Source organism: Halomonas sp. BMC6 (assembly GCF_964204995.1).
Classification (GTDB): Bacteria; Pseudomonadota; Gammaproteobacteria; order Pseudomonadales; family Halomonadaceae; genus Vreelandella.
This window is the reverse complement of the sequence record NZ_CAXNSH010000001.1, coordinates 2448678-2506348: the sequence shown is the minus strand read 5'-3', so window position 1 is coordinate 2506348 and position 57671 is coordinate 2448678. Positions and strand designations below refer to the sequence as shown.

The 57671-nt window shown below is 55.8% G+C and carries 48 protein-coding genes, 2 tRNA genes, 3 rRNA genes and 1 pseudogene (2 of these 54 cut by a window edge); 9 read left to right on the top strand and 45 right to left on the bottom strand.

Annotation, left to right across the window (positions count from 1 at the left end; translation table 11 throughout):
* The 10 genes from AB6K10_RS11990 to AB6K10_RS11945 form a co-directional block, all read right to left on the bottom strand.
* Positions 1 to 664, bottom strand: partial view of a protein kinase gene (locus AB6K10_RS11990; RefSeq protein ID WP_339118813.1) — the beginning only. The gene continues 1208 nt to the left of window position 1, outside the view; only the first 664 of its 1872 coding nucleotides appear in the window; it begins with the start codon at positions 662 to 664; its stop codon lies beyond the left edge, outside the window.
* Between the two features lie 17 nt (positions 665 to 681).
* Positions 682 to 1938: a 2-oxo acid dehydrogenase subunit E2 gene (locus AB6K10_RS11985; protein WP_339118812.1), complete on the bottom strand. Its 1257-nt coding sequence runs from the start codon at positions 1936 to 1938 to the stop codon at positions 682 to 684.
* Between the two features lie 17 nt (positions 1939 to 1955).
* On the bottom strand, positions 1956 to 2933 hold the full coding sequence (locus AB6K10_RS11980) for a transketolase C-terminal domain-containing protein (protein ID WP_339118811.1): 978 nt from the start codon (positions 2931 to 2933) through the stop codon (positions 1956 to 1958).
* Between the two features lies 1 nt (position 2934).
* Positions 2935 to 4137, bottom strand: a complete 1203-nt coding sequence (locus AB6K10_RS11975) for a thiamine pyrophosphate-dependent dehydrogenase E1 component subunit alpha (RefSeq protein ID WP_339119620.1) — start codon at positions 4135 to 4137, stop codon at positions 2935 to 2937.
* A 134-nt stretch (positions 4138 to 4271) separates the two neighbouring features.
* Positions 4272 to 5048, bottom strand: a complete 777-nt coding sequence (locus AB6K10_RS11970) for an ABC transporter permease (protein ID WP_339118810.1) — start codon at positions 5046 to 5048, stop codon at positions 4272 to 4274.
* On the bottom strand, positions 5038 to 6003 hold the full coding sequence (locus tag AB6K10_RS11965) for an ABC transporter ATP-binding protein (RefSeq protein WP_339118809.1): 966 nt from the start codon (positions 6001 to 6003) through the stop codon (positions 5038 to 5040). Before AB6K10_RS11965 ends, AB6K10_RS11970 begins: the two co-directional genes overlap by 11 nt.
* Positions 6000 to 7199, bottom strand: coding sequence for an ABC transporter permease (locus AB6K10_RS11960; RefSeq protein WP_339118808.1), 1200 nt, complete (start codon positions 7197 to 7199; stop codon positions 6000 to 6002). The genes AB6K10_RS11965 and AB6K10_RS11960 overlap by 4 nt, the downstream gene beginning before the upstream one ends.
* Positions 7200 to 7202: 3 nt before the next feature.
* Positions 7203 to 8126 carry an ABC transporter substrate-binding protein gene (locus AB6K10_RS11955; RefSeq protein ID WP_159342046.1) on the bottom strand — a complete coding sequence of 308 codons (924 nt, stop codon included), beginning with the start codon at positions 8124 to 8126 and terminating at the stop codon, positions 7203 to 7205.
* Positions 8127 to 8231: 105 nt separating this feature from the next.
* Complete coding sequence (gene cysS / locus AB6K10_RS11950; RefSeq protein WP_339118807.1) at positions 8232 to 9617, bottom strand: cysteine--tRNA ligase; 1386 nt, start codon at positions 9615 to 9617, stop codon at positions 8232 to 8234.
* Positions 9618 to 9628: 11 nt separating this feature from the next.
* Positions 9629 to 11308, bottom strand: coding sequence for a glutamine--tRNA ligase/YqeY domain fusion protein (locus AB6K10_RS11945; RefSeq protein ID WP_339118806.1), 1680 nt, complete (start codon positions 11306 to 11308; stop codon positions 9629 to 9631).
* A gap of 156 nt (positions 11309 to 11464) precedes the next feature.
* Between AB6K10_RS11945 and AB6K10_RS11940 the strand changes: the two genes are divergently transcribed.
* Both AB6K10_RS11940 and AB6K10_RS11935 read left to right on the top strand, forming a co-directional pair.
* The gene (locus AB6K10_RS11940) at positions 11465 to 11965 is read left to right on the top strand and encodes a peptidylprolyl isomerase (protein ID WP_253016490.1); all 501 of its coding nucleotides are present in this window, start codon (positions 11465 to 11467) and stop codon (positions 11963 to 11965) included.
* Between the two features lie 14 nt (positions 11966 to 11979).
* Positions 11980 to 12750 (top strand): UDP-2,3-diacylglucosamine diphosphatase, encoded by a 771-nt coding sequence (locus AB6K10_RS11935; protein WP_339118805.1) that lies wholly within the window; start codon positions 11980 to 11982, stop codon positions 12748 to 12750.
* A gap of 81 nt (positions 12751 to 12831) precedes the next feature.
* Here the strand turns inward: AB6K10_RS11935 and AB6K10_RS11930 are convergent, their stop codons facing one another.
* The 8 genes from AB6K10_RS11930 to AB6K10_RS11895 form a co-directional block, all read right to left on the bottom strand.
* Positions 12832 to 14649 (bottom strand): SurA N-terminal domain-containing protein, encoded by a 1818-nt coding sequence (locus AB6K10_RS11930; RefSeq protein WP_339118804.1) that lies wholly within the window; start codon positions 14647 to 14649, stop codon positions 12832 to 12834.
* A gap of 111 nt (positions 14650 to 14760) precedes the next feature.
* Positions 14761 to 15033, bottom strand: a complete 273-nt coding sequence (locus tag AB6K10_RS11925; protein ID WP_009724302.1) for an HU family DNA-binding protein — start codon at positions 15031 to 15033, stop codon at positions 14761 to 14763.
* Positions 15034 to 15225: 192 nt separating this feature from the next.
* Positions 15226 to 17652: an endopeptidase La gene (gene lon, locus AB6K10_RS11920; protein WP_339118803.1), complete on the bottom strand. Its 2427-nt coding sequence runs from the start codon at positions 17650 to 17652 to the stop codon at positions 15226 to 15228.
* A 200-nt stretch (positions 17653 to 17852) separates the two neighbouring features.
* Positions 17853 to 19133, bottom strand: coding sequence for an ATP-dependent Clp protease ATP-binding subunit ClpX (clpX, locus tag AB6K10_RS11915; RefSeq protein ID WP_339118802.1), 1281 nt, complete (start codon positions 19131 to 19133; stop codon positions 17853 to 17855).
* Positions 19134 to 19207: 74 nt separating this feature from the next.
* A complete protein-coding gene (gene clpP, locus AB6K10_RS11910) occupies positions 19208 to 19825 on the bottom strand; it encodes an ATP-dependent Clp endopeptidase proteolytic subunit ClpP (protein ID WP_339118801.1) in 618 nt (205 codons plus the stop codon).
* A gap of 65 nt (positions 19826 to 19890) precedes the next feature.
* Positions 19891 to 21240 (bottom strand): trigger factor, encoded by a 1350-nt coding sequence (gene tig, locus AB6K10_RS11905; RefSeq protein WP_339118800.1) that lies wholly within the window; start codon positions 21238 to 21240, stop codon positions 19891 to 19893.
* 149 nt (positions 21241 to 21389) lie between these two features.
* The gene (locus AB6K10_RS11900) at positions 21390 to 21761 is read right to left on the bottom strand and encodes a hypothetical protein (RefSeq protein ID WP_159342036.1); all 372 of its coding nucleotides are present in this window, start codon (positions 21759 to 21761) and stop codon (positions 21390 to 21392) included.
* 1 nt (position 21762) lies between these two features.
* Positions 21763 to 22224, bottom strand: a complete 462-nt coding sequence (locus tag AB6K10_RS11895) for a flavodoxin (protein ID WP_159342035.1) — start codon at positions 22222 to 22224, stop codon at positions 21763 to 21765.
* A 156-nt stretch (positions 22225 to 22380) separates the two neighbouring features.
* Between AB6K10_RS11895 and AB6K10_RS11890 the strand changes: the two genes are divergently transcribed.
* Positions 22381 to 22587: a DUF2788 domain-containing protein gene (locus AB6K10_RS11890; protein ID WP_159342034.1), complete on the top strand. Its 207-nt coding sequence runs from the start codon at positions 22381 to 22383 to the stop codon at positions 22585 to 22587.
* A gap of 101 nt (positions 22588 to 22688) precedes the next feature.
* Here the strand turns inward: AB6K10_RS11890 and AB6K10_RS11885 are convergent, their stop codons facing one another.
* The 12 genes from AB6K10_RS11885 to AB6K10_RS11830 all read right to left on the bottom strand — a co-directional run bounded on the left by AB6K10_RS11885 (position 22689) and on the right by AB6K10_RS11830 (position 34024).
* The gene (locus AB6K10_RS11885) at positions 22689 to 22988 is read right to left on the bottom strand and encodes an integration host factor subunit alpha (RefSeq protein WP_159342033.1); all 300 of its coding nucleotides are present in this window, start codon (positions 22986 to 22988) and stop codon (positions 22689 to 22691) included.
* 67 nt (positions 22989 to 23055) lie between these two features.
* Positions 23056 to 25437 (bottom strand): phenylalanine--tRNA ligase subunit beta, encoded by a 2382-nt coding sequence (gene pheT / locus AB6K10_RS11880; RefSeq protein ID WP_339118799.1) that lies wholly within the window; start codon positions 25435 to 25437, stop codon positions 23056 to 23058.
* Positions 25438 to 25463: 26 nt separating this feature from the next.
* Complete coding sequence (gene pheS, locus AB6K10_RS11875; RefSeq protein WP_253016500.1) at positions 25464 to 26483, bottom strand: phenylalanine--tRNA ligase subunit alpha; 1020 nt, start codon at positions 26481 to 26483, stop codon at positions 25464 to 25466.
* A 157-nt stretch (positions 26484 to 26640) separates the two neighbouring features.
* The gene (gene rplT / locus AB6K10_RS11870) at positions 26641 to 26994 is read right to left on the bottom strand and encodes a 50S ribosomal protein L20 (protein ID WP_009097607.1); all 354 of its coding nucleotides are present in this window, start codon (positions 26992 to 26994) and stop codon (positions 26641 to 26643) included.
* A 57-nt stretch (positions 26995 to 27051) separates the two neighbouring features.
* Entirely contained in the window at positions 27052 to 27246 is a 195-nt protein-coding gene (gene rpmI, locus AB6K10_RS11865; RefSeq protein ID WP_009724291.1) for a 50S ribosomal protein L35, read from the bottom strand.
* A gap of 81 nt (positions 27247 to 27327) precedes the next feature.
* Positions 27328 to 27867 (bottom strand): translation initiation factor IF-3, encoded by a 540-nt coding sequence (gene infC / locus AB6K10_RS11860; RefSeq protein WP_159343739.1) that lies wholly within the window; start codon positions 27865 to 27867, stop codon positions 27328 to 27330.
* A 12-nt stretch (positions 27868 to 27879) separates the two neighbouring features.
* On the bottom strand, positions 27880 to 29802 hold the full coding sequence (gene thrS, locus AB6K10_RS11855) for a threonine--tRNA ligase (protein WP_253016502.1): 1923 nt from the start codon (positions 29800 to 29802) through the stop codon (positions 27880 to 27882).
* A 216-nt stretch (positions 29803 to 30018) separates the two neighbouring features.
* Complete coding sequence (locus tag AB6K10_RS11850; protein ID WP_159342029.1) at positions 30019 to 30888, bottom strand: OmpA family protein; 870 nt, start codon at positions 30886 to 30888, stop codon at positions 30019 to 30021.
* A 247-nt stretch (positions 30889 to 31135) separates the two neighbouring features.
* Complete coding sequence (locus AB6K10_RS11845) at positions 31136 to 31603, bottom strand: DUF2489 domain-containing protein (protein ID WP_253016504.1); 468 nt, start codon at positions 31601 to 31603, stop codon at positions 31136 to 31138.
* Between the two features lie 113 nt (positions 31604 to 31716).
* Positions 31717 to 32775 carry a COX15/CtaA family protein gene (locus AB6K10_RS11840; protein WP_339118798.1) on the bottom strand — a complete coding sequence of 353 codons (1059 nt, stop codon included), beginning with the start codon at positions 32773 to 32775 and terminating at the stop codon, positions 31717 to 31719.
* Positions 32776 to 32808: 33 nt separating this feature from the next.
* Positions 32809 to 33315 (bottom strand): hypothetical protein, encoded by a 507-nt coding sequence (locus tag AB6K10_RS11835; RefSeq protein WP_339118797.1) that lies wholly within the window; start codon positions 33313 to 33315, stop codon positions 32809 to 32811.
* A gap of 1 nt (position 33316) precedes the next feature.
* Positions 33317 to 34024 (bottom strand): SURF1 family protein, encoded by a 708-nt coding sequence (locus tag AB6K10_RS11830; RefSeq protein WP_253016510.1) that lies wholly within the window; start codon positions 34022 to 34024, stop codon positions 33317 to 33319.
* Between AB6K10_RS11830 and AB6K10_RS11825 the strand changes: the two genes are divergently transcribed.
* Positions 34023 to 34214: a DUF2909 family protein gene (locus AB6K10_RS11825; protein WP_159342024.1), complete on the top strand. Its 192-nt coding sequence runs from the start codon at positions 34023 to 34025 to the stop codon at positions 34212 to 34214. The genes AB6K10_RS11830 and AB6K10_RS11825 overlap by 2 nt on opposite strands.
* Before the next feature lie 4 nt (positions 34215 to 34218).
* On the opposite strand, the gene AB6K10_RS11820 is transcribed toward AB6K10_RS11825, so the two are convergent.
* From AB6K10_RS11820 to AB6K10_RS11800, 5 genes are all read right to left on the bottom strand, one after another.
* The gene (locus AB6K10_RS11820; protein WP_285264415.1) at positions 34219 to 35079 is read right to left on the bottom strand and encodes a cytochrome c oxidase subunit 3; all 861 of its coding nucleotides are present in this window, start codon (positions 35077 to 35079) and stop codon (positions 34219 to 34221) included.
* Complete coding sequence (locus AB6K10_RS11815) at positions 35076 to 35660, bottom strand: cytochrome c oxidase assembly protein (RefSeq protein ID WP_339119619.1); 585 nt, start codon at positions 35658 to 35660, stop codon at positions 35076 to 35078. Before AB6K10_RS11815 ends, AB6K10_RS11820 begins: the two co-directional genes overlap by 4 nt.
* A 33-nt stretch (positions 35661 to 35693) precedes the next feature.
* The gene (gene ctaD, locus AB6K10_RS11810) at positions 35694 to 37343 is read right to left on the bottom strand and encodes a cytochrome c oxidase subunit I (RefSeq protein ID WP_217352991.1); all 1650 of its coding nucleotides are present in this window, start codon (positions 37341 to 37343) and stop codon (positions 35694 to 35696) included.
* 47 nt (positions 37344 to 37390) lie between these two features.
* A complete protein-coding gene (coxB, locus tag AB6K10_RS11805) occupies positions 37391 to 38506 on the bottom strand; it encodes a cytochrome c oxidase subunit II (RefSeq protein WP_339118796.1) in 1116 nt (371 codons plus the stop codon).
* 125 nt (positions 38507 to 38631) lie between these two features.
* The gene (locus tag AB6K10_RS11800; RefSeq protein WP_253016514.1) at positions 38632 to 38805 is read right to left on the bottom strand and encodes a DUF2970 domain-containing protein; all 174 of its coding nucleotides are present in this window, start codon (positions 38803 to 38805) and stop codon (positions 38632 to 38634) included.
* 352 nt (positions 38806 to 39157) lie between these two features.
* On the opposite strand from AB6K10_RS11800, the gene AB6K10_RS11795 reads away from it, so the two are divergent.
* Positions 39158 to 39388, top strand: a complete 231-nt coding sequence (locus AB6K10_RS11795; RefSeq protein WP_253016516.1) for a hypothetical protein — start codon at positions 39158 to 39160, stop codon at positions 39386 to 39388.
* A 13-nt stretch (positions 39389 to 39401) separates the two neighbouring features.
* On the opposite strand, the gene hrpB is transcribed toward AB6K10_RS11795, so the two are convergent.
* Together hrpB and AB6K10_RS11785 are read right to left on the bottom strand one after the other, a co-directional pair.
* Positions 39402 to 41849 (bottom strand): ATP-dependent helicase HrpB, encoded by a 2448-nt coding sequence (gene hrpB, locus AB6K10_RS11790; RefSeq protein WP_339118795.1) that lies wholly within the window; start codon positions 41847 to 41849, stop codon positions 39402 to 39404.
* A gap of 3 nt (positions 41850 to 41852) precedes the next feature.
* The gene (locus tag AB6K10_RS11785) at positions 41853 to 42503 is read right to left on the bottom strand and encodes a TetR family transcriptional regulator C-terminal domain-containing protein (protein ID WP_339118794.1); all 651 of its coding nucleotides are present in this window, start codon (positions 42501 to 42503) and stop codon (positions 41853 to 41855) included.
* Between the two features lie 202 nt (positions 42504 to 42705).
* Here AB6K10_RS11785 and xdhA point away from each other — a divergent pair, with 202 nt between their 5' ends.
* From xdhA to guaD, 4 genes and pseudogenes are all read left to right on the top strand, one after another.
* Complete coding sequence (xdhA, locus tag AB6K10_RS11780) at positions 42706 to 44157, top strand: xanthine dehydrogenase small subunit (RefSeq protein WP_339118793.1); 1452 nt, start codon at positions 42706 to 42708, stop codon at positions 44155 to 44157.
* Positions 44141 to 46564: a xanthine dehydrogenase molybdopterin binding subunit gene (xdhB, locus tag AB6K10_RS11775; RefSeq protein WP_339118792.1), complete on the top strand. Its 2424-nt coding sequence runs from the start codon at positions 44141 to 44143 to the stop codon at positions 46562 to 46564. Before xdhA ends, xdhB begins: the two co-directional genes overlap by 17 nt.
* Positions 46561 to 47430 carry a xanthine dehydrogenase accessory protein XdhC gene (gene xdhC / locus AB6K10_RS11770; protein WP_339118791.1) on the top strand — a complete coding sequence of 290 codons (870 nt, stop codon included), beginning with the start codon at positions 46561 to 46563 and terminating at the stop codon, positions 47428 to 47430. Before xdhB ends, xdhC begins: the two co-directional genes overlap by 4 nt.
* 1 nt (position 47431) lies before the next feature.
* Positions 47432 to 48729 (top strand): annotated as a pseudogene (gene guaD / locus AB6K10_RS11765) (guanine deaminase).
* Between the two features lie 173 nt (positions 48730 to 48902).
* Here guaD and rrf read toward each other — a convergent pair.
* The 8 genes from rrf to cydD form a co-directional block, all read right to left on the bottom strand.
* Positions 48903 to 49018, bottom strand: a 5S ribosomal RNA gene (gene rrf, locus AB6K10_RS11760).
* 142 nt (positions 49019 to 49160) lie between these two features.
* Positions 49161 to 52051 (bottom strand): 23S ribosomal RNA (locus AB6K10_RS11755).
* Positions 52052 to 52264: 213 nt separating this feature from the next.
* Positions 52265 to 52340, bottom strand: a tRNA-Ala gene (locus AB6K10_RS11750).
* 107 nt (positions 52341 to 52447) lie between these two features.
* Positions 52448 to 52524, bottom strand: a tRNA-Ile gene (locus AB6K10_RS11745).
* An 86-nt stretch (positions 52525 to 52610) separates the two neighbouring features.
* Positions 52611 to 54143, bottom strand: a 16S ribosomal RNA gene (locus AB6K10_RS11740).
* The 16S, 23S and 5S rRNA genes sit together here with 2 tRNA genes alongside, the layout of an rRNA operon.
* A 268-nt stretch (positions 54144 to 54411) precedes the next feature.
* A complete protein-coding gene (locus tag AB6K10_RS11735; RefSeq protein WP_339118790.1) occupies positions 54412 to 55404 on the bottom strand; it encodes an adenosine deaminase in 993 nt (330 codons plus the stop codon).
* Positions 55397 to 57136: a thiol reductant ABC exporter subunit CydC gene (gene cydC, locus AB6K10_RS11730; protein WP_339118789.1), complete on the bottom strand. Its 1740-nt coding sequence runs from the start codon at positions 57134 to 57136 to the stop codon at positions 55397 to 55399. The genes AB6K10_RS11735 and cydC overlap by 8 nt, the downstream gene beginning before the upstream one ends.
* Positions 57133 to 57671 carry the end of a thiol reductant ABC exporter subunit CydD gene (gene cydD, locus AB6K10_RS11725; RefSeq protein WP_339118788.1) on the bottom strand. It continues 1147 nt past the right edge of the window, so the window shows 539 of its 1686 coding nt (coding positions 1148-1686); its start codon lies beyond the right edge, outside the window — the gene reads right to left on this strand; it ends in the stop codon at positions 57133 to 57135. The genes cydC and cydD overlap by 4 nt, the downstream gene beginning before the upstream one ends.

Genomic DNA, 57671 nt, shown 5'->3' with positions numbered 1-57671 from the left:
GCTGAAGATTGTCGGACATCAGCTCCATCACGTTGGCGCCAACAAACTGCAGCGTTTCATCCAACTGGGCAAACACCGACGAGCCCCAGTCAATCAGCGCAATGGCCTCGCAGGTGGCGTCAAAGACCAGATTAGAGGGTTTAATGTCGCCATGTACCACCGGCCGCGCGTTCGGGCCTGTTTCACGACGCAGTGCTTGTAGGATGTCTGCCAACTGTGCAGCAATGCGCACGATCAATCGTGGTGGGAGCTTTCCCTGCTTGAGCGACACTTGCTCCAGGTTCCAGCCAGGCGCACGCTCCATGACCAAAATCGACTGGCCGCGGGCGCGCTGGTAGGTAATGAGCTTGGGAATTCGGGGGTGCGATACCTGATCGAGCATGAACGCCTCCTCTTCGAGGCGTTCTTGTAAATGGGTGGGCAGCGTAATGCGTGAAAACTTGAACACGTAGTGCGTTTTGACGCCTTGTTGCCAAGCGCTACCCGCAAACACAAACCCGTAAGCTCCCTTACCAATCAGCTCGATATTCGAATAGCCCAACTGGGCAAGCTGTGCCTGACACAGCGCTACCCAGTCTTTTAGCTTTCGCGCATCGTGATGGCTTAGCAGGTAGATCGACTGCTCTTCGGGTATGTAAAACTGCTGCAGCGGTGCCTGGCTCATTACAAGTGCCTACACGGTTACGCCAAGTGCAGAAGCATGCTTTCCGGCGCTTCCAGAAAGCCTTTCCAGGCGTTGCAGAACCGGGCGATAGTGCCACCATCAATAAAGCGATGATCGCCTGTCCAGGTGACCGTCAATATCGCCCGGCGCTGCACCCCCCCGTGCTCATCAAAGCGCGGCAGCCACTGGGTTTTGCCAATGGCCACTATGGCCGCTTCCGGCGCATTAATAATCGGCGCGGCGTAGGTTCCCCCGAGTGCACCAATGTTGGAGATGCTGATGGTGCCGCCCTTTAAATCCGCCTGCTCCACACGCCCTTCCCGTGCTGCATGGGTTAACCTGCCGACTTCTTTGGCAATCTCGAATAGGGACAACCGCTCGACACCTTTTACGTTCGGGACGAGCAGCCCCGCTTTGCTATCCACCGCCATGCCGATATTGCACTGGTCGTAGTAGCTCAGCTCGTTGGCTTCGCTGTTTAACTGTGCATTGATGATCGGCGTCTCCGCCACGGCCAGCGCCATCGCTTTCATAAAGAACGGCATCAGAGTGAGCCGTTCGCCCTTCGCCTCTACCTGCGGCTTGAGCCGCTCGCGCAGCGCCAACAGCTCAGTGACATCAATCTCTTCACCGTAGTGAAAATGAGGAATGGTACTAGCGGCCTCTACCATGCGCTTGGCCATCACCGCCCGAACGCCGCGCAGCGGCTCTACTTTTGAGGGTGCTAAGCCTGTGCTTGAAGGCATCGAAACACTGGCCGTTTGGTTAGATACCGCTGGCGAGTTGAGGTGCGCTAGCACGTCTTCTTTCAGTACTCGGCCATCTTTGCCACTGCCTGAGATATCCGACAGGGCTAGGCTATGCTCGCGTACTAAGCGGCGCACCGCAGGGCTAGCGGGCACTTTGCTTGAGGGCGCCGGGACAACGGCTTGGTTGTTAGGCGGCTGGCTAACATTATCTTCATCCGCGGCCATCGCGTCGCTGCTGGGCGGCACTGAAGGCGCCTGTTCGATAGTAGCAGTATCGTTGTTCGTCTGACCGGTGGTTTGGTAGGCATAAAGCGGCGCGTGAACCTTGGCAATCTTCCCCTGGGCCACATACAGCTTGGTGACCGTCCCGGCTTCGGGCGCGGTGATTTCCACCAGTGCCTTGTCGGTCATCACTTCGACAATCGGCTGATCCTCTTCGATGGTGTCGCCCTCGGCCACACGCCACTCCACCACTTCACACTCAACGATGCCTTCACCGATATCTGGCAGTAAAAAATCACTCATGGCTGTTCTCCCTGGCGCTAAAAGTTCACGCTTTCGCGGATCGCTTCAAAAATTTTCAGGTGGTCGGGCAAGTACTCTTTCTCCAGCACGAGCGGGAAAGGCGTATCCAGCCCGGTGACCCGGGTAATCGGCGATTCCAAATAGAGAAAACAGCGCTCCTGTATCGTTGCGGCAATTTCACCGGCAAAACCGCCGGTGAGCGGCGCTTCATGGCTAACAATCATACGGCCGGTTTTGAATACCGACTCTGCCACGGTATCCACATCCCAGGGCAGCAGCGAGCGCAGGTCGATGACCTCGCAGGCAATGCCCTGCTCTTCGGCAAGCTCGGCGGCTTTACTGATCACTTCCATCTGCGCGCCCCAGCCCACCAGGGTAATATCGGTGCCCTCTTTGATCACTTCTGCTTCACCAATTGGCAGTTGGTAATCTTCATCGGGCACTTCACCTACGGCGGCACGATAGAGCCGTTTTGGCTCTAAAAAAAGCACGGGGTCGGGGTCACGAATCGCCGCCAGCAGCAGCCCTTTGGCTTGATAGGGGTTGCGCGGTACCACCACTTTTAAGCCCGGCGTGTGGGTAAAGTAGGCTTCCGGCGATTGAGAGTGGTATAAGCCGCCGGAAATGCCACCGCCGTAAGGCGTACGGATGGTGAGCCCACCGACGTTGAAGAGATCCCCCGAGCGATAGCGAAACTTGGCGGTCTCGTTCACGATTTGGTCAAAGGCAGGGAAAATGTAGTCCGCAAATTGAATCTCGGCGACAGGCACCGCCCCCTGTGCAGCCAGCCCGTTGGCAAAGCCAATGATGCCTTGCTCCACTAGTGGCGTGTTGAAGCAGCGCGCTTTTCCGTACTTCTCCTGCAGATGGCTGGTGGCACGAAAAACACCACCGAAGACACCCACGTCCTCGCCAAAGCAGATCACTTTTTCGTCTTCTGCCATGGCGATATCTAGCGCATTGTTGATCGCCTGAAGCATGTTCATGGTCGTCATCTTACGCCTCCCCCTGACGATCGTCGGCTGACGAAAGGGTCAGATCTAGGGATTGTGCACCGCGCGGATAAGCATCGGGATAGCGACGAATGTGGCGCTTGAGCTGATCCAACTGCCGCTGCAGCGCTGGCGTCACATCGGCATACACGTCGCTGATCAGCGACTCCAGTGGCGGCGGCGGGCGCTTTTCGGCACGCTTCATGGTTTCCAGCACCTCACGACGCAAGGTCTCTTGTTGGCTGGCTTCTTCCTCATCGCTCCACCACCCTTTCTTCGCCATCCAGCGCTGCATCCGAAGCAGAGGGTCTTTGACGCGCCACGCTTCCTCCTCGCTTTTAGCACGATAGCCCGAGGGATCATCCGAGGAAGAGTGAGCGGCCAAGCGATAGGACATCGCCTCGATCAGCACCGGTTGGTTCTGCTTGATCGCAATTTGCCGGGCTTGCCGTGTCGCTTCGAAGACGGCCAACGCGTCGTTTCCATCCACGCGTATCACGTGCATATGGTAACCAAACGCACGGGGAGCAATACCATCGGCGGCAAACTGTTCAGTGGCAGGCGTCGAGATGGCATAGCCGTTATTGCGACAGAAAAAAATCACCGGCACCTGATGCACCGAGGCCATATTAAGCGCGGCGTGAAAGTCCCCTTCTGAGGCTGCACCTTCGCCAAAAAAGGTCAACGTGCAGTGGCCTTCACCGGCCAGCTTTTGGCCATAGGCGTAACCGGTGGCTTGGGGAATCTGAGTCGCTAGCGGGGAAGAGATAGTCATGTAGTGCAGCTTACGGGAGCCGTAGTGAATCGGCATTTGGCGACCTTTACCGTAGTCGAGCTCGTTGCCAAACAGCTGATTCATAAACTCGTCGATCGAGAAGCCGCGATACATTAGAGCACCTTGCTCACGGTACTGGGCCATGATCATATCGGCATCATCCAGCGCAGCGGTCGCGCCGACCACGGCGGCCTCCTCGCCGGTGCACTGCATGTAAAAGCTGAGGCGCCCCTGGCGCTGAGCGGCCATCATGCGTTCATCGAGAATGCGAGTGGCCAACATGGCCTGATAGAGCTTACGCGCGTGTTCTCGCGTTAGCGGGGGCTCTTTTGCGCCTTCGTAGAGTTCTCCATCCGGGTTCAGCAGACAAAAGGTCTCGATGGAGAATTCATCGCCGGTCATGAAAGACGGCTGGTGTACGTACTGAGTCATCATTATTGTCCTTGTTTTTACCCCTTTTGAGGGCAGTGTTGTCGGTGATGACCGTTTGTGCCAGTGGATTTATCTGACACGGGTCAACGCAACACTTGGACAGTAACTCAGTGCAAGCGGTTTAGGGATTCAACTTAAGACGCAGAGAGACGCTGACGCAAGTGCTGCTGATACACGTTAAAAGCGCTGTCTACACACAGCGCCAGCAGCGCAATCAGCAGCGCTCCTTGCAGTACGTAGGCCACGTTGCCGTTGACGATCCCGGCAATGATCGGATCGCCTAGGTTACTCGCGCCTACGGTAGCGCCCAGAGCAGCCGTGGCAATATTGATCGTGACCGACGTCCGAACGCCTGCGAGGATGACGGGGGCCGCCAACGGAAGTTCGACTTGGCGCAGAACTTGCCAAGGCGTCATGCCCATGGCTTGTGCCGCTTGTTTGATAGTCGGGTCGACATCATTGATACCGGCCAGCGTATTACGCACGATCGGCAGCAGCCCGTAGAGCATGAGGGCAACGATGATAGGGAGCGTACCAAAGCCGAGCACCGGAACGGCTAAGGCCAACACGGCCACCGGTGGAAACGTTTGTCCCAACGATGCCAACTGCCCTACCAGCGGCAAAAAATCACGCCCTTGCTCGCGAGTGACGGCAATGCCCGCCGCTACCCCCACCACGATGGTCACTGCCGCCGCCACCCCGACCACCAAGACATGGCGTCCCAACAGTTCATACAGCGCCGCGCGCTCGTAGATGACCTGCCTGGCATCCGTCTCCACCCAGCGAAACATACTCTCGAGGCCCGGCATGCCAACGATGCACACGGCCAGCAACACGGCCCAGATGAGCGGAAGAAACCACTGCACGCTAACCGCGTTGAGCTGACTGACGGAAGCTAACTTACGCGTCACGTTGGCTCACCTTATCCAGCTGCGCTTCTTTGACGATGCGGCGCAGAGAGAGCTCGCCGATCGGCACGTCGTTTTGGTCTACGACCGTCAAGCGGTCACAGTGATCACGTAGCATCATGGAAAGCGCTTGTCGCAGCGTGAAATCGGCAGGAATCCGCGATTGCGCGGGCAGCGTCGGACCAAGCGAGGTCATGTGATCTTTCACTCTGGTCAACGCTGCCTGCTTCAAGCCCCGCTCAAGGCCACCCAGCAGCGACTCGACAAAGGGATCAGCAGGATGCTGCAACAGCGCCAGCGGCGTGCCTTGCTGAACGATGCGGCCATCGCGCATGACGACCAGCTGGTCGGCTAACCGCAGCGCTTCGTCCATATCATGAGTCACGAAGACGATGGTTTTGTGCAGCCGAGCCTGCAACTTGGCCAGCTCATCCTGAAGTTTTTCCCGGGTGATGGGGTCCAGAGCGCCAAAGGGTTCATCCATAAGCAGAATGTCGGGATCAGCGGCAAGCGCACGGGCGACACCCACTCGCTGAGCTTGTCCTCCCGAGAGTTGATGCGGATATTTATGAGCGAACTCGTCTACCGGCAGCCCCAAAAGCCCCATCAGCTCTTCAACTCGAGCGGAAATCTCGGCGGCGGGCCACTTCAGCAGCCGAGGCACCAATCCAATATTGCGTGCAACGCTCCAATGAGGAAACAGCCCAGTACTCTGGATCACATAGCCAATTCGACGACGCAATTTCACCGGATCGTACTGCTCGATCGCTTGGCCATCCAAAATGATGTCGCCGCTGCTGTGATCGATCAGCCGGTTGATCATACGCAGCGTGGTGGATTTACCGCAGCCAGAGGTCCCCACCAGCGCACAGAACTTTCCTTTTGCGACCCGTAGCGTGATGTCATCCACGGCGGTGTCGTCGCCAAACTGTTTTAAAACGTGGGAAAGCTCGATCATTCCTGTCCTCCGGGACGCAGCGCGTCTGCCAACGCGCCTAACCCTGCATCCACCATTAGTGCCAAGATTAGAATGGGCAGCGCGCCCAGTAGCACCATATCCATGGCGGCTTGACCCAGCCCTTGAAAAATGAACGTACCCAAACCACCGGCCCCGATCAGCGCGGCCACAGCGGTTAACCCGACGGCCTGAACGGAAGTAATACGCACGCCTTCTAACAGTACGGGAAGCGCCAGCGGAAAACGCACTTGCCAAAAACGCTGGCTCGTACGCATGCCCATGGCTTTAGCGGCTTGCAATGTGTCCTCGCTCACCTCTTCGAGGGCGATGTAGGTATTACGTACCATCGGAAGCAGGCTGTAGGCTATGAGCGCGATCAACGCGGGCGCGTTACCAATACCGCTCACCCCTAATGCCGCCAGAGTCGGTACGTTCGCTGCCAACCAAGCCAGGGGCGCTAGCAACAGTCCAAAGAGCGCCAAGCTGGGGATGGTTTGTAAAAAGTTCAGCAGCGTAAAGGCGACTTTTTGCAGGCGCTGATAGCGACGCATCAGCATCGCTAACGACATCCCCAACACCACGCTGACGCCTACGGCGGTGCTCACCAGCGCAATGTGTTGTCCCACCGCCTGATAAAACTGCTGCTCGCGCGCCTGAAACTCCTGCACGAGCGCAAGGTGATCCAGCCAGAGTGCCGCACACCCCCACCAAGCCACGCCTACCCCTCCCAGCAGTAGCGTGGGCCACCAGCGCGACAATCCCAAGCGCAGTCGCAGTTCTACCAAACAGAGCAGTAATACGAAAAGCACGGACCAATAGGCCGGACCTATGCCAAGCCGGGCCTGGGGTAGTGAAGGGTCGACCAGCCAATGCCCAGCTACCATCAAGCCAAATGGCATGAGTAGCAAGGTGAGTGTGATAAGACCCAGTATCGCCCGGTAGTGTCGGGGGCTGGGGACGCAGGCCAGAGCCGTCATGGCAACAAAGAGCAGCGACACGAGTATCGCCCCTGGCCAACGAATAGCGTCGACGATGCCAAAGGTGGTACCGGAAACGATGCGATTAGGGGCAACACTCACGAAGCTCAACAGCCAAGCGGCAGCCACCATGGCAACGCTTAGGCACAACAGCACAACATTCGGGTACCAAGGGCGTCGTTTAAACGATGGCGATGGCAAAGCGTCGATTAACGACATCCATTAGTCATCCAGGCCGTCAAGGTAGTCACTGGCGACCTGATCCGGCGAGAAGCCATTCACCGCGACATCTGCGTTGAGCTCTTGAAGCGTGACGAGGTCGAGCGTGGCGAATACTTCATTCAGCACCGCTTCCATTTCAGGGTAAGCGTTCAGTACTTCCTCACGCACCACGGGGGCGGGTTGATACACCGGCTGGACGCCTTTGGAGTCTTCGAGGACGACAAGCCCTAACGCGCTCAAACCACCGTCGGTCCCGTAGGTCATGGCACCGTTGACACCGCTGGTTTGCTGAGCCGCTGCACGCATCGTCGCCGCGGTATTGCCACCAGAAAGCACCAGCAGTTGGTCATCGCTCAACTCGAAGCCGTAGGCGTCTTGGAAAGCAGGTAGCGCCTGGGCAGATTCGACAAATTCGGCGCTGGCAGCAAATTTGAACTCCCCGCCGTCGGCAAGATACGCGGCCAGATCATCCAGCGTCACCAAATCATTGGCCTCGGCCACGTCCTGACGAATGCTCATGGCCCACGTATTGTTGGCACTGGCAGGCTGGAGCCAGATCAAGCCCTGTTCAGCATCACGTTCGCTAACGGTTTGATACGCCTCTTCTGCGCTGTTCCACACCGGGCTATCGGTCATGTCGAAGAAAAACGCGCCATTCCCCGTGTACTCGGGGTAAAGGTCGATCTCGCCTGCTTGCAGGGCGCTGCGTACCACGCTGGTGCCCCCCAGTTGCAGGCGATCTTCGGTGGGAATCCCGTTACGCTCCAGCGTCTGGATGATCAACTCGCCCAGGACGGACCCTTCGGTATCGATCTTGGAAGAGACCACCACAGGGTCGTTAGCACTGGCGGTGGAGAGTGTGGCGACAGAAAAGGCTACCGTCGATAGACAGGCAGCCAACGAAGGTGTGTACAGTGAGCGCATGGGGTCATCCTTTTCAATGAGCGTCTAGGGCGTATCGTTTCAGTATAAGAGCCTGCTGCGTTGAAGTCAGACGCCGCGTTAACGACGTCTGACCCAGGCGCGCGATTAAGGCGCTTCGATCACCCAGGTGGTTCCTTCCCGGGAGTCCTTAAGAATGATGCCAAGCGCTGCCAACTCGTCACGAATAGCATCAGCGCGGGCAAAATCCTTGCTGGCTTTCGCTGCATACCGCTCGGCGATTTTCGCTTCGATCTCCTCCTCACTTAGCGCTACCTGCTGCTGGGCACCTTTCAGGAACGTTTGTGGCGTTTGCTGCAGTAGTCCCAGCACCCCGGCCAAGCGCTTTAACTCACCAGCCAAACGCGGTGCCTCTGCCGGCTGATCGCTTTTCGCTCGGTTGAGATCGCGGGCCAAGTCGAATAGCGCGGCCAAGGCGACAGGCGTGTTGAAGTCGTCGTCCATTGCCGCGGTAAAGCGCTCCGCGGCATCGCTGGCGGCTGCCTGCTCGTCAGCGTTCACGCCATCTAATGCCGTATAAAGCCGCGTCAGCGACTTACGCGCTTCGACCAGGGAGTCCACCGAGTAATTGATGGCGCTGCGATAGTGGCTTGCCACCAACAGGTAGCGCACCACTTCTGGATCATGCTCGTCAAGCACGTCGCGGATGGTGAAGAAGTTACCCAATGATTTGGACATCTTCTCTTGGTTGACGCGAACGGCTCCGGCATGCATCCAGGTATTGACGTAGGTTTTCCCTGTCGCCGCTTCCGATTGGGCAATCTCGTTTTCATGATGGGGGAAGGTCAAATCCGGCCCGCCACCATGGATATCGAAGGTATCGCCCAAACAGCAGGTCGACATCGCGGAACACTCGATGTGCCAACCCGGTCGCCCGTCTCCCCAGGGAGAGTGCCAGTGGGCTTCACCCGGCTTGGCCGCTTTCCAAAGCACGAAATCCAGCGGGTCTTCTTTGTGCACATCCACATCGACCCGTGCACCAGAGCGCATGTCATCCAACTGACGGTTATTCAATTTGCCGTAGTCGGCGAATTTACGCACTCGGTAATAAACGTCACCATTGTCCGCTGCGTAGGCAAACCCTTTTTCGATGAGCGTTTCGATCATGGCAACGATATCGCCAATGTGGCCCGTCGCCCGTGGCTCCTGGCTAGGCGGCAACACGTTCAGTCGCGCCTCGTCCTCGTGCATTGCGGCAATCATGCGCTCGGTGAGCGCGCTGATGGTTTCGCCGTTCTCCTCGGCCCGTTTGAGGATTTTATCGTCGATGTCCGTGATATTGCGCACGTAGGTCACGTCGTAACCGCGGTGGCGCAAGTAGCGGGTAATCACGTCAAAGGCCACCATCACCCTGGCGTGGCCGAGGTGACAGTAGTCATACACCGTCATACCGCAAACGTACATGCTGACCTTACCAGCCACTAACGGGCTAAAAGGCTCTTTGCGGCGTGTCAGCGTATTGTAAATATGCATATGACGTTTCCTTAACCCTTCTGTTTGATTTTCGCCCAGCTATCTTTCAGACCGACGGTGCGGTTGAACACGAGGTGCTCAGCCGTCGAGGCGTGACGATCGGCGCAGAAGTAACCTACTCGCTCGAATTGGAAGCGATCTTCTGGAGCTGCACTGGCTAAACTTGGTTCGCCGATGGCTTCACATACCACCAGCGACTCGGGGTTCAGGTGCTCCAGGAAGTCGACATCCTTATCGCGGTCGGGTTGCTCGACCATAAACAGGTTGTCGTACAGGCGGACTTCCATCGGTACACCATGGGCAGCGCTGACCCAGTGAATCACGCCCTTCACCTTGCGGCCTTCCGGGTTTTTACCCAGGGTGTCGAAGTCCACGGAGCAGTGCAGCTCAACAATCTCACCTGCATCGTCTTTGATCACTTCATCACAGCGAATGACGTAGCTGTTGCGCAGACGCACTTCTTTGCCCGGTGCTAGGCGGAAGAATTTCTTCGGTGCGTCTTCCATGAAATCGTCTTGGTCGATGTAGAGTTCACGCCCAAACGGCACCTTCCGCATGGGCATGTCGTCACGCGCCGGGTGGCCTGGCACCTCGTAGACCTCTTCGTGGTCTTCCGCCACGTTGGTCAGTACCACTTTCAACGGCTTGAGCACGCACATGGCGCGGGGTGCGTTATCTTCCAAATCTGAGCGGATGGCGTGGGTCAGCATGGCGATATCCACCAAACCACCGTCGGAGCGGGTCACGCCGATCATTTCACAGAATTTACGAATCGAAGCGGGCGTATAGCCACGGCGACGCATACCGGAAATGGTCGGCATCCGTGGGTCATCCCAACCATCGACGATCTGCTCATCCACCAACAGCTTCAGCTTACGCTTGGAGGTCAGCGTGTAGTCGAGATTGAGACGGGCAAATTCGATCTGACGCGGTTTTGCAGGCACCGGCAGGTTATTCAAGAACCACTCATACAGCGGGCGATGGTCTTCAAATTCCAGCGTACAGATGGAGTGGGTAATGCCCTCGATGGCATCCGACTGGCCGTGGGTAAAATCGTACGAGGGGTAGATTTTCCACTTATCACCAGTTTGGTGGTGATGAGCATGACGAATCCGGTACAAAATCGGATCGCGCAAATTGATGTTGGGCGACGCCATATCGATTTTGGCGCGCAGTACTTTTTCGCCTTCACCAAACTCACCGTTGCGCATCCGCTCAAGAAGGTCCAGGTTCTCGTCGGCGCTGCGTTCACGGTAAGGGCTCGGCTTGCCGGGCTCGGTCAGAGTGCCTCGATATTCACGAATCTCATCCGGGGAGAGATCATCCACATAGGCTTTCCCTTCGCGAATCAGGTGTTGGGCCCAGGCGTAGAGCTGATCGAAGTAGTCGGAAGCGAAGCGCACCGGACCGGCCCATTCAAAGCCCAACCAGCTAACGTCTTCTTTGATGGCGTCGATGTACGCCTGCTCTTCTTTCGCCGGGTTGGTGTCGTCAAAGCGCAGATGACACTCACCACCCAACTGCTCTGCCAACCCGAAATTCAAACAGATCGACTTGGCGTGGCCGATATGCAAAAAGCCGTTGGGCTCCGGGGGAAAGCGCGTCACGATTTTGGTGACCTGGCCGCCCGCTATCTCGTCGCGTACTTGGTTGCGAATGAAGTTCGGCGCTGGGGTGGTCTCGTTGGTCATGGTGGTGTTGATAACCTCATGGTGGATGGCGTGCTGGGCACACGATACGAAGGCAATCGGGGTTTGCGCTTCGCGGTGCCGAGCAAAACCGCTATTATAACGTGACGCCGATGCACAGCGCCAAGGCGAACGCCTTTATTGAACAGGAATTTATCCATGATCGTATTACAGACGAACCACGGTGACATCACCATTGCGCTTAATCATGAAAAAGCCCCGGCCACTGCGGCGAATTTCGAACAGTACGTGCGCGACGGTTTTTACGACGGCACGCTGTTTCACCGGGTCATCGATGGCTTCATGATTCAAGGCGGCGGTTTCGACCAAGAGTTCAACCAAAAGCCGACACGCGATCCGATCGAAAACGAGGCTGACAACGGTTTGCAAAACACTATCGGCACGCTGGCCATGGCCCGTACGCAAGACCCCCACTCCGCCACGGCGCAGTTCTTTATCAATGTCGGTAATAACAGCTTCCTCAACCATAGCGGCAAAAGCCTGCAAGGTTGGGGCTACGCGGTGTTTGGAGAGGTCGTCGATGGTATGGACGTGGTCAACGCCATTAAAGGTGTGAGCACCACACGTCGCGGCATGCATGCTGACGTTCCCGCAGAAGACGTCATCATCGAACGCGCCTACGTGAAGGAAGCGGAATAACCGTTGGGAGCTTTATGCGTACTCTGCTCATCGCTGATATGCATCTAAGTCACGATACCCCTGAGATCAATCAGGGGTTTTACCGTTACTTGGAACAAACCGCTCAAGGTGCAGACGCGCTCTACATTCTGGGCGATCTTTTCGATGCCTGGATTGGCGACGACCTGCTGGACACGCCGCATCCGTTGAGCGCCGTGGCCCATAACGTCATTCAACGGCTACGTGTACTCAGTGACGCGGGCACTAGCATCTATTTCATTCATGGCAACCGCGATTTTTTGCTGGGTGAGCGCTTCATCAACGGCTGCGGTGCCACTCTGCTGCCAGACAGTGAAGAAGTCGAACTGCAAGGTGTCCCCGCCGTTATTCTTCACGGCGACAGCCTGTGTACCAAAGACGAAGCTTACATGGCGTTTCGCGCTCAGTCGCGAAGCGAGCAGTGGCAGCATCAGATTCTCTCGCTGCCATTGGAGCAGCGATTGGAGCTTGCCAAAAGCTTGCGCATGCAGTCAGGTGATGCCAATGCGGGCAAAGCCGACGACATCATGGACGTCACCCAAGACGAAGTCGTGGCACTTATGGAACGTTGCGGCGTATCGACCATGATTCATGGTCATACTCACCGGCCCAACGTACACGACCTCACTGTGGAAGACGTGCCTGCCAAACGCTTCGTACTAGGTGACTGGGACAGCGAACACGGCTGGGATGTGGTAGTGGAGCGCTCTGACGAGCGTCACGCCGAACCCGTATTGCGGCAGTTTCCACTCAACGCTCCGCCCTAACCTGCACTCATCGCGACATAAAAAAGCCGATCGAATCGATCGGCTTTTTTCTATGGCGTTCCTCCAACGCGGGGCTATGCCCTAGCGCTCGATCTCCGCCTCGCTACGCAAGTCGTCAATCAAACCCTGGATGACCGATTGAGCACGAAGCTGCTCGGCCATTTGGGCCACGAACGCCGTCATTTGCTCATCCACCTCGCCAGCGGAAACGTCGTCAAGCGCAACGACAGCCACCCCTTGCGGCATGTTGACGGCACGGTAAACGCTTTCGCCCTCGTCTGGACGAGGCATACGGAAGACTTCACCCACCAGCGATTGAGGCAGCGTGGTGTCCGACTGACGCGACACGTCATTGGCTTCCAGCCACTCCAGCTCGACACTCTCACCTTCCCGCAGGGAAGCAATTAGCTCTGCGGCCTGGGCCTGAAGTGCTTCTTGGCGCTGCTGAGCCGCAACAGCCTGCTCGACTTCCTCGCGAACGGCTTCCAAGGGCAGAACCGTCGCGTCCCGATGCTCGGCCACCCGCAGCACGAGACGTCGATCATTATCGAGTTCGATTACTTCGCTGTTGTAGCCCTCTTCCAGCACGTCTGCACTGAAAGCTTCATCCAGAACGCCGGGCTCAGACAGTACACCTTCTCCTTCACCACGGGCGATCCATTCCGTTCGCTCGAGCGTCAGGCCGAGATCATCAGCGACACTTTGCAGGTCGTCGGCAGCAAAGCTCTCGTCGATCAGGCGCTGCACTTGCTCGTTGAATTCGTCGTTGACACTGCTGAGTGCTACGTCCTGTGCCAGCGCATCGCGCTGCTCTTCAAACGATGGGCCTGCCAGTTCGGTTACCCGAAGAATGTGGAAAGCACCGTCCATTTCTACTAACTGAGAGGTCTCGCCTACGCCCAGAGAAAACGCCGCTTCATCGAAGGCATCACCAAAAAAACCACGGCTAATGACGCCAAGATCGCCACCGTCCTCGGCACTGGCCGTATCGTCCGAGTAGCGCGCCGCGGTATCCGCAAAACTTTCGCCCTCTTCCAATGACGCAAGCGCTTCGCTCGCCAGCGCTTCAGCTTCTTCGCGAATCCGCTCATCGCCGAAGGTCACCATGATGTGTGATACACGACGGTCAGCGCTTTGGTTCTGCTCGCGCCACGCTTCCCGAAGCGCCTGCTCGTCCACCTCGACGTCGTCCGCCATAGCTTGGCGATCGATCAACACGTACTCGACGCGCACCTGTTCAGGACGCTCGAAACGTGACTGGTTGGCATCGTAGTACGCCTGCATCTGTTCGTCGGTGACGTTGACGTCGATCTCGACATCTTCTGCATTCAGCATAACGTAGCGAAAATCGCGCTGCTGACGCTGCAGATCGGCCAAGCGCTGCTCTTCACTGGGTAGACTGAAATCGCTAAACGCAAGCCCCTGCTGTAAATGCTGACGTTTGATATCGACTCTCAGTTCTTCTCGAAATGAGAGTGGCGTGTAACCGGCGCCAGCGAGACGGTTACGGAACAGCTCGGCCGAAAAACGCCCGTCTTGGTCATGAAACTCCGGCAGGCTGACGATCATTTGATCCAACTGTGCATCGGAGACGTGAAAACCGCCGTCTTCGGCGTATTGGGTCAGCAAGGTTTGGGTAATGAGCTGGTCGAGCATGTCATTGCGCAGCGCTCGCTCTTGCTCGGGCGGCACCTGGCCAGAACGCAGTGCACGCTGAACGCCCAGCTCGACGTCTTGGCGCATAATGGGTTCACCATTCACGCTGGCGACTTCGTTGGGGTCGCTACCAAACACGCTAAACAGCGATTCCACGCCAAACAGTGCCATGGCCGCCACCATGAGACCGATAATTATCTTGGCACCCCAGCTTCTGGAGCCATCTCGTATACTTTGCAGCATGCTAGCCTCAGATCATCAAAGCCATCTATTGCCCAAATCATCGGGCCAGAAAAGAACATGGGCGCATCGCGGATGCGATGCGCCCATTAGGTTACAGCAAACGCGTGCCAATTAGTTGACGGCGTCTTTCAGCGCTTTACCGGCTTTAAAGCTGGGTACTTTGGCGGCGCTGATTTCGATGGGCTGGCCCGTTTGCGGGTTACGGCCGGTACGTGCAGCACGCTCTTTGATTGCGAAAGTACCAAAACCGACCAGAGAAACACTCTCGCCTTTTTTGAGGCTATCGGTGACAGACTCCACCATGGCATCCAATGCGCGGGTTGCCGCTGCTTTCGGAATATCTGCAGACGCGGCAATAGCTTCAATCAGCTCGGACTTATTCACACTTCACCCCTTAACTGTTTCAAAAAATGGCTCTGAACGGCACGGTCACCGAGTGCATCAACCTCAAAGCATAGCTGCGTTTTATAGCAATGCCTTGAAACACCTGTCAAGCGACCGGGCCGTGAAATGCCCGCTGCTCAAGGCATTGGGCAAATTTATTAAGTAAAATTAAAGCGGAAGGTGCTTTAATGCTTAATGGGTGCTTGCAACAGCATTTGTACTGAACGACTTATCGGCGCCTTTTAGCGTGGCCCCTTCGGTCACGTTCTCCGCCAGCGCAACCGCCAGCACGTCATCTATCCACCGTACGGGACGAATATCAAGTGCTCCTTTGATATTCTCCGGTACTTCCTTGAGATCTCGACGATTTTCCTCAGGGATTAGGACGGTCTTTATACCACCCCGCCGGGCCGCCAGCAATTTCTCCTTTAGACCACCAATCGGCAGCACTTCGCCCCGGAGGTTGACCTCACCTGTCATGGCCACATCGCAGCGTACCGGGCGTTGCGTGTAGGCCGAGACAATGGCTGTCACCATGGCGATACCCGCGCTAGGCCCATCTTTGGGCGTTGCACCTTCAGGCACGTGGATATGCAGGTCCTCGTTCTCGAAACGCTGAGGGTCGATACCATAGGCATCGGCTCGCGCCTTGACCACCGTCTGAGCAGCACTCACCGACTCTTTCATGACATCGCCCAAAGAGCCGGTTTTATTGATGCGACCTTTTCCTGGCGTGACGACCGATTCGATATTGAGCAGCTCGCCGCCCACGGACGTCCATGCCAAGCCGGTGACTCGGCCTACCTGATCTTCTTGCTCTGCCAAACCGTAGCTGTAGCGACGGACACCCGCATAGGTTTCGATCTGATCGGCAGACAAGAGTTGCGGAGCCTGCAGCTTGCTACCGGCTTTGTCTTTCGAGGTGCGCTCGGCTTCAAGGCGCTCGCGCAGTACCTTGCGACACACTTTGGCGATTTGACGTTCGAGCTCCCGCACACCCGCTTCACGAGTGTAGTAGCGCACGAGCTCCAGTAGCGCATCGTCATCGAGTGCCAACTCTTGCTCTTCCAAACCGTTGGCTTCCAGCTGTTTTGGCAGCAGGTAGCGCTTGGCGATGGCCAGCTTCTCATCTTCGGTGTAGCCGGGCAGGCGGATGATCTCCATACGATCCAGCAGCGGGCCTGGAATGTTCATCGAGTTCGCCGTGCAGATAAACAGCGTCTCGGAGAGATCGTAGTCCAGCTCGAGGTAATGGTCGCTAAAGCTACTGTTCTGCTCGGGATCCAACACCTCCAGCAGCGCGGAGGCGGGATCTCCCCGATGGTCCATTCCCAGCTTGTCCACTTCATCCAACAGGAACAGCGGATTTTTCACACCGGCACGACTCATGCGCTGCATCAGCTTACCGGGGAGCGAACCAATGTAGGTACGACGATGGCCACGAATCTCCGACTCATCGCGCACGCCACCCAGCGCCAGGCGAACATACTTACGATTGGTCGCACGGGCAATGGACTGCCCCAAAGAGGTTTTCCCCACACCAGGCGGCCCCACCAAACAAAGCACCGGCCCCTTCAGTTTTCGCACGCGCTTTTGGACTGCCAGGTACTCAAGAATGCGCGCCTTGACCTCTTCCAAACCGTAATGATCCGCGTCGAGCACTTCTTGTGCTTTGACCAAGTCATGCTTGACCCGCGTGCGTTTTTTCCACGGCACGGCGATGAGCCAGTCCAGATACGAACGCACCACGGTCGCCTCAGCAGAGTTCGACGCCATCATCTTGAGCTTGTTGAGCTCTTGCGTCGCTTTTTCAGATGCCTCTTTGGGCATGCCAGACTCTTTGATCGCCTGTTCGTACTTTTCTGCCTCATTGGGCACGTTATCCAGCTCACCCATCTCTTTCTGGATGGCCTTCATTTGCTCGTTAAGGTAATACTCGCGCTGCGTTTTCTCCATCTGCTCTTTGACACGCGAGCGGATGCGCTTTTCTACCTGGAGCAGATCGATTTCAGACTCGATCAGCGCCATCAAGTGCTCGATACGGTCACGTACGCGATCCATCTCGAGCAGCTCCTGCTTGTCACCAATTTTCAGCGACAGGTGGGCGCAGATGGTATCCACCAGCCGACTCGGATCTTCGATGCCGGAGAGCGAGTTCAGCACTTCGTTGGGGACTTTCTTGGAGAGTTTGACGTACTGCTCGAACTGATTCAGCAGCACTCTCACCAGCGCCTCCTGCTCACGGCTGGTGAGCGGCTCGCTTGCACGCGGCGTTAAATGCGCTTGGGTGTAGCCCGCCTCGTTTTCTTCGATATCGATGACATCAGCGCGGAAGCTGCCCTCGATCAAAACCTTGACGGTACCATCTGGCAGTTTCAGCAGCTGCATGATGTCAGCAACGGTCCCCATCGCGTAGAGGTCCGCATTGTCAGGATCATCCTGTGAGGCTTCTCGCTGAGCCACCAGCAGTACACGCTTGTCGGCTTCCATTGCGGCTTCCAGGGCCTGAATGGACTTTTCACGACCAACAAAAAGCGGAATAACCATTTGCGGGTACACTACGACATCCCGCAATGGCAACAGGGGTAGACATTGTGTCTGATCGGCGTTCTGCTGCATCGCAGACGTTCCTCAAATTCGGATGAGTACTTGAACGGTACTTAGCCAAGTACCTCACAGTGTGAAAGGGCATGGCAGGACACGCTCACTGCGTGCTGATCAGCCATTTCAAGTCGTGTGTTAACAACAAGGGGCCGCCTAGGCGACCCCTTGGTTTGGCACCAGCGGTGGAGAGCTAGGCCGTGGCACGCACGTCGGGGTTAGCCGTCGGTGCCGTCGACCCGGGCTTCTTCCTGCTGCGAGTAGATCAACAGTGGCTCGCTTTCGCCAGCGATAACCGAGCCATCGATGACGACTTTGCTCACCCCTTCCAAGGATGGAATTTCATACATCGTGTCGAGCAGAACCGACTCTAGTATGGAGCGAAGGCCACGCGCGCCGGTTTTACGCTCCATGGCTTTCGCCGCCACGGCTTTCAGCGCATCGTCTCTAAACTCCAGCGTGACGTCTTCCATCTCGAAGAGCTTGGCGTATTGCTTGATCAGCGAGTTTTTAGGCTCGGTCAAGATTTGCACCAGTGCATCTTCGGTGAGTTCGGTCAACGTGGCGATAACGGGCAGACGACCCACGAACTCTGGGATCAAACCGAACTTGACCAGATCTTCAGGTTCGACATCTGCCAACAGCTCTCCCACACCGCGAGAGGACTCTTTGCTCTTGACGCTGGCGTTGAAGCCAATCCCGCCTTTCTCGGCACGATCACGAATCACTTTATCGAGACCCGCAAACGCACCACCGACGATGAACAAGATATTCGCCGTATTTACCTGGACAAACTCCTGCTGAGGATGCTTGCGCCCCCCTTGCGGAGGAACAGAGGCCGTCGTGCCTTCAATCAGCTTCAACAGCGCCTGTTGCACGCCTTCGCCAGAGACATCACGGGTAATCGACGGATTGTCCGATTTGCGCGAGATCTTGTCGATTTCATCGATGTAAACAATGCCGCGCTCGGCCTTCTCGACATCGTAGTCACACTTCTGAAGCAGCTTTTGGATGATGTTTTCAACATCTTCACCCACGTAACCTGCTTCGGTCAGCGTCGTTGCATCAGCAATGGTAAAAGGTACATTCAGTAGCCGCGCCATGGTTTCGGCGAGGAGCGTTTTACCGCTGCCCGTCGGACCAATCAGCAGGATGTTGGATTTACCTAGCTCCACATCGCCTTCATGCACTTCTGACTTCAGACGCTTGTAGTGGTTATACACCGCTACGGACAGCACCATTTTGGCGCGGTCTTGTCCGATGACGTAGTCGTCCAATGTATGACGTATTTCGCGGGGCGTAGGTAAACGCTCCTCATCGCTCTCGGCATCGGCTTCGAGAACTTCTTCGCGAATGATGTCATTACATAAGTCGACACACTCATCGCAGATATACACGGACGGGCCGGCAATCAGCTTACGTACTTCGTTTTGGTTTTTGCCACAAAACGAGCAGTAGAGCAGTTTGCCACCTTCGTCCTTGCCTTTGCCGTCGGCCATTCGCGTACCTCTGTCACTGCGGCGGCTGACGCCGCCTTAAAAGCTCGTTAGAAAAGCAGAATCCTATCACGCTATCAGGATGTAGGCCGCTTATCCAGCACTGCGTCAATCAAGCCGTACTCTTTGGCCTTATTGGCGCTCATGAAATTGTCGCGGTCGGTATCTTGGGCCACTTTCTCAATCTCTTGACCGGTGTGATGGGCCAGGATTTGATTCAGTTTTTCACGAATACCGAGAATTTCACGGGTGTGAATCTCGATATCCGATGCTTGGCCTTGGTAACCACCGAGCGGCTGGTGAATCATTACACGGGAATTAGGCAGGCAGTAACGCTTGCCTGCTGCACCCGCGGTGAGCAGGAGTGCGCCCATGCTAGCCGCTTGACCGATACACACGGTGGAGACATCCGGCTTGATGAACTGCATGGTGTCGTAGATGGACATCCCTGCCGTCACCGAGCCACCGGGCGAGTTAATGTAAAGATGAATATCCTTATCAGGATTCTCAGACTCAAGAAACAGCAGCTGCGCCACGATAAGGTTGGCCATGTAATCTTCTACCGGGCCTACCAGGAAAATCACGCGCTCTTTGAGAAGACGCGAGTAAATGTCGTAGGCTCTTTCCCCTTTGGCGCTCTGCTCAACCACCATGGGCACTAAACCGCCGGCGTTTTGAATATCAAACTCACTCATTCGGGTGATTCCTTGCGTCCGGTAAGGGAAAAGCGCACCCTAGCAGGGTGCGCCACGCGATGAGATCAGGCGCTTACCTGTTCGCCCTCTTCGTTCTCATCTTGCTCAGCCTGTTGCTGAGCGGCAGCCAGCGCTTGCTGGTAAGACATTTCCACGTCTTTTACATTCGTTTGCTCAAGCAGCTTATCGACGGCTTTCTCTTCGAGAATGGCAGATTTTACCTGGGTCTTCAGCTGCTCGTTACCCATGTAGTACTCCACCACTTCGGAGGGGTCTTGATACTGTTCGGCCAGCTCTTCGACCTTCGCTTTGATCTCAGCGTCGTCAGCGTCAAGCTCGTGGGCTTTGATCACTTCAGCCAACAGCAAACCGACTTGAACACGACCTTTGGCCTGCTCTTCGAACAGCTCGTTCGGCAGTTGGCTGACGTCAAAGTCTTCACCCAAACCGAACTGCTGAGCTGCCTGACGCTTCATGCCGTCAGTCTCTTGCTGAACCAGCGCGCTGGGAACAGGAATGTCGTTCGCCTTTTTGAGGGCGTCCAATACCTGCTGCTTCACACGATTATCGACCGCCTGTGACGCCTCACGTGTCATGTTCTTTTTAATCTCAGCGCGGAATTTGGTCTCGTCACCACCTTCTACGCCAAAACGCTCGATGAACGCTGCATCCACTTCCGGCAACTTCTGAGTGCTGACTTTGTGGACGGTAACTTTGAAAGTCGCATCCTGACCGGCGAGGTGCTCGGCTTGGTAATCTTCCGGGAACGTTACAGAGATGGTTTTCTCTTCGCCCGCTTTGGCACCGATCAGCTGCTCTTCGAAGCCCGGAATGAAGCTGTTGGAACCGATGACCAGCGCGTGGCCTTCAGCGCTACCACCCTCGAACGGCTCGTCACCCAAGAAACCTTGGAAGTCGATGGTGACTTGGTCGCCATCCGCTGCGGCCGCGTCAACCTCTTCCCACGCGGCGTTTTGCTTACGCAGCGTGTCGATCATTTCATCGACATCGGCGTCGCTAACGGAAACCACCGGACGCTCAACCTCAGTGCCTTCGATAGACGCCAGTTCGACCTGCGGATAGATTTCCATGATGGCAACGAACTCGAGATCTTTGCCTTCTTGATTTACTTTTGGCTCGATCTGCGGGAAACCAGCAGGATTGAGGCCTTCTTCAGTGATCGCACGCACGTAGCGTTCGCGCATCACTTCGCCTACCACTTCATTGCGCACGCTGTCGCCATAGCGCTGACGCACGACGGCCATTGGCACCCGGCCTTGGCGGAAACCGTTCAAGCGAACGTTTTTCGCGGTGTCTTTCAAGCGAGCGCTGACGGCCTCGTCGATATCTGCTGCCGGCACCTGAATAGTGATACGGCGTTCGATCTGGGAGGTCGTCTCGACGGAAACTTGCATGAATTGTCCTCTAGCGGCTGGGCGTTGTGTTAGTTGCGTAAAATATATTCAAGGGGTCAATTTTAAGAACCCTGACGCATGGTGGCAAGCGCCATGCTCGCAAGATGGGGGCACGAGCATCAAATACAAGGGGTTAGCAGGACAAAAACTCACGCGTCACGCGCTGGCCACCATAACGATACCGCATGCAGCAGGAGGCCACAGGTCGTCGCGTGGGAGATGAAGACCTGCCAACTGATCCATTCGGTAAACACGGCATGCCAGGCTCCCATTACCAAAGCCCCCAACACCAGCATCATGGCCAAGCGCTTAAGCAATGGCGGCACTGCTTGCCGGGCTTCAAGTGACAACATCTTCCACTGAAAGATGGCAGCACCTGCTACGAACACCAAAGCTATCAGCAGTAGCGTCTGGCGAGTTTCGTGCCCGCCCGCCATGTAACGTGGCAATGCGGACAGCATCACGACGCACAACCCCAGTGCCACGCTGACCCGCTCAGGGGAGTAAAGCGCTCGCTGCATGTTAAACGACCTTCAGCTGCTGAGTTTCGATCCACTCCTCGACCCAAGGTAGCGCAGCATCATCGGCCATGAAGGTTTCCATGGCATCGATTTCAAGACGCTCACCTAACCGTTGAGCACCGTGGTCTTGAAGGAGGTCATCCAGCGCCCGGCCCGCGCCGCAAAACGTGTCCCCATAGGAGCTGTCACCTAGCGCAATGAGGCCATAACGCAATCCTGTAAGTGAAGGGCTTTGGTCTTTCAGGCTGCGTACAAAGGGAACGAAATTACCGGGAAAATCCCCACTGCCGGTGGTCGAAACACAGAACAGGGTCAGGTCATTTCTCTGGGTAATATCCTCAACCGTTGGCTGCTCAGAGATGTCGACAGCATAACCAGCCTGTTCAAACAGAGGCTTGACCTGTTCCGCCACATCCAATGCACCGCCATACATGGTGCCCACCAGAATGGTTAACGTCGGCATTGTTCTACTCCTAGGCAATGGTGTCGCACCTTACGTTGTGATCTCCACAAAGTTCAGTCGACAAATACCTGATGAATTTGCTCAAATATTAACACGACTGGCAAAAACGACGCACGCCCCACGTGGGGCTTCGACAATTGCGTAACAGGAGCGCTTATGCAGCAGGCCTTCGAGACATGGATCACGCCCATCATGGTGGGTGGCTTGATCATCTTTATGTGTTTCATCATTTGGGATTTGGCCAAAAAATCGAACGCTGGCAAGTTTGGCACGATCATGCTGTTTGTCGTGCTAGGCGCTGGCATGCTGGGCTACGTCATTAAAGTCGTGATCACTTGGCTGATTGAAGGACGCGGTATTTAACTTCGCACTCATTACGACACATCCAGAAGCCCATATGAGTGATGCAAAAAAGGAGTGCCTGACGGCACTCCTTTTCGTTGGGCAGCCATGGCAGGGTGATACTACTGGCTACTCGCGTAGCGCTCCACCTGCTGCTTGAGCTTCTGACCGGGGCGAAACGTGACGACACGCCGAGCAGAAATGGGAATCTCCTCACCGGTCTTGGGGTTTCGTCCTGGCCGCTCACGCTTATCACGTAGGTCAAAGTTGCCAAAGCCCGACAGTTTCACCTGTTCGTTCTCACGCAAACAGGCGCGAATTTCTTCAAAGAACGCCTCTACCATCGCTTTTGCTTCTCGCTTCGACAGCGCCAGCTCTGTGTGTAAATGCTCAGCTAGCTCTGCTTTGGTCAACGCACCCATAGGGCTCCTCCATGTAGCATACGCATTGCCAAGAACGTGATAAGCGTCGTGTCATGGCATAGCTTAGTTAGCCGCGAAGTTCGGCATCTAATTCGGCTCGCACGTTAGTAATGATCGAGTCGACCAACTGATTGATTTCTTCATCATTTAGCGTGCGCGAAGCGTGTTGCCAGGTCAAGCCCAATGCAATGCTCTTATAACCTTCGGCCACGCCTTTACCAGCATAGACATCAAATAGCTTTATGTCTTTCAGGTAATCCCCTGCCTTGGCTTTAGCGCAATCCAACAGCGCTTGCACTGGCGTGGCATCTTTGAGGATGAACGCCAAGTCACGACGCACCTCTGGATAGCGGGACAGCGGTTCGAACGCCGGAATCGCCCCTTGGCTCAGCGCATCCAAACGGACCTCGAACAGCACGGCATCGACCTTGAGGCCCAATGTCGCTCGCACTTGCGGATGTAGCGTACCAATCCAGCCTGCTGGTTTACCCTGGTGGAAGAGCTGCGCTGTTTGCCCTGGGTGCAGCGAAGGGTGCTCTCCGGGTTCGAAGCGCCACTCGTCCTGAGCGCCGCCCATGGCCAGTAGACTCTCTAGATCGCCCTTCAGGTCATAGAAGTCCACCTGCGCCTTGGCACCATTCCACCCTTCCGCCTCGCGACCACCACAAACCAGTGCGCCCATCATCGGCACCTGAGTCAAGTGATCCAACGGCCCATTGAACACCAAGCCCGTTTCAAAAATACGCACACGCGTCTGCTGACGATTCAGGTTGTGCTCGAGCGCTCGCACCAAACCGGGAAAGAGACTGGCACGCATCACCGACAGATCCGATGAGATCGGGTTAGCGAGCACGGGAGAAACCGCGTCGGGTAGCATTGCAGCCTGCAGATCAGGTGCAACGAAGCTGTACGTCACTGCTTCTTGGAAGCCGCGGGCGACCATTTGGTTACGCAACTGCGACTGGGTCAAGCTGGCTTCGTTCGCGGATCGCAGCGCCAATCGGGCGGCAGGACGACGCACTGGTAGGTTGTTGTAGCCATGAATACGCGCCACTTCTTCGATGAGGTCTTCCTCGATGGCGACGTCAAACCGCCAACTAGGCGCGACCACCGACCAACCTTCCGCCTGCTTATCCACGGCCAGCCCAAGACGCTGGAGAATATCGGTCACATCGTCCGCCGATAGCTGCTTGGAAAGCGCGCTTTCAAGACGAGCTTCACGCAGCGTAATCGCACGCGGTGCGGGCAAGTGTTCCTCGCTAACGGTCTCTACCACCGGCCCCGCCTGACCACCACAGATCTCCAACAGAAGCTGTGTGGCACGCTCGACTGCCATGACGGGGAGCTCAGGATCGACGCCACGTTCGAAACGGTGCGATGCATCGGTGTGCAGCCCGTAAGAGCGCGCCTGCCCAGCAATCGCAAGCGGCGCAAAGAACGCCGACTCTAGGAAAATAGTCTGTGTATTTGCGCTAACCCCAGAGTTCTCGCCCCCCATGATACCAGCCATCGCCAGAGGACCTCGCTCATCGGCAATGACGAGCGTTTCGGGGCGCAAAGCGACCTCTTGGCCATCCAACAACGTCAAGCGTTCGGCGTCTTTGGCCAGACGCACGGTAACACCGCCCTGCAAATGATCGCGATCGAATGCGTGTAACGGCTGGCCAAGCTCTAGCATGACGTAGTTGGTGACATCCACCACCGGATCGATGGAGCGCACGCCGCTGCGACGCAGGCGCTCGACCATCCAGAGCGGTGTTTCGGCATCCACTTTCACGCCTTCGATCACCCGCCCCACGTAGCGAGGGCACTGCTCTGGCGCATCGACCACAACGGGGAAAGTCGTATCGATGGTGGCTTCGACCTCGGTCATGTCCGGACCGTGCACCGGCAGACGGTTAAGGACGCCGACTTCTCTGGCCAGCCCTTTGATGCTGAGGCAGTCGCCGCGGTTCGGCGTCAAATCCACCTCGATGGTCATATCATCGAGCTGCATGTAGTCACGGAAAGGCGTACCAACCGGCGCCGACTCGGGCAGTACCAGAATGCCTGGAGAGGTTTCCTCCTCCAACCCCAACTCTGAAGCCGAGCAGATCATGCCGCGGGATTCAACGCCACGCAGCTTGGCTTTCTTGATTTTGAAATCCCCTGGCAAAACACCCCCCACCTGGGCAAAGGGAATTTTCTGCCCTACGTCGACGTTGGGCGCACCACACACCACTTGCACAGGCTCACTCGTCCCGTCATTGACGGTACAGACATTGAGCTTATCGGCATCGGGATGCTTCTCTTTGGTCAGCACTTCAGCCACGACCACACCGCTAAAAGCAGCGGCGACCGGCTCAACGGCATCTACTTCAAGGCCCGCCATGGTGATCTGGTCGGCCATGGCCTGCGTTTCCAGCTGCGGAGCTACCCATTCACGCAGCCACTGTTCTGAAAATTTCATGTTGATTCCCGTCGCTGGCAGCGGTCTTAGGTGAATTGACGAAGAAAGCGCAGATCGTTTTCAAAGAACAAGCGCAGATCATTAACGCCGTATCGAAGCATCGCCAAACGTTCAGCGCCCATCCCAAAGGCAAAACCCGTATAGCGCTCGGTATCGATACCGGAGTGCCGAAATACCTCAGGGTGAACCATGCCGCAACCCATGACTTCCAACCAGCCGCTATGGGAGCAGACACGACAGCCATGACCGCTACACATCACGCACTGAATATCGACCTCAGCAGAGGGCTCCGTGAAGGGGAAGTACGAGGGGCGAAAGCGAACCGACAAATCGTCACGCTCGAAGAACGCCTGCAGGAAATCTTCGATCGTTCCCTTCAAGTCGGCAAAACTGACGCCTTCATCCACCAGCAAACCTTCGACCTGATGGAACATGGGCGTATGGGTCAAGTCCGAATCGCTACGGTAGACGCGCCCAGGGCAGACGATACGAATGGGCGGCTCACTGCTCTTCATGGTGCGCACTTGCACCGGAGACGTATGAGTGCGTAACAGGCGAGTCGCATCGAAATAAAAGGTATCCGCCATTCCGCGCGCCGGATGGTGAGCAGGAATATTGAGCGCTTCGAAATTGTGATAGTCGTCTTCGATCTCGGGACCCACGGCCACATCGTAACCAATACGCGTAAACAACGCTTCGATACGCTCCAGCGTACGGGTAACGGGGTGAAGCCCGCCGCTCTCTTGGCCTCGACCAGGTAACGTGACGTCAATTCGCTCAGCCGCTAATCGGGCATTGAGCGCTTCGCTCTCCAGTTGCTGACGCTTGGCATCGATCTCACTCGACAGCGTCTGCTTGGCCTGATTGATTTGCTCGCCAGCCGCAGGGCGCTCTTCTGCCGACAGCTTGCCCAGCCCTTTCAACAAGGCCGTCACTTCGCCTTTCTTACCTAAGTAACGTACGCGCAACTCATCTAGCGCTGAGACGCTCTGCGCAGCTTGAATAGCATCGCGGGCCTCTGACACCAGAGTAGGAAGGTGATCCATCCGATTTACTCCGAATTAAGCGATTCCATCTCTGAGGATGGCTGGCATGTTGAAGGTGACAAAAAAACAGGGGAAGAGCGGCTGCTCTTCCCCTGCATGGGTCACACTGAAATGACCTCTGTCATTTCACACTGGCATCAGCTCAGTGCAAATGACCTTATTGGGCAGCCTTGGCTTTTTCCACGATAGCAGCAAATGCTGCTTTTTCGTGTACTGCCAGGTCGGCCAATACTTTACGGTCGATTTCAATACCGGCTTTCTTCAGACCGCCAACGAAGCGGCTGTAAGACATGCCGTTGATGCGCGCACCAGCGTTGATACGCTGAATCCACAGCGCACGGAATTGGCGCTTGCGGTTGCGGCGGTCACGGTACGCATACTGACCGGCTTTGATAACAGCCTGTTTGGCTACACGGAAAACACGCGAACGTGCACCATAGTAACCTTTGGCCTGCTTCAGAACTTTTTTATGGCGACGACGGGCAACTACGCCACGCTTAACACGGGTCATAACACACTCCTGACTTTATGACTGAGGCTAGAGGCACTCAGATAAGAAAATTCGACCTTACAGGTTCGGCAGCATGCGCTGGATCAGCGCTTTGTCGGAAGCATGGATCTGCTTCATGCCACGCAGCTGACGCTTACGCTTGGTCGACTTCTTGGTCAAGATGTGGCTACGGAAAGACTGTTTATGCTTGAAGCCATTCGCAGTCTTTTTGAAGCGCTTGGCAGCGCCGCTGTTGCTTTTGATTTTCGGCATGAGAAAACTCCGCTCGATATTTTTTAGAAAACCCAGGGCCGACTAGCGCCTAAGCGCTAGCCCGTTGACTTCGCCGTTGGATCACTTCTTTTTCGGGGCAAGAATCATGATCATCTGGCGGCCTTCCATTTTCGGGAAAGACTCCACCGCTCCGATCTCTTCCAGGTCTGACGCAATCCGTTCCATCAGCTTACGGCCGATGTCTTGGTGCGCCATTTCACGACCGCGGAAGCGCAATGTGACCTTACCCTTGTCACCACCTTCCAAGAAGCGGGTCAGGTTTTTGAGTTTCACCTGATAATCGCCTTCGTCGGTGCCAGGACGGAATTTGACTTCCTTGACCTGGATTTGCTTTTGCTTCTTCTTTTGAGCCGCTTTTTGCTTTTTGGTCTCAAAAACGAATTTGCCGTAATCCATGATCTTACAAACGATCGGATCGGCATTCGAAATTTGCACGAGATCTAAACCGGCTGCTTCCGCACGTTCAAGAGCCTCAGTGGTGGGCACTACGCCCAACTGCTCACCGTCGGCATCGATTAAACGCACTTCTTCTTCGGTAATACGCTCGTTCATTGGTGGGCGCTTGTCTTGTGGACGCCCGCGCTGATTGCTTCGCTTGATCGCTCCGTCTCCTTAGGCAATTGACGATGTCGCCAGGGCTGCTCGCTCTGCACTAAAACGTTCGATGAATTCATCGACGGTCATGGTACCGAGGTTTTCGCCGCTGCGAGTTCGCACGGCCACTGAGTCAGCTTCGACTTCCTTATCTCCTACCACAAGGAGATAGGGAACTTTCTGTAACGTATGCTCACGGATTTTAAAGCCGATCTTCTCGTTCCTCAAGTCCGCCTTGATCCGTAAGCCACTTTTTTGCAGGCGCTGCTCTAAATCGAGCGCATAATCACGCTGCGCATCGGTAATGGTCATGAGAACCGCTTGCTGCGGTGCCAACCATAACGGCATTGCGCCTGCATAATGCTCGATCAGTATACCCAGGAATCGCTCAAAGGATCCCAGAATAGCACGATGCAGCATCACAGGGGTTTTACGCGTACCGTCTTCGTCGACGTATTGCGCCCCTAAACGCCCTGGCAAGTTAAAATCTAGCTGAAGAGTACCACACTGCCAAACACGATTCAGACAATCTCTTAACGCAAATTCAATTTTAGGACCATAGAAAGCCCCTTCGCCCGGCTGCAGCTCCCACGCCAAACCAGTCGCATTGAGCGCTGCCTCAAGCCCCTGCTCGGCCCGATCCCACATCTCGGCTTCACCCAGAAAGTCTTCGGGACGCGTAGATAGCTTGAGCTCGACGTCTTCAAAACCCAGCGTTTTATAAACTTGCAGCGTTAGCGCAATGAAGGCCTCGGCCTCGGCCTGAATCTGACTTTCCGTGCAGAAAATATGGGCATCGTCTTGAGTAAAGCCGCGCACTCGCATCAGACCATGCAGGGAACCCGAAGGTTCATTGCGGTGACAGCTACCAAATTCTGCCAAGCGCAGCGGAAGGTCACGGTAGCTTTTGAGGCCTTGATTGAACACCTGAACGTGACACGGGCAGTTCATCGGCTTGACCGCGTATTCACGCTTTTCAGACTCAGTGGTGAACATTAGCTCACTGTAATGCCCCCAGTGACCCGATTTCTTCCACAGCGACAGATCCACCACCTGGGGCGTTTTGATCTCTTGATAGCCGTGCTCACGCTGAATGTTGCGCATGTACTCTTCTAACGCTTGGTACATGGTCCAGCCATTAGGGTGCCAAAAGACCATACCCGGCGCTTCTTCTTGAAGGTGGAACAAGTCCATCTTCCGCGCCAACTTGCGGTGATCGCGTTTTTCCGCTTCTTCCAGGCGCTTCAAGTAGGCCTTTAACTGCTTTTTATCGCCCCACGCCGTTCCATAGATACGGGTCAGCATTGGGTTGGAAGCATCGCCACGCCAGTAAGCACCGGCCAACTTCGTCAATTTGAAGGCCTTCAAATGACGCGTATTGGGAACGTGAGGGCCACGGCACATATCCGTGTACTCCTCATGATGGTACAAACGGATCGTTGCGCCTTCCGGAATGCCGCGGATGATTTCCTGCTTGTAGGTTTCACCCCGCTTTTCGAAGGTAGCCATCGCCTGATCGCGATCAACGTACTCTCGAATGACATCGTACTCATGATCGATCAGCGCTTGCATGCGCTTTTCGATGGCGTCCATGTCTTCAGGCGTTACCGATTTACCAAAATCGATGTCGTAATAGAAGCCATCATCGATCACAGGCCCAATGGCCATTTTGGCCTCTGGGTAAAGCTGCTTCACTGCGTGACCAATCAAATGGGCACACGAGTGACGAATAATCTCTAAACCCTCTTCATCACGGGCAGTAATGATGGAAACGTCGGCATCCTGCTCGATGATGTCAGCGGCATCCACCAGCACACCGTCTATTTTGCCCGCCACGCAGGCCTTGGCCAAACCAGGGCCAATGGACTCTGCTAGCTGCATAATAGAGAGGGGTGCTTCGAACGTTCTTTGGCTGCCATCCGGCAGTGTCACTATGGGCATTCAAGTATTCCTTGAGCGCAGTGGTGATCCATACCAAGGATCACATTTCGCTATCAATGGTCGGGGGTGTTCAGCACGTATTAAAGGCTGCCAAGCCTATCAGACTTTATGACATCGTAAAATAAAACGGGAGGCATGAGCCTCCCGTTCTGTATCAAAGGGTGTCGTCGACGCTGACGCCGACGACACTACCCATTGAGGGTACAGTCGAGTGAATTAGTTCCACTCATCCAGTTCTACGCGACGGTTCTGGAAACGACCTTCTTCAGTGTCGTTAGTCGCTACCGGACGCTCTTCACCGTAACCAATCGCACGCATGCGGTCAGCTTCTACGCCGCGCTGATTCAGGTAAGCAGCCACAGACTCTGCACGACGCTGTGACAGATCCTTGTTGTACTGGTCAGAGCCACGAGCATCGGTGTGGCCTTCAATGCTGACACGTACGTCAGGGTTGTTCACCAGACGCTCAGCAACGCCGTTCAGAACGTTTTGCGCGTTGGCAGTCAGCTGAGCAGAATCAAACTCGAAGTTGACTTCACGCAGCACAACGCTCGCCGGGCAACCCAGGGCGTTAACTTCTACACCAGCGGGAGTGTCCGGGCACTGGTCGCGATAGTCCGGAACGCCGTCGTTATCGGAATCCAGCGGGCAACCGTTGGCATTGACTTCGACGCCAGCCGGGGTACCCGGGCACTGGTCGCGGTAGTCCGGCACGCCGTCACCGTCGGAGTCCAGCGGGCAGCCTTCGGCATCAACAGCAACACCAGCAGGCACTTCGCCATAGCTCGGGCACTGAGGTGCTACCGGCTCAGGCGTACGGTCTGCACACAGCAGGCCGCCGATCGCAGCACCCGCAGCGGCACCCGTCGCAGCGCCCGCGTCTTCATCAGAGCTGCTGCTGGTGGCGTAACCGATGCTGCCGCCAATGATGCTGCCCGCCAGGCCACAGACGGCCGGGTGCTGATACCAGCTTTGACCGCTGTTGGCGCCGTCTTGGCTGGAAGACTGAGAGGCCGAGCTAGCGCAGCCTGATAGGCCGACGACTAATGCAGAACCGATGAGCAAGCCAGTCGTTGATTTTTTCATGCAAGACTCCTTCTTGATCCAATGCTGACATGGTCTAAAAGACCAAATCTATCCAATGCTTCTTATGGCGAGAGCATCCATTTTTCGCTGTTCTGTTTCAGGTCTAGGAACCCTACCCCATGAAACGAACAAGGTGCCTATCATTAACGTTTCAGCGCTAGAAGGCAACAATGCCGAGATATCAACTTCTTGCCAATACCGACCCTACCAGCATAGCAAAGCTGACATCGTTGGCATTAAAAAAATTTCAATGCAGAGCGGAGGGGCCTTTAGCGCGCCATTTAATCACTGCCGCCGCAGCCGCAAGCACCGCAGGGCGCATCTCGTCTTCGACGGCGAGCCGCTCCTTGTCTTCTTGCATTCTTTCCCTAGGGGTCAACTGCTTACGTGCTGAGTGAGTCTTCAAGTGACGCGTACGATGATAGACGTCCGCAAACGCTTGGAATTCAGGACGCTCAGCAAGGCTTGGGTCGATGATCTCGAGTAACACTTTACAGCGCCAAGAACCCTCGGTGATATCGACCTGCTCTTGGACGAGGGCACTGACGACGTAATCGAGATTTTCCAGGCTATTCTGTTGGGCACGACGCTCTTCGTCCAAACGAAATGCCTCGCGGCGCTTCACCTCATTACGAAGCTTGTAGGCATAGCCTCCCAAACCGATAATGATCAAAACGGCGACGACGAGCAGTAAAAGTGCAACCGTTGAACTCATAAAGCCCCTACTGACTGGGAAATAAATAGCTTAACGAGAATTGTACACCTAATTAGCGGAGTTAGACCAACACCATTCACTGTCACTCCCCTCTAAAACCTCTAAACCCACGCTTAGCTGTAACGAGAAGCCAACTCGTCTCTCTGTGGCATAGAGTACGCCATCTCCCGCACACTGACACGATAGCACCAACACCACCAAGCCCATCCAAGACTCAACACGAGTGCTACAGCGCCAGCGGTATGGAGTAACGCTAGCCAAAGCGGCAGCCACAACAGCACGTTAGCGACACCTAGCCCCACTTGGAGCGTATAGGCACACAGCACACCCACCAGTGCATTCGCAACTTGTTTGATGTGCCGGTAACGCCACCAGAGCAGCAGTAGCGTCATACCCAACAAAAGCGCCCCCAGCCGATGTACCATGTGAATCGCCGTGCGGGCATCGGCATGCAATTGACCATGAAGATAATTGGGACCAACGGTTTGTGTTAGGTGGAACCCTTCACTGAGATCCATACTGGGCCACCATTGCGTGTTACAAGTTGGAAATCCTTGGCAAGCAATACCGGCGTAGTTACTGGTCACCCAGCCGCCTAGCGCGAGTTGAAGCACTAGTACCCCGCCAGCAGCGTACCAGAGCACGTTGCCTGCAGCGCCCGAGGAAACGCTTCCTTGCCGAATACTGCGCAACCGAAGATGCAACCAGAAAAACACCATTAAAACGCTGAGTCCACCCAGCAGGTGAAGCGTGACCACCTGCGGCCACAGCTTGAGGGTAACGGTAAAGGCACCAAACGCGCCTTGCACGAGAATGACGAGCAATAGTGACAGGCTGAGACGCCACGGATACCCCTTACGCGTTCGCAGTGGCCAACCCAATGCCACCACGCTGAGCACGATGACGCCTAGAAAGCTCGCCACGTAGCGGTGCGCCATTTCTACCCACGCTTTGAAAGGTTCTAACGGGGCATCAGGATGCTGGAGCGCCGCATGTTCACTATCGGGGACGATGAGCTTTCCATAGCAACCTGGCCAGTCCGGACAGCCTAACCCGGCATCTACCAATCTCGTCCACGCACCTACCAATATCACGCAGGCAGTGAGTAACGTACCTGACAACGTCAACCATACAAGCCAGCGAAGACGGCGCTGTGGGTCGCTATGCATCATAGTTCCTTACGGCTAAGAGTAGCCGGGCACGGGCTATAGTGGATTGACTTTAAACAAATGACGTATGTCATCGAGGATGTCGGCGGCAGCCGTTGCGTCGTCAAAAGCAAGGGCGGGCCTACCCATCGGGTCGAACAACCACACGCTGCTGGCGTCACCCCACGCAGGGGAACGTTGCCAACTGGTCACCGTTTCGCCCGGCAATGCAGTGGCTTCCCCACCGATTCTCAATCGCTGCAGGCGTGGTGCCTCCCGCCCCAAGGCGCGGTGTAAACGCCAAAGCTCGTCCTGCTTTTGTTCACAGTGCGCGCCGCAATCGAATACCAGCGTCCACCGCTCAGAGGCAGGCGCCGGCCACGTCAATGGCCATTCATATAAAGAAGGAACGTCCAGCGTGACTTGGCCATGGGCGGTGTGCGCTTGAGGAATGCCCACATGCCAAGTCACCATCCCCCAAGCGGTGACAATGGGAGCAGCAAAAATCACGAACAGTAGCAGCAGCTTGGTTCTTGGATAGCGTACGGGACGATGGGGTGGCATATTAGCGTCCTCCTAGATAGCGTTCGCGATTGTCGGCGACCAAACGGTGTCCACCCAACAGCATGATCATGAAAGCCGTTAAGGCCAACGCCCACCACTGCACGGCATAGCCAAGATGACGGCTGGGCGGCATCACACTTGGCTCCCACCAAGGTGTCAGCGTACCGGCTCCCTCCTCTGCATGCAGCCACCCTTGATGACTGAATGCGCCTAGCGTCGACTCCCATGGCATAAGGCTAAGCTGTTGAAGCCTGACGCCCTCTCGATTAGCGCCATAAAGGGGGCCTTGTACTTGTGCATTCTGCCACTCCCCAGAGACGTCGATCATGCCTACAGGCGTCGATGTAGAGGGTGCCTCTCGGCTGGGCCCCGTTTCTAAAAACCCTCGCTGAACCAACCATAGCTGCCCGTACCTATCTCTGAGCGGTGTAAGCACCGCAACGCCCAACCGACCTCCCGTCATTCGATTGTCTAAATAGAGCGTATGCTCCGACAGATATCTGCCACGTAAATGTACCTGTGCGCCTTCGACGGGTGTATCGGTGGGCTCGATCATCACAGGAGCAGCCGCTCTGCTGGCCAATAATTCGCGCTTGTCATCCGCCCGCTCCCACTGCCATAGTCCTAAGACGAGACCGAGCGTGACCACCACACCCCAGAACAAATACCAAACATAAAGTCTGACTGGATAACGAGAGGGCTTGATCATGTGGTTAAAACTACTCATCGCCGTGGTATTTATCGGAATGGTGGCCAGCCTTGCCGCAGGCGCAGGCTTTTTGCTTCGTGATGACAGCACTTCCAGGCGCCTGCTCATATCACTGAAATGGCGTATTGCTCTCGCTTGCCTGCTGGTGGCACTGCTTCTCATTGGCTTTTTATCAGGCGAGCTTGGATAGCCTCCTAGAACACATAGACGAAAATAAAGAGCCCCACCCAGACCACGTCCACGAAGTGCCAGTACCAACAGGCCGCTTCAAAGCCAAAATGGTGATCGTTAGCAAAGTGGCCTTTGACGATCCTCACGAGCATGCTTGCCAAGATCAGAGTGCCAATGATCACATGAAGGCCATGGAAACCCGTGAGTATGAAAAAGGTAGCGCCGAAAATCCCCGCCTCCAAGGTGATGCCATAGTGGTGATAAGCCTCGTAATACTCGACACCTTGAATGACGATAAAGCAGATACCCAACAGCACCGTACCCGCCAGCCAGTTGCGACAGGTTTGCCGGTAGCCCAGTTTAAGAGCCTCATGTGCGACGGTCAGCGTGATACTGGACGTCACGAGTATGAGCGTATTGACCAGAGGCAGTTGCCAAGGGCTAAGCACGCTGGTCGGCCCTGATACCGACGCATCGGGCGGATTGAGCAGCGGCCACTGCGGCACGAAATCTGGCCAAAGCAGCGCTGATACACCTTTGGCCCCCTCACCACCGAGCCATGGCAACGTGAAGGTTCTGATATAGAACAAGGCACCAAAAAAGGCGGCGAAAAACATCACCTCGGAAAAAATGAACCAGCCCATCCCCCAGCGAAATGACCGGTCCATCTGAGCATCATAGAGGCCTCCCATGGATTCATGAATGACATCGCGAAACCACAGACCCATCACACTCACTACCCCCAGGACACCGATGACCATCAGTGGCGCTCCGGTATCGTGCACCAACTGAATACCGATACCCACCATCATGGCGCCAAGCGCCAGTGAACCTAAAATGGGCCACCGACTGGTAGCAGGAACGTAGTAGCTGCCGCTGCTCATATGTTATCCCCCGCCGAGTTATTGTTTTGGACCGTCTGGAGCGCTATGCGCTGTACTGGGTATAGGGTGTATACCAAGGTGATGGTGTTGATCTCTTCAGGCAGGTCTCTGGCCAACTGAAAAACGAGCGGAATGGTGAGCCGTTCGCCTCCCTGCAGTTGCTGCTCTTGAAAACAAAAACAGCTGACCTTGCGTAAATGTGTCGTGGCACTGGAGGGAGACACGCTAGGCACGGCTCGCCCCCAACTCTCGACGGCACTGTTGTTGGTGAACGTAAAATCCACCTCTGCCGTTTGCCCTGGATGAACGCGCATTTGCCGCGTTTCGACGCTCATTTGCCAGGGTAAACCGGCACTGCCACGAGTAATGAACTGCACCGTGACGAAGCGCGACTGATCGACCTCCTCATGTACGATGGCCTGGGCAGTAGTATCGACTTTGCCGTTCAATCCGGTCACCTTGCAAAACACGTCATAGAGGGGCACCAAGGCGAATGCAAAGGCAAACATCCCTACCAGGGCCGCCACGCTTCGCACGACCGTTTTTCTCACTCCCGCTTCTTGATACCCCTCGATCGCCATGCTCATACCTCCACCTAAGCCGACACTCACTGCTTAGTCATGAGTTTGGGCACGATGAAAGACGGGAGGCGTGTCAAACGTATGCAACGGCGCCGGGCTGGGCACGCTCCACTCTAAATCTACGGCGCCTTCCCAAGCTTTCGCAGGGGCTTTCTGCCCGCCTCGCACGCAGAGCACGACCACAAGTACAAAGAGGAGCTGTGAGGCACCAAAGAAAAACGCCCCAATGCTGGATAGCAGATTGAAGTCGGCAAACTGCAGCGCATAATCGGGAATACGCCTTGGCATACCTGCCAACCCGGCGAAGTGCATCGGGAAAAAAGTCAGGTTGACGCCAATGATGGAGCACCAGAAATGGCACTGCGCCAGACGTTCGTTGGGGTAGTGCCCCGTCCACTTAGGTAACCAGTAGTACACGCCTGCCATGATGGCGAAAATAGCGCCAGGCACGAGTACGTAGTGGAAATGTGCCACTACGAAATAGGTGTCGTGGTACTGGAAATCGGCAGGGGCAATCGCCAGCATCAGCCCTGAAAAGCCGCCTATGGTGAATAGCACGACGAACGCCAGCGCAAACAGCATGGGTGGTTCAAAACTGATCGAACCCCGAAACAGCGTGGTCACCCAGTTGAACACCTTGACCCCCGTGGGCACGGCGATCAGCATGGTGGAGTACATGAAGAACAGCTCGGCGGTCAGCGGTAGACCGACGATGAACATATGGTGGGCCCAAACCAAAAACGAAAGCAGTGCGATGGCCGCAGTGGCATATACCATCGAGGCGTAGCCAAACAGCGGTTTACGCGCAAACGTAGGAATGATGGCTGACACGATCCCAAACGCTGGCAGTATCATGATGTAAACTTCCGGGTGCCCAAAGAACCAGAACAGATGCTGGAACAGCACGGGATCTCCCCCACCCGCAGCATCGAAGAAGCTGGTACCGAAGTTGATATCCATCAACATCATGGTGATGACCCCCGCCAATACCGGCATGACGGCGATCAACAGAAAGGCCGTGATGAGCCATGTCCAGACGAACAGCGGCATGTCCATCATCCGCATACCAGGGGCTCGCATGTTGAGAATGGTCGCGATGATGTTGATGGCACCTAAAATCGAACTAATCCCCGCGATATGCAGCGCCAGGATAAAAAACGTCGTGGAAGCCGGCGCATAGGTCGTCGATAAAGGCGCGTAGAAGGTCCAGCCGAAATTAGGGCCGCCGCCCGGCATCAGTAAGGTAGAAAGCAGTAGAGCAAAGGCAACGGGTAAAAGCCAAAAACTGAAGTTGTTGAGTCGCGGTAACGCCATGTCTGGCGCGCCAATTTGCAGGGGAATCATCCAGTTGGCGAGCCCCGTAAAAGCGGGCATCACGGCCGCAAAGACCATAATCAAGCCGTGCATCGTGGTCATTTGATTAAAGAACTCAGGCTCGACCAGCTGTAAACCGGGTTGGAATAGCTCCGCTCTCACCACCAGCGCAAAGATCCCACCGACAAAAAACATCGTCAGTGAGAAAATTAAATACAGGGACCCAATCTCTTTATGATTGGTGGTCAGCAACCATCGCAAGATGCCTTTGGGTGGGGCGTGGTGAGCGTGCCCCTCCTGAGACTGGCTGCCCGCAACGGCCGTCGAACTGTGCTGCAGCGGGTGTTGTGGAGGTAGTTTGGGCGCCATAAGTCTCTCCGCACTTTATCGTATTATTAGAAGACGTTGTTTAACGCTTATTGCGCGATACGTTCGGCCACTGCCGCTGGCTGAACGATATCCCCCGTATCATTGCCCCAGGCATTTCTCGTGTATGTCACCACCGCAGCTATCTCTACCGGATTCAGCGTACTACGGAAGGCTGGCATGGCCGCGCCCGACACGCCGTTGATGACACGGCCTAAATGCCAATCCAAGTCATTGATCAACTGTTCGTTGCCTGCAAGCGCGGGGAACGCGGGGGGAGCCCCCTGCCCTTCACTTTGATGGCAAGAGGAGCAGATGGATTGATAGACGGTTTCGCCACGAGCCATGAGCTCTTCCATCGCCCACTCACGATCGACCCCCATCGCTTCCTGCTCGGCAGCAGCTTTACGCTCTTCAAGCCACGTCTCGAACTCCGCTTCCTCCATGGCATGCACCACGATGGGCATGAAGCCATGATTGACTCCGCATAGTTCGGCACACTGCCCGCGATATATGCCGGGCTCGTTGATCTGAACCCAGTTTTCGTTAATGAACCCAGGAATCGTGTCTTGTTTGACGGCCAGCTCGGGCACCCACCAAGAGTGGATGACGTCATCGGACGTCATCAAAAAGCGCACTTTGCGATTGATAGGCAGCACGAGAGGCTCATCCACATCGAGTAGATAATGCTCGCTTCTCTCTTCTTCGCCACGGATCTGTTCGCGGCTGGTGCTTAGGTTGGAAGTGAACGCAACATCCTCACCCAGGTATTCGTAGCGCCAGCGCCACTGCTGACCGGTAATCATGATATCCAGGTCAGCTTCAGAAGCGTCATACATGTTTTTGAGCGTGGCCGTCGCGGGCACCGCCATGCCGACCAGTATCAGGATCGGAATGGCCGTCCAGAGCACCTCCACGGAGGTGTGTTCATGAAAGCGGGCCGCCTTGGCTCCCTTGGAGTGACGATAGCGGAACAAGGAGTAAAACATGACACCGAAGACGACGACGCCAATCACCACACATACCCAGAAAATGGTCATGTGAAGGCCAAAGATATCGCGGCTGATATCCGTTACGCCGACCGGCATATTCCAGCTACTGGCTTGCACTTGGGAGATACTTGCGACACTGGACATGGTGAGAAGCCATCGCCACGGTAGGTGCATAGCCGCCTCCTTGTTATTGTTGTTCTCGCCAACCCTTTTATTAGGTCAGGATTAAGTGATGTCATTTGAGTATAGAAAACATATGGCATTCGTCACGCTCGACAAGCGTGATGTTTCTCAACGGTTCAACCTGCTGCAAAGATCGCCACACCAAGCAGCATTAGCACGAACACAATCGTGACGGCGACCGCCGTTATGATGAAGATTGCAGGCTTGCCACTAGAAAAATCCTGCTGCCGCTGACGATCATTCTGGACGCCTATGAGCGCTGCCAGTACTGACTTGATCACTGACCACATAGCGCTTTCCTCACGGTTGAGTGGGTTAATGCTCGATTGGGCAACCGTCGTAGAGCACCTGGCTCTCATTGAGGATAGGCAATTTCATGAATCATGCTGTGAGAAAAGCAGTGCCGAGGGAGACATAGGCATATAAGGCCATTGACGCAGGCAACCCGCCTGAGTGCGCAAGCGAAAAATGCTGTAGAGGATCACGATGTAGGAACACCACTGTAGACTGCTTTTTATTAACACCCTACGCCATCTTTTATCAGTACGCCCGCAGCGTAATTAAGCTTGCGGCCTATCGTCGGCCAATTCACACTAAGCCGACATTTGCTAATTCTGCAATGGGTTGTCAATGGAGTCTTTTATGCCCAAGCATCGTGGAATCGCGTTGCCCCTATGTGTTGCCCTATTTCCTCTTCTATCGCTCGCTGGCTGCACTACCTATACGTGGCCGGATGGTTCTCAAGAAACCGTCTTGGGTGTTGTGGCCGAGGATGAGAACCGCCAGTACGAAGAGCCTCGTGCTGACGGCGTTCGCTATCGTAAACCGGGTGAGCTCCCTGACACACCGCGAAGCGATGAAGATAACGACTGATGCTAGTAACGGCTTATCCTTTGCGTCGCTTGGTAAGTGCCGTGGCTTGAGCGGATAAGGGATCTTCGGGCCATGGGTGCTTTGGATACCGCCCTCGCATCTCTTTGCGTACTTCGGGGTAGCCATTGACCCAAAAGCTCTGCAAATCTTGGGTCACTTGGAGCGGGCGCCTCGCCGGGGACAACAAGTGAAGCGTGATCGGCACACGCCCATCGACGACGGTGGGCGTGTGCTGCCAACCAAAAGCCTCCTGAAGCTTCAACGCGAGTATCGGCGACTGCTCCTCTATACGACACGGCGCGTAATCGAGGTCGACGGTATTGCCGCTTGGCGCGGTTAGCGCCGTCGGCACCAAGCGCTCCATCTGCTGCTGTTGCTCCCACGCCAGCGTGTTCAATAAACAGGTATGAAATGGCAACTTTTCGACCTGAGCCAGGCGCGTCAGCCCAACGACATAGGGCGCTAGCCAGATGTCTAATGTGCCCAGCAAGACAGTCTCGGACCAATCGGGCCACTGCTCGGGCCATATCCGTGAGAGCAGTGCCATACGCCCCTGACATTGGCGAACGTTGTCGGTCATCACTAGGTGAGGACGCTGTCTCAGCGCGGTCAAAAGCGCCTGCTCCATCGCCTCAGCTGACAACTGCTGTAACGGCCGGGAGGCCAAGATGAGTTCGCCATGCCGCTGAACGGCATCTCCCACCAGCCTGCCCTGCTCTTCCGACCAGCGTATTCGCTCTTCCCACTGCTGCGTATCAGGGTAAAGGCTCTCTAGCGTGGCAAGCGTAATGGGCTCTGCCAAATACATTCGGGCGTCACTGGTCGCACTCTCTAGCGCCACCGCCACGAGCCAAGCCTGCTGTGCAAGTGAATGATTTTCGGACAGCGTGGCCGTTTTGCCGTTCGCCAGCTTGAAACGACCAGGCGACATACGTTGCGCGATGCGATCAGGGTATGCCAGACAAAGTAACGCGCCAAGCGGCTCAAGATCGATCTCCAATGGAAGTTTAGTTTCCATGAGCCGAGACAAACGGGTCGCCTCCCGATGCCACTGCGGAAAGGCCGAGGGCTGACGAAGCCGCTGAACCAGCGCATCACGCAGTGAACCTTGAATCCGCTCCCTCCCCTCTAATAACGCGGCCAACGCGCACGCCAAGGGCGTTGCCTGCAGCGTTCGCGCCCCCAGCAGCATGGCGGCTAAACGCGGTGTCAGGGCAAGTGCAGCACTCTGTTTACCAAGCGGCGTCAATCCACCGTTGGGCACTCGTAAGCAGAGCCGTTTTAAGAGATCTTGAGCCGTTCGCCATGCGCCTTCAGGAGGTGACGTGACCCAGGATAGCTCGTCTGGCTCACGTACGCCCCACAGCGCCAGCTCTAACGCCAATTTGGATAGGTCGGCTTGCAGTATTTCAGGCTCAGCGTACCCCACCAGAGGCTGCTCAGCCGCCCAGAGCCTGTAACACGTCCCCGGCTGTTGCCGACCGGCGCGTCCACGACGTTGATCGGCGCTCGCTTTGTTCACACGCCGTGTCGTCAGCTTGGTCAATCCCGTCCGGGAATTGAAAAGCGGCACGCGTTCTAACCCTGCATCGATGACACAGTTCACGCCATCGATGGTGACACTGGACTCGGCAATGGCCGTCGAAACGATCACTCGCTGGCGCGCACCATGAGGTCTCATAGCAGCCTGCTGCGCATCCAAGGGCAACCTGCCATGCAGCGGTAGAGCCTCAACATCCAAAGCGCTCCCGTCCACGGCAGCAACGAGCTGAGAGATCTCCGCCACGCCAGGCAATATGACCAGTATGTCTTGACTAACGGGACGTGACAGAGCTTCGTGAATCACTCTCAACGCGGCGGCAGTGAGCGACTCGCTCGTTGCCAGTGGGCGGTAGTGAGTCTCGACGGAAAATGCCCGCCCCTGACTTTCAATGACGGGCGTTTCACTTCCCAACACCCGCGTCAGCGCTGTCACGTCCAATGTGGCAGACATCACCAGCAGTCGAAGATCATCGCGCACGCTCTCTTGCACATCGAGTGCCAATGCCAATCCTAGATCTGCCTCGATGCTGCGCTCATGGAATTCGTCAAAAATGATGCCTGCCACGCCTTCTAACAGCGGATCCTCTTGCAGCATGCGTGTCAGCACCCCCTGCGTGACCACTTCCAGCCGCGTATGGGGTCCGATCTGACTATCGCCCCGCATTCGATACCCAACGGTTTCGCCCACGCGCTCATTGAGCTGGTCGGCCATGAAAGTGGCAGCAAGCTTGGCGGCGACTCGCCGCGGCTCGAGTAACAGCAGCCTCTGTCCCTTGGCCCAGTCACTCTCAAGAAGCCTTAGCGGTACGCGGGTGGTTTTACCAGCCCCTGGCTGCGCCACGAGAATCAAGCGCGTCTGATCCGCCAATGCGCACTCGAGTGCCGTTAAATGCTGATCGATAGGAAGCGATGTACTCATAAATCAGCGCGTGAGATGGCCGGAGGTTGCAATACCGCAGCCTTTGAGAATGACGTGTTCCAGAAACTGGCAAACGGACGCCAAATCCGCTTCGCTTAGCGACGCTTTCCCGAGGATGCCGGACACCTGGGCGCTATATTCCGTGTAGTGCTGGGTGGCTGACCAGATCAGAAATATCAACCACCGTGGGTCCACATCGTCCATTTTTCCCTGTCGCGACCACTCACGTATGATCGCCGCACGAGACGCCACCCATGCTTTGAGCTCTCCTGATAGATACTCTTTTAGAAAGGGAGCGCCCGCTAAAATTTCCGCAGCAAAGAGCTTGGACCCTTCCGGATAGCGCTGCCCAAGCTCCATTTTGGTGCGAATGAAATCGCTCAGTACTTGAGCGGGATCACTCTCTTCATGGATATCTTCGAGTACCGCGTTCCAGCGCCTCATCATTCGGTTCAGTAGACGGACGTAAAGCGCCTGCTTGCTACCCATGTAGTAGAGAATGTTGGCCTTAGGCAACTGGGCTTGATCGGCAATGGCTTGAAGACTGGCCCCCCGATAACCGTGCTGTGAAAACACCTGCTCTGCAGCGCTCAATATGGTCTGTTCGATGCGTTCTCTGCTGGCGTTTTCTGGGTTCGCGGTATCCACCGTCATTCAGTAAGCTCCTTTTGATCGCTCTCAGGCGAACTTGTCATCGTTGTCTCGTTAACGTGCCGCATCACAGTGCGTTTTGTAGCGAAATGCACACTAAAAGTGCATGACACATTCATTTAACAAACTCTTGCAAGAGGCGCCGTTTTGTCCCAAGCTCAACATTATTGACCGATCGGTCAGAACAATCATAACGGAGTTTGGCATGGCAACAATTGAGTTTCTGCTCAATGGCACCCCGACCCAGTGTCAGGTGCCCCCGGATACCAGTATTCTAACGCTGTTACGCGATCATTTGGGTATGACCGGCACGAAAGAGGGCTGTGCTTCGGGGGATTGCGGCGCGTGCACCGTCGCGATTAAAAGCCCGGCCGACTCGGATTTTCTGAGCCTTAACGCCTGCATTACCCCTGCCCACCAATTGCATGGCCAGCATCTACTCACCGTAGAGGGTCTATCAGCGAACGGAGAGCTTCATCCTGCGCAGCGGGCAATGGTCGAGTGCCACGGAAGCCAATGCGGTTTCTGTACACCGGGTATCGTCATGTCGCTATTTACACTACATACCCAACAGCAGAAACGCCCGGCGCCCTTGACGCCGGAACGGCTGGAGGCAGCGCTGGGTGGCAACCTCTGCCGCTGTACCGGATACCGCCCCATTCGGGATGCCGCCCTGAGCATGTCGTCTCATCCATGGCAAACGCCGCAGTGGTTCGACGCCAGCCAACCAGCGACCGTGGCGCTGAGTCCGTCTAATACACCAGACGACGACGTCGCGCTTTTTGCCCAACCCGCCACGTTGGAAGAACTCACGGCGCTTCGCCGCCGCTACCCATCGGCCCGCTTGGTGGCTGGCGCTACCGACCTGTGGCTTGAAAACACTCAGCGGCTGGCCACATTGAATCAATTGATCGACGTCACCCACGTCGAATCGCTGCGCCATATCGAAGAGGCCGCTCTGAATGGTAAGTCCGGCTGGTGGATCGGTGCAGGCGTCACTTACTCCCAGCTAGAGCCGCTGTTTGAAGCGCACTATCCAGCGTTTGCCCACCTGCTTCACCGGCTGGGCTCGCAGCAAGTGCGCAATCGAGGCACCTTAGGCGGTAACATCGCCAACGCTTCGCCCATTGGAGATACTCCGCCAGTGCTGTTGGCCCTGGACGCGTCGTTGGAGCTGACGCATCGAGATGGCTGCCGCGTGCTGCCTCTTAGTGAGTTCTTCTTAGCGTATAAAAAGACAGCGCTCGCCGCCGATGAGGTCATCAGCCGTATTTTCATCCCGCGGCTAGCAGAGGATGCCGAGTTAAAAGTGTGGAAACTCTCCAAACGACGTGAGGACGATATTTCCGGCGTGCTAGGTGCTTTCCATTATCGCTTACAGGGTGGCGTTTTGAGCGACGTGCGGATCGCCTTTGGTGGCATGGCCGCGGTTCCTCAACGTGCCCTGCATGCAGAAGCGGCGTTGACGAACAGAGCGCTATCGCAGGAAAGTTTTCAAGCTGCGCAGCAGGCGTTGGGGAGCGACTTCCAACCAATGAGCGATGTCCGTGGCAGCCAGCGTTATCGCCAGCAGGCCGCTGCCAACCTCATGGAACGTCTCTACCTTTCGCTTTCAGCACCGACACAGGAGGTCATGCTCCATGCGTACGCTCACTAAGCTTGATGGCGATAGCCGCCGCGCTCGCCGCGAATTGAACGATCACATTCAAGGGGCCGGGCCACTGGCTCGCCATACGGTTGACAGCCACGGGCATCGCCAAGCCGGCACTTCCAGCTTCCACGAAAGCGCCGAGAAACACGTCACCGGTAAAGCGACCTACATTGATGATCTCAAAACGCCCCAGGATGCACTGCACGTAGCGCTAGGGCTATCGCCCGTTGCCCATGGGACGCTAACGTCGATGGGGTTGGACGCGGTGCGCAGCGCGCCAGGTGTGGTCGATGTCATTACCTTCCATGATGTGCCTGGCCATACTGACATCGGCCCCGTGTTTCCCGGTGATCCGATTTTCGTTGACCATGAGATCAGCTACGCCGGACAGTGCCTCTTTGCCGTGGCAGCCACGTCCCTTCAGGCCGCTCGTCAAGCGGTCAAGTTGGCCTCTTTGCAAATTGATGAGCAGCCTGCCAGCTTGGATCCCGTGGCCTCCGCCGAGCGTCAAGACGTAGTCCGCCCTACCCATGTGCAAGCCCGTGGAGACTGGGCAGCCACCCTGCAAAATGCCGAGCAATTGATTGAAGGCGAACTGTTCATCGGAGGACAGGAGCACTTCTATCTCGAGGGCCAGGCGTGCGTCGTGGTGCCCACGGAAGATGACGGCGTCATGGTCTACACCTCCAATCAGCACCCAAGCGAGACGCAAAAACTGGTCGCGGAAGTGCTTGGTGTTCCGTTTCATGCTATAACAGTGGAAGTGCGCCGTATGGGCGGCGGTTTTGGGGGAAAAGAGACCCAAGCCTCGCCCTGGGCATGTATCGCTGCCATCATTGCGCGCCGCACTGGTAGGGCGACACGGCTTCGTCTACCGCGAAGTGACGACATGCGCATCACGGGCAAACGCCACCCATTTCATAATCGTTATCAGCTGGCGATCGATGCACGTGGCGTCATTCAGGGAGGCGATATTACGGTGATTGGCGACTGTGGCTACTCACCCGACCTCTCGGATGCCATCGTGGATCGCGCCATGTTCCACGCCGACAACGCCTACTCGCTGGGCGATGCCCGGGTTACCGGCCACCGTGCCAAAACCCACACGGCGTCCAATACCGCCTTCCGTGGCTTTGGCGGCCCTCAGGGTATGATGATCATTGAGGCGGCGATGGATGACATTGCCCGCCAAGTAGGCGAAGACCCACTAACCATTCGTAAACGCAATTTCTATCGCGACGGTCGTGATACGACGCATTACGGGCAGCAAGTCGATCAAAAACAGCTGCTGCATACCCTCGTGAACACACTGGAAACCAGCAGCGACTACTGGACTCGGCGCGAACAGTTACGCGACTTCAATGCATCGAGCCCCATCATCAAAAAAGGGCTTGCGCTCACCCCCGTAAAATTTGGCATTTCATTCACCGCTCAGCATCTCAACCAAGCTGGGGCGCTGCTGCACGTTTACACCGACGGCAGCATCATGATCAATCATGGCGGCACTGAAATGGGCCAGGGGCTGCATACCAAAATTTGCCAAGTGGTGGCCCGAGAATTGGGCCTCGACTTGGATAGCGTGCGAATCAGCGCAACACGTACCGATAAAGTCCCCAACACCTCTCCTACGGCGGCCTCCAGCGGCGCGGACCTCAACGGTATGGCTGCCCGAGATGCTGCCAGCAAGCTGCGAGAGCGGCTGTTCGACTTTGCTGCCCAACATTTCGAAGGTGGAATGGATCGTGAAGGCATGCGACTGGAAAACGGCATGCTGGTCGCAGGCATCGGAGAGAGCGAGCGTCGCATCCCGTGGGGCGAACTCATCCAAACGGCATACTTAAACCGCGTATCACTTTCGGAAAAAGGGTTCTATGCGACGCCGTTGATTCACTATAACCGAGCGACGGGCCAAGGCCGCCCCTTCTACTATTATGCATTCGGCGCCGCGGTGGCCGAAGTCAGCGTGGACACGCTCAGTGGAGAGTACTTGGTCGACCGAGTCGATGTCTTGCATGACGTAGGCAATTCGCTCAATCCAGCGATCGATATCGGTCAAGTCGAGGGGGGCTTCATTCAGGGGATGGGCTGGTTGACCAGTGAAGAGCTCAAATGGAACGATAAAGGCGTGCTGATTAGCGATGGGCCAGCCACCTATAAAATCCCCACCTACGGTGACTTACCTCGTGTATTCAACGTTTCCCTCTTAGAGGGACACCCCAATTCCATGGCAAGCCTATACCGTTCGAAAGCCGTGGGCGAACCCCCCTTCATGCTAGGTATTTGTGTGTGGTCGGCGTTAAGAGACGCGCTGTCGAGCCTGACGGATTATCGCCTTTCCCCCCACTTGGATACGCCCGCCACACCAGAAAGAGTCATGATGGCAGCCAATGCCATCAGGAAAAAAACACTATGACGCCAACGCATGAAACGTGGCACGCTGCTCTGCACCGTTTACAGCAAAGCGGTACGCCACATGTCCTTGCAACACAAGTGACCAGCGCAGGTTCGACGCCACGCGAGCCGGGGGCTCGCATGGTCATTACCGATGACGCCATTATCGACACGCTGGGAGGCGGTACGTTCGAGTGGCAAACCATTAGCGCCGCTCGGACCTTATTACAGCAAGGGGAAGCCGGCTTTCATCTTGAGGCATTTTCACTAGGCGGACGCAGCGGTCAGTGCTGCGGTGGCTTTGTCAATGTGCTGCTTGAGGTCTTTCCAGGCGCCCCCCAGCGGATTGCGCTATTTGGTGCGGGCCATGTAGGTCGAGAAATCGTCAAATTGAGCGCGCCACTTCCCTGGCAAATCGATTGGTATGACAGTCGCCCCGACCGTTTTACCAAGCAAGATGCCCAACAGCCACGTCTTAACTGTCACACGTTGGCGAGTGTGACCTCCGTCATGGACGCCCTCCCTACCGGTGGCCATACCCTCGTCATGACTCACAGCCATGACGAAGACTACGCGCTCATTTCAGCACTGCTGAAACGCCCGGACCTCGCCACGATTGGACTGATCGGTTCGGACAGTAAATGGGCGAGCTTTCAAGGTCGCTTGATGCGTGATGGCTTTCCACCGGATGAGATTCAGCGTGTCCGCTGCCCCATTGGCGCCGTTCACGGCACCAAACTCAGCAATAAAACGCCCTATGCGATTGCCATGACCGTCGTGGCCGAACTGTTATGGTTAACCGATCAACCCATCGATCGGCAAACCCGCGGACTCGACCCCGTAGCTTTACGCTCTCTATTCAACGATACAGCGACACATTCGAGCTAATATGACTTCTACTGATACGTTTATCCGCGCGGAGCTGGTGAGCTTTGCCCGTGATCCAGGGGACGACGATTTTCCGACACCTGGCAGCCTCGAGCATTACGGCGATGGTCTTCTGTGGCTAAAAGAGGGTCATATCCACGCAGTTGGCCACTACGTGGATATCATCGATCAGTTACCCTCCAACAGTCAGGTGCTCAATTATCGTGGCAAACTCATCATGCCTGGCTTTATCGACACCCACGTGCACTATGTCCAGCTCGATATCATGGCCTCCTATGGTCGCCAGCTGCTCGACTGGCTCAACGACTATACGTTTCCTGAAGAGTGTCGCTTTGCCAATCATGCCCATGCAGAAGCTCTCTCCAACGCCTTTTTAGACGAAATGCTGAGAGCTGGCACCACGACCGCGCAAGTGTTCGGCTCTAGCCACCCAGGGTCGGTCGATGCATTCTTTACCGCTTGCCAGAAACGCCAATTACGCATGCTTGTCGGCAAAGTACTGATGGATCGTAATGCCCCCGACGCATTGATGGATGGTGCAACGGGTATTACCGATACCGAGCGTTTGATCGAAGACTGGCACGGCAGACAACGCTTAGGCTACAGCGTAACACCTCGATTTGCGCCGACATCGACAAAGACCCAAATGGATGCGGCAGGCGCGCTTCTGCGTAATGACGCTTCTCTATGGCTACAAACGCATCTTGCTGAGAATAGCGGAGAACTCGACTGGGTAGCCGAGCTTTTCCCGGGCAGCCGAGACTACCTCTCCGTGTATGAAGACGCTGGACTCGTCGGACCTCGCAGCACCTTTGCCCATGGAATTCACCTGGATAACGGTATGCGCCAACGGCTGGCCGAGCGAGGCGCCAATATTGCATTCTGCCCAAGCTCCAACCTCTTCCTAGGCAGCGGACTCTTTGATCGAGAAGCAGCGAAAGAGACAGGAATGTCCTTCACCTACGCCAGTGATATTGGCGCCGGTACCGATCTTTCGGGATTCGCGACGCTGAAGTTGGCCAATTGCGGGGGCAGCCGCTGACGGCTTGGCAGGGGTTTTACGGCTTGACTCACGGTAACGCTAAAGCGCTCTCGCTGGATCATCACATTGGGCAGCTCGCCCCGTCTTACGAAGCCGATTTTGTCGTGATCGATCCCCATGCCACATCGCTGCTTGAGCGCCGTATCCAACACTGCACCACGTTGGGCGAGCGCCTCTTCGCCCTCATGATGCTGGCCGATGACCGCGCCATCTATGAAACCTGGGCAGGCGGTATTCGCCAACATCAGCGGGATTGATCCCGATCTAAAAGCCGCGTTTGATAAGCGGCTTTTTCGTTTCCCTCCCGCGTTTTCCAGAGACCACACAACCCAAAAGCCCCGAGCACAGGGTGCCCGGGGCTGGTCATGGCGCGCTTTCAAGCGCGCAACAAAAAACCCAGCCGTTTGGCTGGGTTCTTTGCGGTATAAGTGCCTGACGATGACCTACTCTCGCATGGGGAGACCCCACACTACCATCGGCGCTAAGCGGTTTCACTTCTGAGTTCGGCAAGGGATCAGGTGGTTCACGCGTGCTATGGTCGTCAGGCGTAACGGGTAATGCATATCATGCTGAGTGTTGTGTGATCGTCTCTTGTCCGTCAGCGCCTTGGCTGGCGGATGCGTATCCGGTTCTCTGAGTGGCAATCCACTCGATCGTTATCATCGCGACCAGACCCCTTGGGTGTTATAGGGTCAAGCCTCACGGGCCATTAGTACACGTTAGCTCAACGCCTTGCAGCGCTTCCACACCGTGCCTATCAACCAGCTGGTCTCGCTGGGCCCTTTAGGAGGCTCTAGGCCTCAGGGATGTCTCATCTTGAAGGGGGCTTCCCGCTTAGATGCTTTCAGCGGTTATCCCGTCCGACCATAGCTACCCGGCAATGCCACTGGCGTGACAACCGGAACACCAGAGGGTCGTCCACTCCGGTCCTCTCGTACTAGGAGCAGCTCTTCTCAAACATCCAACGCCCACGGCAGATAGGGACCGAACTGTCTCACGACGTTCTAAACCCAGCTCGCGTACCACTTTAAATGGCGAACAGCCATACCCTTGGGACCGACTTCAGCCCCAGGATGTGATGAGCCGACATCGAGGTGCCAAACACCGCCGTCGATGTGAACTCTTGGGCGGTATCAGCCTGTTATCCCCGGAGTACCTTTTATCCGTTGAGCGATGGCCCTTCCATACAGAACCACCGGATCACTAGAACCTGCTTTCGCACCTGCTCGACGTGTCTGTCTCGCAGTCAAGCACCCTTATGCTCTTGCACTCATTGCACGATGTCCGACCGTGCTGAGGGTACCTTCGTGCTCCTCCGTTACGCTTTGGGAGGAGACCGCCCCAGTCAAACTACCCACCACACACTGTCCTCGATCCGGATAACGGACCTGAGTGAGAACGCCAATGATGCCAGGCTGGTATTTCAAGGTTGGCTCCACCCGAACTGGCGTCCGGGTTTCAAAGCCTCCCAGCTATCCTACACAGGCAACATCAGCGTCCAGTGTGAAGCTATAGTAAAGGTTCACGGGGTCTTTCCGTCTAGCCGCGGGTACACCGCATCTTCACGGCGATTTCAATTTCACTGAGTCTCGGGTGGAGACAGCGTGGCCATCATTACGCCATTCGTGCAGGTCGGAACTTACCCGACAAGGAATTTCGCTACCTTAGGACCGTTATAGTTACGGCCGCCGTTTACCGGGGCTTCGATCAAGAGCTTCGGCCGAGGCCTAACACCATCACTTAACCTTCCGGCACCGGGCAGGCGTCACACCCTATACGTCCGCTTGCGCGTTAGCAGAGTGCTGTGTTTTTACTAAACAGTTGCAGCCACCTGGTATCTTCGACCGGTTCGGGCTCGGGGAGCAAGTCCCATTACCCTACGCCGGCGTGCCTTCTCCCGAAGTTACGGCACCATTTTGCCTAGTTCCTTCACCCGAGTTCTCTCAAGCGCCTTGGGATTCTCACCCTGACCACCTGTGTCGGTTTGGGGTACGGTCGCACATGATCTGAAGCTTAGAGGCTTTTCCTGGAAGCGTGGCATCAATGACTTCCGGACCGTGGTCCGTTCGTTTCGTGTCTCGGCCTTAGCGTCCCGGATTTACCTAAGACACCAGCCTACTCACTTTCACCAGGACAACCAACGCCTGGCTCACCTAGCCTTCTCCGTCCCCCCATCGCAATCATGTCCGGTACGGGAATATTGACCCGTTTCCCATCGACTACGCCTTTCGGCCTCGCCTTAGGGGCCGACTCACTCTGCTCCGATTAGCGTCGAACAGAAACCCTTGGTCTTCCGGCGAGGGAGTTTTTCACTCCCTTTATCGTTACTCATGTCAGCATTCGCACTCGTGATACCTCCAGCATGCTTCTCAACACACCTTCATTGGCTTACACGACGCTCCTCTACCGCTCATCCAGAGGATGAACCCGTAGCTTCGGTACCTGGTTTAGCCCCGTTACATCTTCCGCGCAGGCCGACTCGACTAGTGAGCTATTACGCTTTCTTTAAAGGATGGCTGCTTCTAAGCCAACCTCCTAGCTGTCTGAGCCTTCCCACATCGTTTCCCACTTAACCAGGATTTGGGGACCTTAGCTGACGGTCTGGGTTGTTTCCCTTTTCACGACGGACGTTAGCACCCGCCGTGTGTCTCCCACGCTCGCACTCACCGGTATTCGGAGTTTGCCTCGGGTTGGTAAGTCGGGATGACCCCCTAGCCGAAACAGTGCTCTACCCCCGGCGGTGATACGTGAGGCGCTACCTAAATAGCTTTCGAGGAGAACCAGCTATCTCCGAGCTTGATTAGCCTTTCACTCCGATCCACAAGTCATCCAAATCTTTTTCAACAGATCCTGGTTCGGGCCTCCAATTGATGTTACTCAATCTTCACCCTGCTCATGGATAGATCGCTCGGTTTCGGGTCTATATCCAGCGACTGTGTCGCCCAGTTAAGACTCGGTTTCCCTACGGCTCCCCTATACGGTTAACCTCGCCACTGAATATAAGTCGCTGACCCATTATACAAAAGGTACGCAGTCACGGAACGAGTCCGCTCCTACTGCTTGTACGCACACGGTTTCAGGATCTATTTCACTCCCCTCTCCGGGGTTCTTTTCGCCTTTCCCTCACGGTACTGGTTCACTATCGGTCAGCCAGGAGTATTTAGCCTTGGAGGATGGTCCCCCCGTCTTCAGTCAAGGTTTCTCGTGCCCCGACCTACTCGATTTCACATGATCAGATTTTCGGCTACGGGGCTATCACCCACTATGGCCACGCTTCCCAGCGTATTCGCCTAATCAGTCACATGCTTAAGGGCTGGTCCCCGTTCGCTCGCCGCTACTAGGGGAATCTCGGTTGATTTCTTTTCCTCAGGGTACTTAGATGTTTCAGTTCCCCTGGTTCGCCTCCTACGCCTATGTATTCAGCGTAGGATACTCAGCTGATGCTGAGTGGGTTTCCCCATTCAGAGATGTCCGGGTCACAGGTCGTTTGCCACCTCACCGAACCTTATCGCAGGCTACCACGTCTTTCATCGCCTCTGGCTGCCTAGGCATCCACCGTGTGCGCTTCATTGCTTGACCCTATAACCCGAAGGGGTCTGGTATCTCGCAATGACAACGATTGCCGGATACGCTTGAGACGTATCACTTAACAATTACGTATGAACGTTTCAATAAACGTTCATGTCAGCATGATATACATTGTTAAAGAGCGACTGTTCAGTGAACAGTGATAAGGCAACGCTGATGCGCCTGACTTATCAATGGTCACGAAACAACAAACGGTGTCGAGAATGGTGGAGCCAAGCGGGATCGAACCGCTGACCTCCTGCGTGCAAGGCAGGCGCTCTCCCAGCTGAGCTATGGCCCCATCTGACCACACTGACCTCTCGGTAATTTTATGTCTCACAAGGCATGCCATGGCACCGCATAGTCTGACTATACAAAGCACAAGAGCATGATATGTTCGATAAAATTTGGTGGGTCTGGGCAGACTTGAACTGCCGACCTCACCCTTATCAGGGGTGCGCTCTAACCAACTGAGCTACAGACCCAAGAGGGGATCGTGCGTAAACCGTTTGCTCTACTATCTGATCAGGTAATTCATTGTGAGCGCTTACCGCGAGGGGAAGACATCGTTTAAGGAGGTGATCCAGCCGCAGGTTCCCCTACGGCTACCTTGTTACGACTTCACCCCAGTCATGAACCACACCGTGGTGATCGCCCTCTTGCGTTAGGCTAACCACTTCTGGTGCAGTCCACTCCCATGGTGTGACGGGCGGTGTGTACAAGGCCCGGGAACGTATTCACCGTAGCATTCTGATCTACGATTACTAGCGATTCCGACTTCACGGAGTCGAGTTGCAGACTCCGATCCGGACTGAGATCGGCTTTTCGGGATTGGCTGACTCTCGCGAGCTCGCAACCCTTTGTACCGACCATTGTAGCACGTGTGTAGCCCTACTCGTAAGGGCCATGATGACTTGACGTCGTCCCCACCTTCCTCCGGTTTGTCACCGGCAGTCTCCTTAGAGTTCCCGCCATTACGCGCTGGCAAATAAGGACAAGGGTTGCGCTCGTTACGGGACTTAACCCAACATTTCACAACACGAGCTGACGACAGCCATGCAGCACCTGTCTCTGCGTTCCCGAAGGCACTAAGGTATCTCTACCGAATTCGCAGGATGTCAAGAGTAGGTAAGGTTCTTCGCGTTGCATCGAATTAAACCACATGCTCCACCGCTTGTGCGGGCCCCCGTCAATTCATTTGAGTTTTAACCTTGCGGCCGTACTCCCCAGGCGGTCGACTTATCGCGTTAACTTCGCCACAAAGTGCGCTAGGCACCCAACGGCTGGTCGACATCGTTTACGGCGTGGACTACCAGGGTATCTAATCCTGTTTGCTACCCACGCTTTCGCACCTCAGTGTCAGTGTCAGTCCAGAAGGCCGCCTTCGCCACTGGTATTCCTCCCGATCTCTACGCATTTCACCGCTACACCGGGAATTCTACCTTCCTCTCCTGCACTCTAGCTTGACAGTTCCGGATGCCGTTCCCAGGTTGAGCCCGGGGCTTTCACAACCGGCTTATCAAGCCACCTACGCGCGCTTTACGCCCAGTAATTCCGATTAACGCTTGCACCCTCCGTATTACCGCGGCTGCTGGCACGGAGTTAGCCGGTGCTTCTTCTGCGAGTGATGTCTTTCCTAGCGGGTATTAACCGCTAGGCGTTCTTCCTCGCTGAAAGTGCTTTACAACCCGAGGGCCTTCTTCACACACGCGGCATGGCTGGATCAGGGTTGCCCCCATTGTCCAATATTCCCCACTGCTGCCTCCCGTAGGAGTTCGGGCCGTGTCTCAGTCCCGATGTGGCTGATCATCCTCTCAGACCAGCTACGGATCGTTGCCTTGGTGAGCCTTTACCTCACCAACTAGCTAATCCGACATAGGCTCATCCGATAGCGGGAGCCGAAGCCCCCTTTCTCCCGTAGGACGTATGCGGTATTAGCCTGGGTTTCCCCAGGTTATCCCCCACTATCGGGCAGATTCCTATGCATTACTCACCCGTCCGCCGCTCGTCAGCATCCAGCAAGCTGGATCTGTTACCGCTCGACTTGCATGTGTTAGGCCTGCCGCCAGCGTTCAATCTGAGCCATGATCAAACTCTTCAGTTTAAGATCAATGCGGTTCTTGCCTGTGACCGAGGCCACAGAAGCGAACCAAACTTGGCTCAAGGGTCAAACGAATTCATTCATTAGGCCGAAGCCTGTTTGACGAGTCGCTTGCCTTGATAATAGGTGATGATTCACCCTCATCGGCAAGCGCCCACATGAATTACCTGATCAAATTGTTAAAGAGCTTTCGAATGGCATTGCCGTTCGATGTGGTGCGTATTTTACGCATATAACGTCGCGCGTCAACACCTTTTTTTCAAAGCGTCCGTTACGCAGCCGCTAATCGCTTGAGAAGCTCTTCACGACGCTGTTCGCTGACAAAAGCTTCTTCAATCGCGTTACGATTGAGCATACGAAACGTGTCTTCTTTCCAACCAAATGCCTGAGCACACGCCATGTGGTTTTCCAACAGACCACCGCCAAAGTAAGCAGGATCGTCGGAGCTAATGGTGACTTTCAGCCCTTCTGCCAATAGCTGGGGTAATGGATGATCACTTAATTGATCAACGACTTTCAAGCTGACGTTGGACAACGGGCACACCGTCAAGACCGTTTGCTGATCACGCAGGCGCTTGACTACATCGTTACTTTCCAAGCAGCGAACGCCGTGATCGATACGCTGCACGTCCAGCAGGTCGAGAGCGTCTGCGATGTATTCGGCGGGGCCCTCTTCACCGGCATGAGCAACGCGCACTAGCCCCAATTCCTTGGCACGGGCGAACAGGGCCTGGAATTTAGCAGGAGGATGATCGCGCTCCGCGCTATCCAGCCCAATGGCGTCAAGGAACTTCCAGTAAGGAGAGGCCTGCTCGAGTACATGCAACGCTTCTTCGGCGGGACGGTCACGCAAAAATGCCATGATCATTCCAACCGTCAAGTCCAGCGTAGCTTCGGCATCCTCTTTCGCACGAAGCAGGCCAGCCATGACGACTTCTAGCGGGACGCCACGCTGGAGGTGCGCCTGTGGGTCAAAATGCATGTCGATATGCATGACACCTTCGCTACGGGCGCGCTTGAAATAATCCATAGCAAGGTCATAAAAGTCCTGTTCGTTACGCAGCACGTTCATGCCTTGATAGTACAGATCTAAAAACCCCTGAAGATCTTGAAAGTCGTAAGCAGCTTTTGCTTCCTCGACAGAGGCATAAGGAAGCTCGATACCGTTACGAGCCGCCAAGGTAAACATGAGCTCAGGCTCAAGTGAACCTTCAATATGCAAGTGGAGCTCTACTTTGGGAAGTTGGCGTAAAAACTCATTCATACTGGGCTCCTGCTTGCGGATAGGTTGACGAGGTAGTATCGATAAATAGCCGCCCTCCATCAAGGTGCCAGCACGCTTCTACCCCTGGTAAAAGCGCGGCGTCATCTACTTGATGGACAAAGAAAATCACCGTTCGACCTACGAGCCAGTGATCTAACGCCGTCGCCAAATGCCTGGCGGTGCGCGCATCCACGCCCGCAAACGGTTCATCCAATAGCACAACCGACGGGTCACGTAGCAGTAACCTGGCTAACGCCACTCTTCGCGCTTGACCGCCAGAAAGCTGCTGACCTTTCTCTCCTACGTGGGTCAACAATTCTTTGGGCTGCTGCCTCACCCAGTCCTCCAGGGCCACCATAGCCAGCACATGCCACAACTCATCATCGGTTGCGCTGGGTTTCGCCATACGCAAATTCGCTTCTAACGTGCCATCGAATAGATCCGTTTGCTGGGTTAAAAGAACGAAATGCTCTGCCCTGCTCTCTACTGAAACACGATGAGGGGAGATACCGGCCATACTGACCGCACCTTGCGTCGGGGCTATACGCCCCATCAACATGCTGGCTAACGTCGACTTACCGGACCCCGACACGCCGGTAATCACCACACGCGATTGTGGGCGAAGTGTGGCATGGACGCCCGACAGCGCGGGATAGGCCGCGCCAGGGTAAACGTAATGCACAGAGTCGAGCTGAATGGCGTACTCGCCAGCATTTGATGGCAAACGCTGCACGCCCTGCCCAGGCGCCTCCTTTTTGAGCGCATTTAAACGCTGAACAGCGGCATAACTCGCGCCGAGCTTCAAGAACGCAGAAGGGAGCAGTGCAAACACTTCGTTAATGCCTAGTACGGCAATGACTGCCATCACGACAATAGGCCCAACGACCGCTTCTGCTGAGAGTGCTAGGCTGCCCAGCCACAGCGTCGCTATGAGTAAAAGACCAGTGACCGCGGAAACAAACGCATTACCCAGAGCTGATTTCAAGACGAGATGGCGCTGATTCGTCATGGCCTCCATTTCATGCGAGTGCACTTTCTGACGGTGCCAAGCGACCGTCTGATAACTCAGCAGCTCCGCAGATGCTTGTATCTGGTCCAGTACCAGCCGGCGCAGCTTTTCCTGATCATTGACTTGCTGGTAACTATTGGCGAAGCCGAGCCAACCAAAGCCAAAAGTCACCCCCCCCCAAAGAAGCGTCAATACGAACGCTATCGCGATGCCGGCAGCGGGCAGCCATATCGCAATGAATCCCGAGACCATCAAGATCGTGAGCAGCGCGGCTACCGGTGGAATCAAGCACCGTAGGTAGAGATTGTCGAGCTGATCGATATCAGCCGTGAGGCGACTCAACCACTCGCTTACTCGGCGACGCTTGAGGGTTGCATCATCCAACCCCGTCAAGTCGCCAAACACGCGATAGCGCAAATCAGCCAGCAGCGTAAGCACGGTGTTATGGTTATGAAGCCGCTCGATGTAGCGCGCCACGGTTCTCAGCAACGCAAAAAAACGAATACCCCCACCAGGGACGTAGACATCCAACGACGAGGGCAGGCCCGCTGCCAAAGCGATGCCCGCGAGGGCACAGGAGACGATGAACCACCCGGAAAGCCCTAGCAGCGACAACCCCGCGAGCAAGGTCATCCATACCAGCAGCGCCCCAAGCCAAAACGCCTGACGACGGCGAAGCAGCAGGCTGAGCCAGGGCGCAACGTCACGATACAGCTGCTTCATGGCGTCACCTCCACTAGCTGACCAGAGCGGCACACAAAATGACGATTGGCCACTGACACCACTGCGGGATGATGCGTCGCCATGACCAGCGTACGCCCCTCTTTTCCCCACTCCAGCAGCGCCCGAATGACCGCACCTTCCGTTTCTGCATCCAAACTCGCTGTCGGCTCATCGAGCAAGATGAGCTGGGCATGGCTAAGATAAACACGCGCCAGCGCAAGCCGTTGCGCTTGACCACCGGAAAGACCAACGCCGCGCTCACCCACCGTGGTAGCCAGGCCATGGGGCAAGCTAGCCAAGAGATCACCAAGCCCGGCCCGCTCTAGCGCCTCGATGAGTCGAGCATCGTCTGCATCAGGCGAGGCAATGCGTAGATTATCCGCCAGGGAACCTTGCAAAATACAGGGTGATTGATCCAGCCAAGCAATGGGTATCGAAGTGTCGATACGGCACTCCCCACGATCTGGTGCCATAAACCCCGCCATGAGCGCCAGCAACGAGGACTTACCGCTCCCCGACTCACCGGTCAATACCG

Coding starts and splice junctions, on each gene's coding strand:
- xdhC (WP_339118791.1), top strand. CDS start 46,561: ATGACGCCAACGCATGAAACGTGGCACGCTGCTCTGCACCGTTTACAG.
- lon (WP_339118803.1), bottom strand. CDS start 17,652: ATGCAGCAGAACGCCGATCAGACACAATGTCTACCCCTGTTGCCATTG.
- AB6K10_RS11955 (WP_159342046.1), bottom strand. CDS start 8,126: ATGCGCTCACTGTACACACCTTCGTTGGCTGCCTGTCTATCGACGGTA.
- rplT (WP_009097607.1), bottom strand. CDS start 26,994: ATGACCCGTGTTAAGCGTGGCGTAGTTGCCCGTCGTCGCCATAAAAAA.
- rpmI (WP_009724291.1), bottom strand. CDS start 27,246: ATGCCGAAAATCAAAAGCAACAGCGGCGCTGCCAAGCGCTTCAAAAAG.
- pheS (WP_253016500.1), bottom strand. CDS start 26,483: ATGGATCACCTTCCTACTCTGGTGTCAGAGGCCCGCGATGCTATTCAA.
- AB6K10_RS11975 (WP_339119620.1), bottom strand. CDS start 4,137: ATGACTCAGTACGTACACCAGCCGTCTTTCATGACCGGCGATGAATTC.
- pheT (WP_339118799.1), bottom strand. CDS start 25,437: ATGAAATTTTCAGAACAGTGGCTGCGTGAATGGGTAGCTCCGCAGCTG.
- AB6K10_RS11965 (WP_339118809.1), bottom strand. CDS start 6,003: ATGATCGAGCTTTCCCACGTTTTAAAACAGTTTGGCGACGACACCGCC.
- AB6K10_RS11930 (WP_339118804.1), bottom strand. CDS start 14,649: ATGCTGCAAAGTATACGAGATGGCTCCAGAAGCTGGGGTGCCAAGATA.
- AB6K10_RS11845 (WP_253016504.1), bottom strand. CDS start 31,603: ATGAGTTCAACGGTTGCACTTTTACTGCTCGTCGTCGCCGTTTTGATC.
- AB6K10_RS11945 (WP_339118806.1), bottom strand. CDS start 11,308: ATGACCAACGAGACCACCCCAGCGCCGAACTTCATTCGCAACCAAGTA.
- AB6K10_RS11935 (WP_339118805.1), top strand. CDS start 11,980: ATGCGTACTCTGCTCATCGCTGATATGCATCTAAGTCACGATACCCCT.
- AB6K10_RS11980 (WP_339118811.1), bottom strand. CDS start 2,933: ATGACGACCATGAACATGCTTCAGGCGATCAACAATGCGCTAGATATC.
- cysS (WP_339118807.1), bottom strand. CDS start 9,617: ATGCATATTTACAATACGCTGACACGCCGCAAAGAGCCTTTTAGCCCG.
- thrS (WP_253016502.1), bottom strand. CDS start 29,802: ATGCCCATAGTGACACTGCCGGATGGCAGCCAAAGAACGTTCGAAGCA.
- clpP (WP_339118801.1), bottom strand. CDS start 19,825: ATGAGTGAGTTTGATATTCAAAACGCCGGCGGTTTAGTGCCCATGGTG.
- AB6K10_RS11885 (WP_159342033.1), bottom strand. CDS start 22,988: ATGGGTGCGTTGACCAAAGCAGAGCTAGCTGAGCATTTACACACAGAG.
- AB6K10_RS11830 (WP_253016510.1), bottom strand. CDS start 34,024: ATGATCAAGCCCTCTCGTTATCCAGTCAGACTTTATGTTTGGTATTTG.
- coxB (WP_339118796.1), bottom strand. CDS start 38,506: ATGCACCTACCGTGGCGATGGCTTCTCACCATGTCCAGTGTCGCAAGT.
- AB6K10_RS11835 (WP_339118797.1), bottom strand. CDS start 33,315: ATGCCACCCCATCGTCCCGTACGCTATCCAAGAACCAAGCTGCTGCTA.
- AB6K10_RS11890 (WP_159342034.1), top strand. CDS start 22,381: ATGCAGCAGGCCTTCGAGACATGGATCACGCCCATCATGGTGGGTGGC.
- AB6K10_RS11900 (WP_159342036.1), bottom strand. CDS start 21,761: ATGCAGCGAGCGCTTTACTCCCCTGAGCGGGTCAGCGTGGCACTGGGG.
- ctaD (WP_217352991.1), bottom strand. CDS start 37,343: ATGGCGCCCAAACTACCTCCACAACACCCGCTGCAGCACAGTTCGACG.
- AB6K10_RS11960 (WP_339118808.1), bottom strand. CDS start 7,199: ATGTCGTTAATCGACGCTTTGCCATCGCCATCGTTTAAACGACGCCCT.
- AB6K10_RS11825 (WP_159342024.1), top strand. CDS start 34,023: ATGTGGTTAAAACTACTCATCGCCGTGGTATTTATCGGAATGGTGGCC.
- AB6K10_RS11985 (WP_339118812.1), bottom strand. CDS start 1,938: ATGAGTGATTTTTTACTGCCAGATATCGGTGAAGGCATCGTTGAGTGT.
- AB6K10_RS11895 (WP_159342035.1), bottom strand. CDS start 22,224: ATGCCGACGTTAACCATTCTGGTGGGCACCATGTATGGCGGTGCATTG.
- AB6K10_RS11850 (WP_159342029.1), bottom strand. CDS start 30,888: ATGAAAAAATCAACGACTGGCTTGCTCATCGGTTCTGCATTAGTCGTC.
- clpX (WP_339118802.1), bottom strand. CDS start 19,133: ATGGCCGACGGCAAAGGCAAGGACGAAGGTGGCAAACTGCTCTACTGC.
- AB6K10_RS11785 (WP_339118794.1), bottom strand. CDS start 42,503: ATGACGGTGGATACCGCGAACCCAGAAAACGCCAGCAGAGAACGCATC.
- AB6K10_RS11820 (WP_285264415.1), bottom strand. CDS start 35,079: ATGAGCAGCGGCAGCTACTACGTTCCTGCTACCAGTCGGTGGCCCATT.
- hrpB (WP_339118795.1), bottom strand. CDS start 41,849: ATGAGTACATCGCTTCCTATCGATCAGCATTTAACGGCACTCGAGTGC.
- AB6K10_RS11795 (WP_253016516.1), top strand. CDS start 39,158: ATGCCCAAGCATCGTGGAATCGCGTTGCCCCTATGTGTTGCCCTATTT.
- AB6K10_RS11735 (WP_339118790.1), bottom strand. CDS start 55,404: ATGAATGAGTTTTTACGCCAACTTCCCAAAGTAGAGCTCCACTTGCAT.
- AB6K10_RS11840 (WP_339118798.1), bottom strand. CDS start 32,775: ATGATGCATAGCGACCCACAGCGCCGTCTTCGCTGGCTTGTATGGTTG.
- tig (WP_339118800.1), bottom strand. CDS start 21,240: ATGCAAGTTTCCGTCGAGACGACCTCCCAGATCGAACGCCGTATCACT.
- xdhA (WP_339118793.1), top strand. CDS start 42,706: ATGGCAACAATTGAGTTTCTGCTCAATGGCACCCCGACCCAGTGTCAG.
- AB6K10_RS11940 (WP_253016490.1), top strand. CDS start 11,465: ATGATCGTATTACAGACGAACCACGGTGACATCACCATTGCGCTTAAT.
- AB6K10_RS11815 (WP_339119619.1), bottom strand. CDS start 35,660: ATGGCGATCGAGGGGTATCAAGAAGCGGGAGTGAGAAAAACGGTCGTG.
- AB6K10_RS11800 (WP_253016514.1), bottom strand. CDS start 38,805: ATGTGGTCAGTGATCAAGTCAGTACTGGCAGCGCTCATAGGCGTCCAG.
- xdhB (WP_339118792.1), top strand. CDS start 44,141: ATGCGTACGCTCACTAAGCTTGATGGCGATAGCCGCCGCGCTCGCCGC.
- cydC (WP_339118789.1), bottom strand. CDS start 57,136: ATGAAGCAGCTGTATCGTGACGTTGCGCCCTGGCTCAGCCTGCTGCTT.